This is a genomic window from Rhodobium gokarnense (assembly GCF_025961475.1).
GTDB lineage: Bacteria > Pseudomonadota > Alphaproteobacteria > Rhizobiales > Rhodobiaceae > Rhodobium > Rhodobium gokarnense.
The window spans coordinates 1-56678 of sequence record NZ_JAOQNS010000013.1 but is presented as its reverse complement, the minus strand read 5'-3'; the positions used below and the strand labels follow the sequence as shown (position 1 = coordinate 56678).

Below are 56678 nucleotides of genomic sequence, written 5' to 3'. Positions count from 1 at the left end.
CCCGATATTGAGTGGGACGAATTTTGCAGAATTGGAGGATATAGTGTTATTTCAATAACAATAAAGGCACAATATGGTATCGATATAGATAATTATACAATGAAACCAAGAGACTTCGATATTGAAGAAGGGGAGATTGGTATCGCGTTAATAAATCATGGCCGTGAAGCCATTTATACGTACAAAATTAATAGCGTAGAAATTTCCAGCATTTCGGGACCGGATTGCCTTTCGAAAAGAACTTCAAACGTACGGCTAATACGAAGAAAGAAAGATAAGCCTCGAAGTTGGGATGCTCCGCAATTAATCTTCTCGAATGAAGATTAAACAGCGGTTTTTCGGTCGCTAGAATTCTGTATGTCCATCTGTCAAAGGGGGTTTCTATGGTTGAATTGCCGTCTGGTTTTAATCTCTGTCGGCGAAGCTCTCCTCCGACGATATTTCGCCGGCGGGGGACAAGGCGCTGGAGCGCGTTCCCATGCGTCGCATCGGCGCGCTTGCCGAGCTTGACGGCCCGTTCCTCTTGCTTGCCGGCGACCAATCGAGCTTCATGACCGGAGCGGTCATTCCCGTCGACGGCGGTCACCTCGTCACCGGGCTCTGAGCGCGCCAAAAACCGATAAGAACGCCTGTCCGGGAGGACGCCCGAAATGGACTTTTCGCTCGACGCCGGGACCGAAGCGCTGCGCCGGCGCCTCAACGCCTTCATCACCGACACGGTTCTGCCGCTTGAGGCCGACCCGGAGAACTACAACGAATATGAGCACGTCAAGCTCGCCGTCCGCGACCGCATCCGCAAGGACGCGCGCGCGATGGGCATCTGGACGCCGCAGGTCTCCAAGGAGTGGGGCGGCATGGGCCTTCCCATGGTCGCCCAGGCCGCGCTTTACGAGGAGGCCAACCGCTCGCTTTTCGGCCCGGTGATGATCAACGCCGCCGCCCCCGACGACGGCAATCTGCGCCTCCTCGATACCGTCGCGCGCCCGGACCAGAAGGAGAAATGGCTGAAGCCGATCGTTGCCGGCGAGGTCAGCTCCTCCTTTGTCATGACCGAGCCCCATCCGGGCGGCGGCTCCGACCCCGGCATGATGCTGACCCGCGCCGAGTGCCACGGCGACACCTGGAAGGTGTTCGGGCGCAAATGGTTCATCTCCGGCGCCGACATTGCCGACCATTTCATCCTCATCGCCCGCACCGACCCGGACGAGACAAACACCCGCAAGCACCTGACCGCCTTCCTCTACCACCGCGACCAGCCCGGCTGGCGCGTCATCCGGCGCATCGAGAACATGGGCCCGGACGAGCATGGCGGCGTCTGCGAGCTGGAATTCGACGGCCTCGAAATCCCCGACGAGAACCGGCTGATGGAGATCGGCGACGGCCTCAAGGTGACCCAGATCCGCCTCGGCCCGGCGCGGCTCACCCACTGCATGCGCTGGCTCGGCCTCGCCAAGAGGTGCATGGCGATCGCCCAGGATTATGCCGGCTACCGGGAGAGCTTCGGCATCCGCCTCGCCGACCGGGAATCTGTGCAGTTGAAGCTCGGCGAGGTCGCCCACGACATCGCCATCGGCCGGCTCCTCGTCATGCACGCGGCCTGGAAGCTTGACCAGGGCGACCGCGCGCGAAAAGAGATCTCCATGGCCAAGATTTCCGTTGCCGACACGCTGCACAAGGCCGCGGACGTCGCCATCCAGATCAATGGCGGGCGCGGCTATTCGACGGACACGCCGCTGGAGTGGATCTACCGCTACGCCCGCTGCGCCCGCCTCGTCGACGGCGCCTCGGAGGTCCACCGCATGGTGCTGGCAAGGGCCTATGCGGCGGAAGGCGATGATTTCTGGGCGTGGGGGTGAGGATGTGCGGTGTGCCTCGCGCCCTCGTCTGCGACGGGATGCGGAGCGCTTTTGCTTTTCTTCGTCATCTCCGTCCGCCTGGCTGCCGACGCGCCCTACGCTCCCCGTCATCCCGGGCGGAGCGAAGCGGAGACCCGGGACCCATTGCCCATCGCGGCACGGTAGCCCGTGGAGACCCCTGTCGCGGCGACATCCGCGCCACGGCCTCGTTCCTCCAACATCCGGCATACCGGGTTGATAAGGGCATTAGGCCCCGGCTCGGAGGCCGGGGTGACGACCGAGGGTGTGGCGGGCGGGAGCGTCTTTCGCGGAATGCCCTGCCTCCCGCCAACGCCCGCTGGATTGCCGCGTCGGCCTGTCGGCCTCCTCGCAATGACTCTGAGTTTTTTATAAAAATCATATAGTTACCGTCATTGCGAGCGGAGCGAAGCAATCCAGAAACCACGCTTGTGACGTGTCTTGGCGTCGAAGTCGTTTCGGCTATTCTATCGGTGCTCTCCAACGCCGAAGGCCACGAGCAGAAGAAACGGCCCATGCCCTCCGCTGCTGTCCACCTCCGCCTCGCGACGCCCGAAGACGTCCCGGCCATCGAGGCCATCATCGAGGCCGCCTATGCGCCGTACGTTCCCCGCATGCGCAAGAAGCCCGGCCCGATGCTCGACGACTACGCCAAACGGATTGCCGAGGGCGTCGTGCAGGTCGCGACGCGGGACGGCGCTGTCGAGGGCATCCTCGTGCTGCTGCCGGGAGACGACCACCTGCTCCTCGACAACGTCGCCGTCGCCCCATCCGCGCAAGGGTCCGGCCTCGGGCGCTTTCTGATCGCGGCTGCCGAGAAGGCCGCGGCCGGGCGTGGCCACAAAACGCTCCGCCTCTACACCCACGAGACCATGACGGAGAACATCGCCATGTATCTGCGTCTCGGCTATGCCGAGACCCACCGGGTGACCGAAAAGGGGTTTGAGCGCGTCTATCTGGAAAAGCGCTTGAAATGACTGGTGCAAGGCCCGGATTTCGGTGACGATACAACCGACCGGTCCGCAACAGATCGCCCGCAATCGCGCCGGTCCCCGGAGAAACGACCATGGTCATTCGTTCGGCCCTTGCTGCTCTTGTTGTTTTCCTCGGTGTCGCCCTTCTTGCGCCCGGTCCCGCCGCTGCCGGCGAGATGACGGCGCGGGGCCGTGTCGTCGCCGTGGAGGATGCCGGCTATCCGATGTTCGCCCTGACGGTCGCTTTTGCGGGCAAGGAGGAAGAGGAGGTGCTGCTCCTCAACGCCGAGGAAGCGGCCATTGATCCCGTCGTGCTCGACGGCCTTGAGGGCCGGACGGCGGACATCACCTTCCTCAGCGAGGAACGCAACAGCCTCTACGACCTGCACTACCAGGGGAAATCTGTGTTCGACCCGGAAGCCGACGCCCCCGGGCCGGAATGGCAGAGCATCACCGGCACGCTCAAAGGCGCCGACGCGCCGACGGAGGGTGACCTGCCCGACGAAATCACGGTGACCGATGCCAACGGTAATAGCGAGACCTTCGACTATTTCATCCTGCCGGAAATGGTGGCCGTCAACGGCCGCGAGGTGACGGCCTATTTCGAGACCCAGACCGTCGACGAAATCACGGCGCTGAAGCCCGTCAACGAATAATCGGCGGTCTCACCGTTCCCGCCCGTCGCACAGGAACGGACACCGGGTTTCATTCTTGACGTGCTCCAGCACGAACCAGCTCTCATAGGAGCCGATGTTGTCGTCGCTGGCAAAGACCTCGACCGCGAAGTCGGAATAGGCGGCGACGTCGGCGAGCACGGCGACGACATAGAAGTCGATCGGGCCGGCGACCTGGTAGCACTGCACCACCTCGGGCCGCGCCAGCATCTTCTGCTTGAAGGCCTCCATCAGCCGCGCCTGGCGCTGGGCGAGCGTTGCCGCGACGACGACTTTGACCGCCGGGCCGATCAGCGTCGGGTCGATGATGGAAACGTCGCGGATGATGATGCCGTCCTCGCGCAGGCGCGCCACCCGCCGCGAGCAGGCCGCCGGCGACAGCCCGACCTTCTCGGCAAGCGCGATATTCGGAATGCGGTTGTCGTCCTGCAGGATGTCGAGGATCTGGCGGTCGATCCGGTCGAGCGGGGTCATGTGCTGTGCCCTGACGGCGTCGCTGACAATTATTGCATGCTAGCACAATAATTCGTGCTTCGCGTGCAAGGATCTGCATGAAAACGCAACCCGCGCCGACGGGCTTTGCGCTACCATGGGCGGGTCCCATCCCTCCGGAGGCCGCCATGTCCGCCAGCCTTGAGACCACCATCGACACCAAGCAAAGCAACGATTTCAGCCGCCACCTCATCAATTACGGCTTCAACTTCGTCCCCAACCTCATCGAATCCGCCCGCGGCTCGGTGCTGACGGATGTCGACGGCAACGAGATCCTCGATTTCACCTCCGGCCAGATGTGCGCCATCCTCGGTCACAATCACCCGGACATTGTCGAGGCCATCGAAAAGGCCTGCCGCGAGGTGCTGCACCTCTATAGCGGCATGGTCAGCGTGCCGGTCATGAAGCTCGCCGAGGACCTGGCGGCGATGCTGCCGCCGAGCCTGCAGCGCATGATGTTCCTCAACACCGGCGCGGAATCCAACGAGGCCGCGATCCGCATGGCCAAGCTCCACACCGGCCGCTACGAGGTGCTGGCGCTCTCCGGCTCCTGGCACGGCATGACGGCGGCTGCCGCCTCGCTCACCTATTCCGCCGGCCACCGCGGCTACGGCCCGGCCATGCCTGGAACCATGGCGCTGCCGACGCCCAACAGCTATCGCTGCCCGGTGAAGCACTGCTGCGGCAAGTGCGATACCACCTGCCTCGACGTCGGCTTCGCCATGGCCGACGCCCAGTCGGTCGGCTCCCAGGCCGCCGTCATCGCCGAGCCGGTGCTGTCGTCCGCCGGCGTCATCATCCCGCCGGAGGGCTATTTCAAGCGCCTGCGCGAGGAATGCGACAAGCGCGGCATGGTGCTGATCCTCGACGAGGCCCAGACCTCGCTCGGCCGCCTCGGCACCGACTTCGCATTCGCCCATTTCGGCGCCGAACCGGACTTCGTCACCCTGTCGAAGACGCTGGGCGGCGGCGTCCCCATGGCCGCGACCATCACCAGCGACGAGATCGCCGACGACTGCGCGTCGAAGGGCTTTCTCCACGTCACCTCCCACGTCTCCGACCCGTTGCCGGCCGAGGTCGGACGCGCCATTCTCAACGTCTTGAAGCGCGACAACATCAACGACCGCGTCAAGGAGATGGGCGCCTATCTGGAAAAGGGCCTCAAGGAAATGCAATCGCGCCACGAGGCGATTGGTGACGTGCGCGGCATGGGGCTCTTGTGGGGCGTCGAACTGGTCAAGGACCGCGAGACCCGCGAGCCGGACCCGGACTACGGCGCTGCGGTCACCCGCCGCTGCATGGAACTCGGCCTCAACATGAACATCGTCTCGGTCGGCGGCCTCGCCGCCGTCTGGCGCGTCGCCCCGCCGCTGACGGTGTCGGCGGCCGAGATCGACCGGGGGCTGGAAATTCTGGATCGGGCGATGACGGAGATGCGCTAGGCGGCGCTTTTTTGTCGCTCACGGCCGAGCGGTCGCTGCGCTCCCTGGCCTCCGCGGGGGCGGCGCAACGGCGCCGGCGGCCGTTCGGCCTTGCGAAGCCTGACGGCTTCGATTGGTGCCGTCACTCTCTGTCGTCATCCCGGGCGGAGCGAAGCGGAGACCCGGGACCCATTGCCCGCCTCAACGCGGTAGCCCGCCTCGGCTGGATCGCCGCGTCGGCCCTGCGGGCCTCCTCGCGATGACGTCGACAGATTCTTCGTCATTGCGAGCGCAGCGAAGCAATCCAGACAACGGCCTTTCCGCTCGGCAACGACATACCGTATGGAGAGGGGCAATAGGCCCCGGGTCTCCGCTTCGCTCCGCCCGGGGTGACGGTGGAGGGTTTGGCGGGCCGGGGTGACCCGGTCGCAAGCGCCATTGAAGGCGTCAGCGCCTCACACCGTAAGCTTCCCCCGCCGCACTTCGTAAAGCATCACCGCGGTCGAGACGGCGAGGTTGAGGGAATCGGCCTTGCCGGCCATCGGGATCTTGACCAGCCGGTCGCAGAGGCCGGCGAGATCCTCCGGCAGGCCCGACTGCTCGTTGCCCATGAAGAGGAGCACCGGCTCCTCATAGGGAACGGCGCGGTAGTCCTCGGTGGCGGACAGGTGCGTGCCGACGACCGTGCCCGGCCAACTTGGCCGCCAGGCCTTGAAGGCCTCGATGCTGGCGCGGGCGAGCGGCACGTGGAAGATCGAGCCCATGGTCGCGCGGACGGCTTCCGTGCCGAACGGATCGACCGTGTCGCCGACGAGGAGGACGCCGGAGGCGCCGACGGCGTCTGCCGTGCGAAGGATCGTGCCGAGATTGCCCGGGTCCTTGATGCCTTCCAGCGCGATCCAGACCGTTGCGCCGGCCGGGTCGATGGCGTCGAGCGGCACCGTCTTCTGTTCGAAGACGCCGATGACCATCTGCGGATTGTCCCGCCGCGTCATCTTTTCCAGCACGGCCTCGGAGACCTTGAGGACGAGCCCGCCATGGGCGACCACGCGGGCGGCGGTCCGCGACACCAGCTCGTGGTGAGAGACCTTCTCCGCATGGACGAAGGTCTTGATCGGCCAGCCGGCTTCGATGGCATCGGCGACAAGTTTCAAGCCTTCGGCGACGAAGAGCCCGGTCGCCTGCCGGTGCTTGCGCTGGGAGAGGGCGCGGATGTCCTTGACCAGCGGATTGGCAAGGCTGGTGACGGTCTTGACGAGACCCGGCCGTCCCGGCCCGCTTTGCGCGCTCATTGTCCGCTCCAGCGCGAGAACATGGAGGTTGAGAGCGCCCGGCCTCCGCCGGCACCGTCCAGCCCCTGCTCGATGAGCGCCAGCTCGCCCGACTCGATGGTGCCGCCGCGGTGGGACAGGGTCTCGGCGAGAAGCTCGTGGCTGGCAAGAAACGAGGCGCGGATCGAATAGGCCGTCAGCACCAGGAAGAGGGCGTCCGGCGCCAGGATCTCCCGGCAGAGCCGCACCATTTCCGGCAGGTTTTCAAAGAGCTGCCAGACCTCGCCCTTCGGCCCCCGGCCGTATTTCGGCGGATCGAGCAGGATGCCGTCATAAGTGTTGCCGCGCCGTCCCTCGCGGGCGACGAATTTCGTGGCGTCGTCGCAGATCCAGCGGATCGGCTTGTCGTCGAGCTTGGAGAGCGCCTGGTTCTCCCGCGCCCAGCCAATCGCTTTTTTCGAGGCGTCCACATGGGTGACCTGTGCGCCCGCCTCGGCGGCGACCAGCGAGGCAAGGCCGGTATAGCCGAAGAGGTTGAGCACCTTCACCGGCCGCCGGGCCCCGCGGATCTTCTCCGCCATCCAGCGCCAGTGGGCGTCCTGCTCGGGAAAGAGGCCCACATGGCGGAACGAGGTGAAGCGGCCGAGAAAGCCGACATCGCCATAGCGCATCGGCCAGGTCTCCGGCAGCTTTCGTGCGAACTTCCAGCGCCCCGGGCCTTCCTCGTCCGTGTCGCCGGTAAAGACCGCATCCGCCGCCTCCCAGACCGCGTCGTCGAGCTTTCGCGAGCCCATCGCCTGGGGCTCCGGGCGGACGATCGTGAGCCTGCCGTAGCGCTCCAGCTTTTCGCCGGCCCCCATGTCGAGAAGCGCATAGTCGGACCAGCCGTCGCTCGTCAGCATGACCGGCCAGACGCCTTTCGGCGCGGCGCCGGCGGCCGGTGACGTCGGCGCGTTCGGTCGGGCGGACCGGTCGGATTTCGGGGAGGGGGCGGTCAGCGCAAATCTCCGGGTTTCGTTTTGAAAGCGACGGCGCCAAGACTGTTACGCGTCGAAGGCGGCAAGCGTCAATCGGCGGGCGCCACGATCGGCTGCCCCATGCGTCCTCCCGTCCCCTTGACGGCGCCGGCGTTCATAAAAATGCCGTGAAATTATATGCACTTTCCCGTAACAATCCGGTTGCCGCAGCGTCCCCGAACGGGCAAGCTGCGCATCGGATGACGGTGGGCCGGCCCCAGCCTCAAACGCCGGGATGCGCGCATGACGCGAACCGGCCGCGCCGCGCAAAGAACGAAAATCGGCGCTGCCGGTCGCAGACGCCGCTGTGAATAAGATGGGAGCATCTGTCATGGATATGACGGGGGAGTACCGGATACCGGCCAGGCGCGAGGACGTCTGGCAGGCGATGAACGATCCGGAGGTTCTCAAGAAGGCGATCCCGGGCTGCCAGTCCCTGGAAAAGATCTCCGACACCGAAATGACCGCCAAGGTGGTCTCCAAGATCGGCCCGGTGAAGGCGACCTTCAACGGCCATGTGACGCTTTCCGACATCGACCCGCCGAAGGGCTACCACATCTCCGGCGAGGGCAAGGGCGGCGTTGCCGGCTTTGCCAAGGGCGGCGCCGACGTCCACCTTGCCGAGGACGGCGAGGAGACGGTGCTGACCTATGAGGCCAAGGCCCAGGTCGGCGGCAAGCTCGCCCAGCTTGGCTCGCGCATGATCGATTCCACGGCCAAGAAGACGGCCGACGAGTTCTTCGCCAACATCTCCGCCCATTTCACCGGCGGCCAAGAGGCGGAAGAAGGAGAGGGCGCGCTGGAGCATGCCGTCCATGAGATGGAAGACGTGGCGCGCGACGCCGAGGAGAAGCTGGAGGTCGCCGCCGGCCGCGGCTATCTCGGCGGCCCGATCGCCTGGGGCTTTGCCGCCGTTGGCGTGCTGATCCTGGTCATCCTCATTTTGAGCTGACCGAAAAGACGGATTTTGCGGCGCCGGACCGCGCATTTCGAGCCGGCGCCGCATCCCAATCAAAAGCAATCCAAAGGGAGGAATATCGATGTCATCAGTGACCATGACCGTGAACGGCAAGTCCGTTTCGGCCGATGTCGAGGACCGCACGCTGCTGGTCGACTTCATTCGCGGCAATGCCGGCCTCACCGGCACCCATGTCGGCTGCGACACGTCCCAGTGCGGCGCCTGCCTCGTGCTAATGGACGGCCGGGCGGTGAAGTCCTGCACCATGCTGGCGGCCCAGGCCGACGGCGCCGAGGTCGTCACCATTGAGGGCGTCGCCAGCGGCGACCAGTTGCATCCGGTCCAGGCCGCGTTCAAGGACAATCACGGCCTGCAATGCGGCTTCTGCACGCCGGGCATGATCATTTCCGCGGTCGACATGATCAACCGCTGCGGTCCGAACCTCGACGAGGCGACGATCCGCCACGAGCTCGACGGTAATATCTGCCGCTGCACCGGCTACCACAACATCGTCAAGGCCATCAAAGCGGCGGCCGACGAGATGTCCGGCACCGCCGCGGCCGCTGAATAAAAAAGACAAAAACCCAAGGGAGGAACCACCATGGGCGTGGAAGGAATCGGCGCACGCGTGCTCCGTAAGGAGGACAAGCGCTTCATCACCGGTCGCGGGCGTTACACCGACGACATGACCGTCCCCGGCATGTGCCATGCCGCCTTCGTGCGCAGCCCGCATGCGCACGCCAAGATCACCTCGATCGATGCCTCGGTCGCGGAAGGAATGCCCGGCGTCATCGGCGTCCTCAACGGCCAGCAGCTCCAGGGCGACGGCATCGGCAATCTGATCTGCGGCTGGATGATCCATTCCAAGGACGGCTCGCCGATGAATATGGGCGCCTGGCCGGCGCTCGCCTCGGAGACCGTGCGCTATGTGGGCCAGGCGATCGCCGTGGTCGTGGCGGAAACGCGGGCCCAGGCGCGCGATGCGGCCGACGCCATCGTCGTGGAATTCGAGGAGCTGGAAGCGGTCGCCGACGCCGTCTCGGCGCTGAAGGACGGCGCGCCGCAGCTTCACCCGGAAGCCCCCGGCAACCTCATCTATGACTGGGAGATCGGCGATTCTGCTGCCGTCGATGCGGCGATATCGAGCGCCGCCCACGTCACGAAGATGGAGATCGTCAACAACCGGCTGGTGCCGAACGCCATGGAGCCGCGCGCGGCGCTCGGCGTCTACGACCCGGCCGACGAGCACTACACGGTCTGGACGACGAGCCAGAACCCGCATGTCGCCCGCCTCGTCATGAGCGCGTTCTACAACGTCGCGCCGGAGCACAAGCTTCGCGTCATCGCGCCCGATGTCGGCGGCGGCTTCGGCTCCAAGATCTACATCTACCCGGAAGAGATCGTCTGCCTGTGGGCGTCGAAGCGCACCGGCGTGCCGGTCAAGTGGGTGGCGGATCGCACCGAGGCGTTCCTCACCGATGCCCATGGCCGCGACCATGTCAGCCATGTGGAAATGGCCTTCGACGCCGACAACAAAATGACCGCGCTGAAGGTCGACACGGTGGCCAATTTCGGCGCCTACATGTCGCTGTTTTCCTCCTCGGTGCCGACCTACCTCTACGCGACGCTGCTCTCCGGCCAGTATGTGATCCCGGCGATCCACTGCAACGTCAAGGCGGTCTACACCACGACCACCCCGGTCGATGCCTATCGCGGCGCCGGCCGGCCGGAAGCGACCTATGTGCTGGAGCGGATCGTGGAGACGGCGGCCCGTGAGCTCGGCGTCTCGCCGGCGGAACTCCGGCGCAAGAACTTCATCCGCGAGTTCCCCTACCAGACGCCGGTGATCATGGCCTATGACGCCGGCAACTACGAGGCCTCGCTGGAAGCGGCGATGCAGGCCGCCGACTGGAACGGGTTTGCCGCCCGCCGCGACGAGGCCGCCAGCCGCGGCAAGAAGCGCGGCATCGGCATGAGCTGCTACATCGAGGCCTGCGGCATTGCGCCGAGCCAGGCTGTCGGCTCCCTCGGCGCCGGCGTCGGCCTCTGGGAATCCGCCGAGGTCCGGGTCAATCCGGTCGGCACGGTGGAGATCCTGACCGGCTCGCACAGCCACGGCCAGGGCCACGAGACGACCTTCGCCCAGCTCGTCAACGAGCGCTTCGGCCTGCCGGTCGACAACGTCCAGATCGTCCATGGCGACACCGACAAGGTGCAGTTCGGCATGGGCACCTACGGCTCGCGCTCCGGCGCCGTCGGCATGTCGGCGATCGTCAAGGCCCTCGACAAGGTTGAGAGCAAGGCCAAGAAGATCGCTGCGCACCTGCTGGAGGCGTCGGAAGGCGACATCGTCATCGAGAATGGCGAGGTGAAGGTTGCCGGTACCGACAGGAAGCTCGGCTGGCACGAGGTCTGCCTCGCCGCCTACACGGCGCACAATCTGCCCGACGGCATGGAGCCGGGCCTGAAGGAGGGGGCGTTCTACGACCCGACCAACTTCACCTTCCCGGCCGGCTGCTACATCTGCGAGGTCGAGGTCGATCCGGACACCGGCAAGACCCAGATCATCCAGTTCGTCGCCGCCGACGACTTCGGCAAGATCATCAACCCGATGATCGTCGAAGGCCAGGTCCATGGCGGGCTGGCCCAGGGCATCGGCCAGGCGATGCTGGAAGGCTGCTCCTACGATAGGGAGTCCGGCCAGCTCATGACGGCGTCCTACATGGACTACACCATGCCGCGCGCCGACGACATGCCGTCCTTCAACGTCTCGACGACGGAGACGATCTGCCCGGGCAATCCGCTCGGCATGAAGGGCTGCGGCGAGGCCGGCGCCATCGGCTCGCCGCCGGCGGTGATCAACGCCATCACCGACGCCATCGGCACCAACGACCTGACGATGCCGGCAACGCCGGAAAAGGTCTGGCGCGCCATCCACACGGCCTAGTTGGGAGACTTGCCGGGCCGCTCCCTGATGGGTGCGGCCCGTGCGTGCGAAACGTCCGAACCCGGTCACGGGTTCGCAAGCCCGAATGGGCCCCGGCCGGTCAGGCCGCGCCCGTGCAGGCCTAGAGCCGCAGGTGCGGCAAGGCCCGTGAGTGATGAACCCTCGAACCCGATTACGGGTTCGCAAGCCCGAACGGGCGCCGGCCGGTCAGGCCGTCCCCGCGGAGGGCCAGCACCGAAGGTGCGGTGCGGCCCGTGAGCGAGAAGAGGAAATAAACATGTACGAAACCAACTACCATCGCGCGTCCAGCCTCAGCGACGCAGCAAGCCAGATCGCCGGCAACGAGGACGCCAAATTGCTGGCCGGCGGCCAGACCCTGATCCCGACCATGAAGCAGCGCCTGGCGGCGCCGTCGGACGTCATCGATATCCGCAATCTCGACGAGCTGAAGGGCATCGACGTCTCCGGCGGGACGGTCACCATCGGCGCCGCCGTCTGCCATGCGGACGTCGCCAATTCCGACGCCGTCAAGGGCGCGATTCCCGCGCTCGCCGCGCTCGCCGGCAAGATCGGCGACCCCCATGTCCGGCATATGGGAACGATCGGCGGCTCCATCGCCAACAACGATCCCGCGGCCGACTACCCGGCCGCCGTCCTCGGGCTCGACGCCACCGTCGTCACCAACAAGCGCGAGATCGCGGCCGCCGACTATTTCAAGGGCCTCTTCGAGACGGCTTTGGAAGAGGACGAGATCATCGTCAAGGTCGTCTTCCAGGTGCCGGAAAAGGCGGGCTACGCCAAGTTCCCGAACCCCGCGTCGCGCTATGCCATGTGCGGCGTGATGGCGGCGAAGATGACCGACGGCTCGGTTCGCGTTGCCGTCACCGGCGCCGGCAATGACGGCGTGTTCCGGCATGCCGGCATGGAACAGGCGCTGTCGTCCAACTGGTCGGCGGACGCCGTCGTCGGTGCCTCGGTCGATCCGAACGACATGCTCTCCGACCTGCACGGCTCGGCCGACTACCGGGCCAATCTGGTGGTCGTCATGGCCAAGCGGGCGGTCGAAGCCGCGGGCTGACCTCGGCCTTCACGAGGTCGATCAAAAACAAAGGCGGGTCCCTGCGGCCCGCCTTTTGTCATGCCCGATCCCGGAAAGGAGGGGTCCTCAGCAGCAGTTCAGTTCCAGATGATCGAGGAGCTCCAGCGCGTCGGCGTCCTCGCACTCCTCGAAGAAGCTGCGCAGGGTGTTGACGTGGGCGCCGACGAAGAACAGGTGGTCCTGGCCCATGCGGGCGTTCTGGGCGAGCTTGTCGGTGAAGTAGGTCTCCCACTTGGAGCCGGTGCCGCGCCCGGTCAGCTCCTTCAGCCGCGCGATCAGCCGGTCGGCGTCGCCGTCGCAGTCGAGGCCCTTGAAGGTGACGTAGCGATCGATCTCGGGCTTTTCGGACAACGGCTCACTCCTGGCGGGACGGAAAACGCGCCCGCTCAGGTATCGCGTTGCCGCCGCCGCCGCAAGACCGCGTCCCGGTCGGGTGGGGCTGGAGCACATCAGCCGGCAACCTGTTGGTGCGCGGCGCCAGCCCTACGGCCGAAGATACCCCGCGCGGCACCCGGGACCGCCCTCCGTACGACTACGACCCCGGCTCCGGCCGCCGCGAGCGGATGTTTGCGTATCCGGGCCGCGTCCGTTGGACCGATCTGTCCCGGCGGCGCGGCCGCGACGCCCGTCACCCGCTGTCGGCGCCGATCGGACACTCCGCAGGAACCTGCCAATTTTAGTAAAATACGCGCCAGGAACTCTACGGGAACACCCGTAAGTGTTTGAAGGGCTGCGTAAATACGCACTGGAGAGACATATTCAAAGAAAATGATAAGTCGATGGAACAATATGTCAACGATTGCCCAACCATAGCATTGGATACTCTGTAGACGAATTCGATCGGGGGGTCTTAACTGGGCGAAATAGGACAAAAGGTCGCACTTTCCGGTTTTATCGCATCACCATTGGGGGAATGGCACCATGCAGACAGCACCGACCGATACCGTTTGGCTCCTCTCTTGCGCGGCACTGCTCGTCGTCATGCGCGGCGGCTTCGTCTATCTCGAAAGTGGCCTCGTCCAGTCCAAGAACGCGATCAACGCTTCGGCCAAGAGCGTGACCGATATGATGATCGCGACGATTTGCTTTTCCCTCTTCGGCTACGGCCTCGTCTTCGGCGACAGCATCGCCGGTATCGTCGGCGGCAACCGCTTCTTCCTCAACGACCTTGCGGGCAGTGACAGCGCCGTCTTCATCTACTACCTGCTGCTCTGCACCATTGCGGCCATCGTGATTTCCGCCGCCACCGTGGAGCGCATGCGCTTTGCCGCCTATATGATCTTCGCGCTCAGCATCGTCTGCCTCGTCGTGCCGGTCGTTGCCCACTGGTGGTGGAACGACAATGGCTGGCTGCGCCGTCTCGGCGCCCACGACCTCGCCGGGGCCACCGTCGTCCATTCCGTCGGCGGCTGGGCCGCGCTGGCCGCGGTCCTCGTCCTCGGCCCGCGCCAGCATCGCTTCAGCGGCCGCGCCGGGTTCATCATCAGCAACAATTTCAACCAGGTGGCCATCGGCTTCCTGCTCATTCTCCTGGGTTGGATCGGTTGCGCATGCGGCGCGCTTGCGGGTCTGTCCGACACCACCTTCCGCGTCGTGCTGAACACGGTGATGGGCGCGGCCGCCGGCGGCACCATCGCCATCGCCATGATGCATCTCGGCCATGAGCGGTATTCCGTTATCCGGGTCATCTTTGCCGCCATGGCCGGTCTCGTCGCCACCTCCGCGGCCGTCGACCGGATGACCGGCATCGACGCCATGCTGGTCGGCGCCGTCGGCGGCCTCATTTCCGTCTTCGGTCGCCGGCTTCTGGAGCGGCTGAAGATCGACGACGGCAACAACGTCCTGCCGGTTCATCTCTTCGGCGGCATCTGGGGCACGCTGGTCGCCGCCTTCTTCCTCACCGAGGGCTCGCTCGGCGACCGCGTCGTCGCCCAGATGCTCGGCATCGTCGTCACGGCGGTCTGGGCCTTCGGCGTCAGCGTCGTCCTGATGATGGTGCTGGACAAGGGCCTCGGCGTTCGCGTCAGCCTTGCCGACGAGGCACGTGGCCTCGACGAGGTCGAGCATGGCCACATTTCCGAGACGAACCTCCTGCGCTGCCAGTTGGAGAACGAGATGGCCAAGCAGGAGTGTTTCGGTGCGGTCGATATCGATCCCAACACCGAGATCGGCCAGCTCATCACGCTCCACAACGAGGTCGTCGTCCGGTATCGCGAGGCCCATCGCCAATGGCGCAGCCAGCTCGCCCAGGAGGAAACCGCCAACGACATCCTGCGCACGCGCACGACCGATCTGGAGCAGGCCCTGGTCGCCAAGGAAGCGCGCATCGAGGAACTGATGAAGGAGACGTCCGTCGTCGGCGCCCGCCTGTCGAAGGCGATGATGCTGGTCGCCAACACCAACAATGACCGCGACCTGCTGCTCGGCCAGGTCGGCAAGGTGGCGTCCGCCCACCTCAGCCGCATCCTTCACATGAGCAAGGGTTTCAAGGGCGATGCTCCGCTGATCGAGGCCAGCCGGATGATCGAAGCCGTGGCGAGGGAGTGCGAAGGGTTCCTGCAGGTCTTCAAATCCCTGCAGACCGCCGTCGACGTCCAGCAACTGACGTCCTTTGCCGACGAGGCCATGATCGATGTCGACGCGCTGGTGCGAAAGACGGCCCATGACAAGCGGAAGATCCGCGCGGCCAAGAACGTCACGATCGAGGTCTCAACGGGCAACGTTCCGCACCTCTTCGTCAGCCGGAAATATTTCGCCGATGCGATCGCGACGCTGGTGACGGCCGGGGTGGTCTGCCAGAAACGCGGGACGATCTCCATCCGGACTGCGGCCGGTAATGACGGCCTGAGCATTCGCATCGAGATGGTCGGAAAAAGCATTCCGGTCAAGAAGCTGGCACTGGCGAAGGCCGGGCTCGGGCAGATCTTCCGCCAGGGCAGCAACGCTCCCGACCCGATGCTGTTCGAGGTCGCCGCCGCCAACCGCACGCTGGAGAATTGCGGCGGGTCGCTGAACATCACCTGCCACGAGGACGGCCGGGTCTGGTTGGAGGCGTGGCTGCCTGCGACCCGGCTGGCGCAGGAAGGGGATCGCGCCAGGGTGGCGTGATCCCGCAATGACCCGGAAACGTGCGATCCTATTCGCGGGGCCGACGCCAACGGTCAGACGTGCTGGCCGCCATTGATGTGGATTTCCGCGCCGGTGACGTAGGAACTCGGCTCGGTGCAGAGGAAAAAAATCGTGTCGGCGACCTCTTCCGGCTGGCCGAGGCGACGTAGCGGGATGCCCTCGATGAGGTCTTCGGTGCCGGGCGACAGGATCGAGGTGTCGATCTCGCCGGGCGCGATGGCGTTGACGCGGATGCCGTGCGGGCCGAAGTCGGCCGACATCTCCCGGGTCAGCGAGGCGAGCGCCGCCTTGGAGGTGGCATAGGCGGTGCCGGCGAAGGGATGGACCCGGCCGCCGGCAATGGACGTCACGTTGACGACCGAGCCGCGTGCCGCCTTCAACTCGTTGAAGAGGCCGCGGGCCAGCATGATCGGGGCGAAGAAATTGACCTGGAAGACGTGCCGCCAGACATGCATCGGCGTCGTCACGGAATCGAGCCGCTCGCCCTTGTCGCCCTTCGGGCTGATGCCGGCGTTGTTGACCAGCGCGTCGAGCCGGTCACCGCTCGCCTCCAGCCGGTCGCGCACTTCCGCTACCGCCATGCCGAGATTGTCGGGATCTGACAGGTCGACCTGGATATGGTCCTCCGGCCCCGACGGCCACGGGCATTTGTCGGAAAAGGCCTGGCGCGAGCAGGTGATGACGCGCCAGCCGGCGGCGGAAAACCGCTTCACGGTGGCGTGGCCGATGCCGCGGCTTGCGCCGGTCAGGACCAGGGTCTTGCGTTGGCTGTTGTCGGGCACGGGCATCTCTTTCGCTGGGCGGCTCGGGGGACGGAGGAAGTCTCCCATAGAAGTAGGAGTTTGACCGCCGGTTACCACTCCCTGTCAATGACCATCGTCAGAGCGAGACGACGTGGTTGCCGGCCGCTTCCGCATCCGCCGGGTCGTGGGTGACCAGCAGCACCGGCAGATCGCGCTCGCGCGCCTTGGCAAAGACGAGATCGCGGATCTGCGCGCGAAGGGTCGCGTCCAATTTGGAAAACGGTTCGTCGAGGAGGAGGGCGTGCGGCTCGGAAAGCAGCACCCGCATCAGCGCGACCCGCGCCCGCTGGCCGCCGGAAAGCGTTGCCGGATCGCGATCGCCATGACCCTCGAGGCCGATCTCGGAGAGCGCGTCTTCGACACGCTGCCGCCGCGCCGCGCGCCCGCGCCCGCTTTCGGGGAGCGCGAAGGCAAGATTGCCGGCAACGGAGAGGTGGGGGAACAAGAGGTCGTCCTGGAACAGGATGCCCACATGGCGCCGGTGCGCCGCAAGACGGGTGATGTCCGTTCCGTTGAGGAGCACCCGACCCGCAGCCGTAAAGGCTGGCTCCAGAAAGCCTCCGACATAGGCGAGCAGCGTCGACTTGCCGGAGCCGGACGGCCCCATGACGGTGGCGATGTGCCCGGGCGCCACGTCAAGCGACAGGTCGACGAGGGTGCGGTCCTTGAGGGCGATACGGACGTTTTCGAGGACGAGACCTGTGGCGCTCATGCGTCAAGCCCCCGGCGCCGGGAAAAGAGCAGAAGCGGCACCAGCGTCGCAACGGCAAAGCCGAGGAACGGCAGCACCATCTGCAACAGCGCATAGACGCCGATGACGCGCCGGTCGCCGCCCGCGGCAAGCGCGACGGCTTCCGTCGTCACGGTCGGCCAGCGCCCGGCGCCGATGAGGAGCGTCGGCAGGTATTGCCCGACGCTGACGGCAAAGCCGACGGCGGCGGCCGTCAGGACAGCGGGGGCTAGCATCGGCAGGCGAACGCGCCAGAAGATGCTTGTCGGCGAACTGCCGAGCCCCTTGGCGACAGTGGCGTAGCGCTCGTCGAAGGCGCGCCAGGGATCGGCCAGCGACAGGAACACATAGGGCATGACGAAGACGAGGTGGGAGAGGACGAGGGCAGCGCCGGTGGCGTCCAGCCCGGCGGCGATGAAGAGCACCTGCAGGCCGAACAGGAAGGCGATCTGCGGCACGATCAGCGGCAGGTAGAGGAGCATCAAGGCCCGGCTGCCGGCCGCCCGGCCGCGTCGCTTCTCGTTCTCCAGCGCGCCGAGGGAAAGGGCGAGCGCGATGACGGTCGCGGCGATGCCGATGACGACGGTGGTCTGAAGCGGGCCGAAAACGCCAGGCACCTGCCGCGCCCAGTTGGCGAGCGTAATTGCGCCCGGCACCGCATCGGGAAAACGCCAGTAGCCGGCAAAGGACCAGACGGCGAGGACGAGAATGCCGAGGGCGACGGCGGCGACGACCAGCGCCATGGCACCGGCGCTGAGGGCGCGGAGCGGTCCGTCATTCGCATGCCTGTGCCCGGAGACGAGCCGCGGACCGGCAAGGCGCACCGCCAGTCGTTCGCCGGCTATCCACACGAGCAGGGCACCGGCAGTCGTTGCCAATTGGACGAGCGCGCCGGCCGAGGCCTGGAAACGCATGGCAAGGTCCGGATCGTTCATCCAGGTCACGAGCCGGACGGCGAGCGGCGCCGGCGTCGTCGGCCCGAGGATGAGCGCAACGTCGACAACCGAGGAGGCAAAGGCGATGACGGCAAAGATCGGCAGCCGGATCTGGGGATAGAGTCGCGGCAGGACGGCGATGATCCAGCCGGCCGTGCGGCCGTAGCCGAAGCTCGCCGTCACCTCGGTCAGCCGCCGCGCATCGGTCTGCGGCAGGGCGGCGAGCGTCATCAGGAAGAGGAACGGAATTTCCTTGACGACGAGCCCGGCGATCATGGCGAGCCCGAGCGGATCGTTGACGATGAGAAGGTCGGGCGGGCGCGTGATGCCGGTCGCCCAGGGCGAGGCGAGCCGGACGAGCCAGCCCGACGGCGCGATCAGGAAGGCAAGGCCGAAGGCGGCCGCCGCGTGCGGCATGGCAAGGAGCGGCGACAGCATCTGGCGAAGGACGGCAAACACCCGCGTCGCCTGCCAGCCGGCAACGAACAGGATGACGGCGACAAAGGCAATCGCCGTGGACGCCAGCCCGACGCCGAGGCTGAGCCCGATCGAGGTCCAGATGCCCGGCGCGGCAAAGACCGCCCGGAACGGGTCGAGCGAGAATCCCGTGCCGCCGAGGGCCGGCAGGTAGCCGAAAGCCGGCAGCGCCGCTCCGGCAAGCCCGGCGGCAACCGGGCCGACGAGGACAAGGATTGCGAGAAAGGGGACGAGGCGCAGCATCAGGCTGATTGCTCGCCAGTGCAGGAGGCATTCGCGGATCCGGCTTCCGCCGTGCCCCATTCTCCCGCGTCATCACCGGGCTTGACCCGGTGATCCATGATGCGGCGCAACTCGCGCTCCGCTTTGCGGTGGAGCAGGACCTTGCGCGCGGCACCGTGAGAAACCGACCGCAACCGGAATCCTGGACCGAAAGGCCTCATGGATTGCCGGGTCAAGCCCGGCAATGACGCGGAGGAGGGGGCTGAGGTCGGCGAAAAAACTGCTGACGCCGTCGATGACTTCATGCCGACCTGCCCCGCGCCCGGCTCACTGCGCGCCGTAGCGCTCGGTCCACGCCTCTTCCAGCCGCACCATCCAGGAGGGATGCGGTTCGGGAAGGGCAGTGCCGAGGTCGGCCGGCGACAGGGTCGCGACGCCGAGGTCGATATCCTCGAAGAGGGTGCGGTCGCCGGCGTCCAAGCCCGCGACGTCGAGCACCGTGAAATCGCCCCAGACCTCCGGCTTCTGCTTTTCGGCCTGCGCCTCCGGCGACATCAGGAAATTGGCGACGACCAGCGCCCCGGCCTTGGCATTGGCGTTGAAGGGAATGGCGACGAAGTGGGTGTTGCCGATGGTGCCGTCCGTAAACACGAAGGAGCGCACGCTCTCCGGCAACTCGCCGCGGGCGATGGCGGAGCTTGCCTCCGACTGGGTGAAGGAAAAGGCGATGTCGGTCTCGCCGTCGGCAATGAGCTGGCGCAGCGCCGAGGCGTTCTGCGGAAACGCCCGGCCGGAGCGCCACATCACCGGATGAAGATCGTCGAGGAAGGCAAAGAGCGGCGCCGCGACCTTGTCGAAATCGGCGTCTTCGACCGGTTTCTGCAGCACGGCCGGGTCGTCGACGAGGCCGATGAGGGCCTGCTTCAAAAAGGTCGAGCCGGTGAAGTCGGGCGGTTGCGGGTAAGTGAAGCGGCCGGGGTTCTTCTTGGCCCATTCAAGCAGTTCTGCCGGCGAGCGCGGCGGCTCGGCCAGCCGGGCGCTGTCATAATAGAAGACGAGCTGGGCCATGCCCCAAGGCGCTTCGAGCCCGTCGGTCGGCACGGTGAAATCGGTAACGACGGTCGGCTTGCCCTCGACATCGACGTTCGAGAAATTCGGCAGCCGGTCGGCCCAGCCCGGCGTCATCAAAAGGTCTTGTCGCTTCATGGCGGCGAAATTCTCGCCGTTAATCCAGATCAGGTCGACCGAGCCGCCGTCGGTCTTGCCGGCGGTCTTTTCGGCCAGCACCCTTGAGACGACGGCCGCCGCATCGTCGATCTTCACATGGACAAGGGTAACGCCGTAGTCCTCCTTCACCCGGCGGCCGACCCAGGCGATGAAGTCGTTGATGCGCGCCTCGCCGGCCCAGGCGTTGAAATAGACGGTCTCGCCGCGCGCGTCCTCAAGCACGGCCTGCCAGTCGCCCGGATCGGGCGCCCCGGCCGCCCGCGCCATGCCGCCAATGCCGGCGCCGACGAGACCCGCAAGGGCGGCCGTGAAAAAAAACCGTCCGAACCTTTCCATGCCGTTCCTCCTGTTGACCGGGACGGTTTTAGCGGCTGGCCCGTCGCCGTCCAACCGTTCTTGCCGTCACGCGCCAACACGGATCGGTGAGGTGGTGCGCTTCGGCCGGGCGCCGCACGCCTTACGGAAATCCACACTGTTGTCCGCCGCCGGGCCGCGCTATGGTCGGTGTTGGATTTCTTGGATGCAACCCGCACGCGACAAAAGAAAATCGGTGGGGGGCAAGCGCTTTCCCAAAAAGTTGACAGACTTTTTGGATAAGAAATCGCGTTAAAAATTATCGATTAGGGAGGAAACAATCCATGGCAGATCAAGCACGCGACGTCGTCATTCTTTCCGGGGTGCGCACGGCGATCGGAACCTTCGGCGGCGCCCTGAAGGATACGCCCCCCTCGGCGCTCGGCGCCGCCTGCGCCCGGGAAGCGATGTCGCGCGCCGACATCTCGCCCGACGCCATCGGCCATGTGGTCATCGGCAACATCATCCACACCGAGCCGCGTGACATGTACATCTCCCGCGTCGTCGCCGTGGAAGCCGGTGTCCCGGTCGAGGTGCCGGCGCTGACCCTCAACCGCTTGTGCGGCTCCGGCCTGCAGGCGATCGTCTCGGCCGCCCAGTCGATCATGCTCGGCGATTGCGACGCGGCGCTTGCCGGCGGCGCGGAATCCATGAGCCGCGCGCCCCACGCCCAGCTCAATTCGCGCACCGGCACCAAGATGGGCGACGCCAAGATGACCGACATGATGATCGGCGCCCTCAACGATCCCTTTGGCCACGGCCATATGGGCATCACGGCGGAAAACGTCGCCGAGCGCTACGGCCTCGAACGCGCCGAACAGGACGCCTTCGCCATCGAGAGCCACAAGCGGGCGACGGCGGCGATCAAGGAAGGTCGCTTCAAGGACCAGATCCTGCCGATCGAGGTGAAGGTACGCCGCGACACGGTGATGTTCGACACTGACGAGCATGTCCGCATGGAGGTCTCCGATGCCGACATGGCCAAGCTGAAGCCGGCCTTCAAGAAGGACGGCACGGTGACCCCCGGCAATGCGTCCGGCATCAATGACGGTGCCGCCGCCGTGGTGCTGATGGAGGCGGAAAAGGCGGAGCGCGACGGCAAGAAGCCGCTCGCCCGCATCCTCGGCTACGCCCATGCCGGCGTCGACCCGGATTATATGGGCCTCGGGCCGATCCCGGCGGTCAGGAAGCTGATGGAACGCACGGGGCTGACCGTCGACGATTTCGACGTCATCGAATCCAACGAGGCCTTCGCCGCCCAGGCTTGTGCGGTCGCAAAGGATCTCGGCTTTCCGGCCGACAAGACCAATGTCAATGGCGGCGCCATCGCCCTCGGCCATCCGATCGGCGCCACCGGCGCGATCCTGACGGTCAAGACGCTCTACGAGCTTGAGCGCTCCGGCGGCAAGATCGGCCTCATCACCATGTGCATCGGCGGCGGCCAGGGCATCGCCATGGCCATCGAGAAACTCTAAAGGGCCGGCTCACAAGAACCGGTCGATGAAATCGTAGCGTGCCAGCGCCAGCCTGAGGCCGAAGAGCCTCAGGTTCGGGGTCTCGAAGCGCTTCAGCGGGGTGCGCATGATCTCCGGAATGGCGTCCTCGGCGCCGTCCCTGCCGGCGACGCAGTCGGCGATCGCCTGGCCGGCCCAGCCGGAAAAGGCGACGCCGTTGCCGTGATAGGCAAGGGCCGCGAACGCGCCCTCGACGCCGGGGATCGGCCCGGCGAACGGCACGAAGTTGCGGGCAAGGCAGATGAAGCCCTGCCAGCAATAGTCGGTCTCGACCGCCTTCCAGGCCGGAAACAGCTTTTCGAAGCGCCGCCGCAGCCCGGCCTCTAGCCCCGGCTTTGCCTCCGGCGAGGCATCGAGCGCGCCGCGCCCGCCGAACAGGAACCGCCCGTCCGGAAGCCGCCGGAAATAATGCAGGATGATGCGGGTGTCGAACGACATGCGGTCGGTGGTCCAGCCCTGCGCGGACCATTCCGATGCGGTGAGCGGGCGGGTGACGAGGATGTTGGACATCACCGGCAGGGTGCGTCCGGACATCCACTCCGGCAGCGTCTCGCTGGAATAGCCGTTGGTGGCGACCAGAACGTAGCGGGCGCTGACCGTGCCGTTGTCGCAACGAAGGATGTGCCGGCCGTCCTCCATCGTCCAGTCGCGCACAGCACTGAAGCTGTGGACCGCCGCGCCGGCATCGATCGCCGCCTCGGCCCGCGCCCGGGCATAGGCGAGCGGGTTGAGCGGAAAGCCATAGGGCTCCAGCGCGCCGCCGTAGAAACCCGGGCCGGCAAAGCCCATCTCGACGAGTTCCTCGCGCGAATAGACCGGCGTCTCGAGGCCGAGGAGGTCCTTGATGAGGTCCGCCTCGTGGCGCAGTTCGGCCACCCGGTTCGGCTTGTGGGCAAGCACCATCTCGCCCGACGGCGCAAAGCCGTCGACGCAGTCGCGCGCCTTGAGGAAGGCCCGTACCTGGTCGATGGCTTCGAGCTGGACCTGGTAGAACCGGGTCGCCGCCGCCTTTCCGAAGCGGCGAACGAGTTCCTCGGTGGAAAACGATGACCCGCCGAGGCAACAGAACCCGCCATTGCGGCCCGATGCGCCCCAGCCGGGGGTGCCGGCCTCCAGCACGCGCACGTCCATCCCATGGGTGCCGGCAAGCGCCTCGGCCGCGGCAAGCCCGGTATAGCCGGCGCCGATCACTGCCACGTCGCAGCGCGCGGCTCCGGTAAGCGGCGGTGTCTCGCGGCTGAGCGGGCCGGTGATCGCCTCCCAGTAGGACGGCACCGGCTGAGCACCGTCATGGGCGGCCGGGTGATAAAGATATCTGGCGGGCATGAAATACTCCGAAGTTCGGACTGCGGGCACAGTGTGGCGGGTCCCTTATTGCGGCAAGCGGCACGGGCGGGAAACCGGCACTACGCGTACATCGGCCGCAGGCCACATCAAGGGGCTCGGGGCTCGCGTCAAACCCGCTCCGCTTGCGGGGCCGCGCCCGCCTCCCTATGTGAAACCCGTTTTAACGCGCAATGAGAAAGCCATGCTCTCAGACGCAATCGATGCCTTTCGCGACGTCTTCACGCCGCCGTTCCGCGGCGTCCTCTGGAAGTCCCTCGGCCTGACGCTCGCCCTGCTTGTCGCGCTGTTCATCGGCGCGGAGGCCGCGCTCGGCTTCTTCGTCGACCTGTCGATTCCCTACGTGGAGACGATCATCAGCATCGTCGCCGGCCTCGGCCTCGTCGTCGGCCTCAGCTTCCTGATCGCGCCGGTCGCCTCGATCTTTGCCGGCCTGTTCCTCGACGAGGTCGCCGAGGTGGTGGAAGAGACGCGGTTCCCGGGCGATCCGCCGGGCCGCGCCATGCCGGTCATGGAAGGGCTCTGGATGGCCGTGAAGTTCACCGGCGTCGTCATCGCCGTGAACCTGTTCGTGCTCCTCCTGTTGCTGATCCCGGGGGTCAACATCGTCGCCTTCTTCATCGCCAACGGCTACCTGCTAGGGCGGGAATATTTCGAATTCGCCGCCCGGCGCTTCCGCTCCGAGACGGAGACGAAACGGCTGCGCAAGGACAACACCGGCATGATCTTCGTCGCCGGCCTGATCATCGCCGCGCTGATGGCGGTGCCGATCCTCAACCTCGTCACGCCGCTCTTTGCCGCCGCCTTCATGGTGCGACTGCACAAGCGCCTGCCGGCGGCCCCGGCGGCAGCCTCCAGCGACCGCGTGCGCATGATGCCGTAACCCGGCATCTTTCGGAGGTTTTCAAAAAAAAAGAGGCCGGGCGGCAGAACCGCCCGGCCTTTTTCGTAAGCGACTTGGGACGCCGGAGATGGTCCGGCCTCAGGCGGGAGGTCCTATTGCTGGCCGCCGCCGTTATCGTCCTGGAAGTCGCCGTCATCCTGGAACTGGTCGTCCTGGAAATCCCCGCCCTGATCGTCGGCGAAGCCTTCGTCCGATTCGGCCGAACCGGCCTCGTCGTCGGCCGAGCCCTGGGCGATCAGGTTGGAGATGTTGCGCACGGTGACGCGCCGGTTTTCGTGCGAGGGACCCTCGGTCTCGATCTTCAGGTACTGCTCGCCGTAGCCGGCCACTTCCAGATTGCTCTCGTCGATGCCGTATTCCTCCACGAGGGCGACCTTGACCGCAAGCGCGCGGTCTTCCGACAGGACGAGGTTGGATTCCTCGTCGCCGACGGCGTCGGTATGGCCTTCGATCAGGAACAGCGCACCCGGATCGTTCTGCACCACCCGCTGGATACCGCCCGCGATGTTGTCGAGCTTGCTCAGCTCGGAGGGCGTGATTTCCGATTCGCCGCTGGCGAAGTTGATGGTGTCGACGTCGACGGCGCGCACATAGTGGCGGACCTGGGGATCCTCGACGATCTCGTCGAGGGTGTAGCGCCGCGGCGGCTCCACGACCGGCGGGGCCGACAGGGCGTCATAGATCACCGCGGCCGACACGGCGGAAGCGCCGATGACGAAGGCTGCGGCGGCAATGTCCGCACCGCGCGGCGGCAGGTAGTAGACGCTGCGACCGCGACGGAAGCGGTTGCGGTAGCGCCGGTCGACCACATAGACCCGGCGGCTGCGGTAGTAGCGCGGCCGGCCGCGGTGGCCTTCGAAGCGACGCCGGCGCAGTTCCACGCCGCGGCGACGGCCCGGACGCCGGTCCACCCGGCGGCGGGCACGGCGGTCGCGATTGTCGGCGCGCCGTTGCTGGGCCCGGCGCTCCTGGCGACGGTCCTGGGCACGCCGCTCCTGACGACGCTCCTGGGCGCGGCGCTCCTGACGGCGGTCCTGGGCGCGGCGCTCCTGGCGCCGTTCCTGGGCGCGGCGTTCCTGACGACGCTCCTGGGCCTGGCGTTCCTGACGCCTCTGCTGCGCCTTGCGATCCTGACGCCGCTGCTGGGCCTGGCGCTCCTGACGACGGTCTTTGGCCTTGCGCTGCTGGCGGCGCTGCTGCGCCTGCCGCTCCTGGCGGCGCTTCTTGGCCTGCTGTTGCTGGCGGCGCTGCTTCGCCTGCTGCTGCTGGCGTCGCCGCTGTTGCGCCTGCTGCTGCTGACGCCGCTTCTGGTTTTGCTGCTGCTGGCGCCGCTGCTGGTTTTGCTGCTGCTGGCGCCGCTTCTGGGCCTGCTGCTGCTGGCGGCGCTGCTTCTGGGCCTGCTGCCGCTGCCGGTTCTGGCGCGCCTTCTGGTCCCGGCGCTGCTGGTTGCGGCGCGCCTTGTTCTGGTTCTGGCGCTGCTGATTGGCGCGCTGCTGGCGCCGCTGCTGACGGTTGCTGCGCTTCTGATTGTGCTGTTGTGCAAGGATGATCGGCGCTTCCGCGACCGCATTGAGGCCCGAGGCCTTCTGGGTGACCGCCGCGGACGCCGGACCGCAGGCAAGCGCCAGCGCTGCCACGATCAGGCCCCCCAGACTGGCAATTATCTTTGTCATTTCTGCGTTTCCGTTCTTCTAGGAACATGTCGAGGCGCTACACATCACAGATGAGATGTGAATGACGCCTGAACGATTTATTCAATGCGTTCAATCGGGCGTTTTTGGGACCCGGCGCCGGCATCCGGCCGGGCGGCCCGGCCGACGACCCGGATGAGACGGGCCGCGGCGGTTCGCTCAGCAGGGCACGGCCGGCATCCTTCAGGCGTCGCGCTGGGAACGTCGGCAAAGCTGCCCGCCGGCACCGGTTGCCGATCCTCTTTGCCGCCGAAGCGTTTCAGAATCGCTTTCGCCGGCACCCCTTAATTTCGATTATTCGAAACAATGGGTGCCGTCCTGGCCGCACGCAACGGTGCCGGTCCCGCGTCTGCCGCACCCTCCCTTCGTCTGCTTTGACTGCGCTGCACAAGGGCGCTAGAAACTAACTGGAACCGGAGTCGCCGTTTTTCTGCAGGCGATTACATTAGAATATTCTGTTATTCGCCCCAACGGAATGAGGACCATGTCCGACACCGAACTGAAGGCCGCCCGGCCGCTCTCTCCCCACCTTCAGATTTACCGGCCGCTGCTGACCATGATGATGTCGATCCTGCATCGCATCACCGGCGCGGCGCTCTATTTCGGCACCGTGTTGCTCGCCTGGTGGCTGATCGCGGCGGCCGCCGGCCCCGACTATTTCGCCTTCGTCGACGGCCTTGCCGGATCGTTCCTCGGGCGCCTCGTCCTGTTCGGCTACACCTGGGCCTTGATGCTCCACCTCCTGGGCGGCATCCGCCATTTCATCTGGGACTTCGGCCGCGGCCTGGAGCATCCGGGGCGCGAAATCCTCGCCCAGGCCTCGCTCTACGGCTCGTTCGTTCTCACGCTCGCGATCTGGGTGATCGCGTATATCGTGCGCTAGGGGAGACGGATCATGACAATGCGAACCCCGCTCGGACGCGCCCGCGGCTCCGGATCGGCCAGGGAAGGAACCGGGCATTTCTGGATCGTGCGCCTGACCTCGCTGGCGCTGGTGCCGCTGACGGTCGCCTTCCTCGTCATCCTCATCGTCACCTCCGGCACCGGCTACGAGAACGTCCACGCGACGCTCGCCTCGCCCTTCGCCGCGATCCTGATGCTGTTCTTCGTGCTGACCGGCCTCTACCACATGGTGCTCGGCATGCAGGTGATCATCGAGGACTACGTCCATTCCGAGGGCCTGAAGGTGCTGGCGCTGATGAGCAACGTGTTCTTTGCCGTGCTCGTCGGCATCGCCTGCGTCTTCGCCATCCTGAAAATCAGTTTCGGAGCCTGACCCCATGGCCGACAGCAAGGGCAACGGCGCTTCGGCGCCCGGCGTCAACGGACGCGCCTACACCTTCGAGGACCACACCTTCGACGTCGTCGTCGTCGGTGCCGGCGGCGCGGGCCTGCGCGCCACCGTCGGCTGTGCCGAGGCCGGCCTCAAGACCGCCTGCATCAGCAAGGTGTTCCCGACCCGCTCGCACACCGTCGCCGCCCAGGGCGGCATCGCCGCCTCGCTGCAGAACATGGGCCCGGACGACTGGCGCTGGCACATGTACGACACCGTCAAGGGGTCGGACTGGCTCGGCGACCAGGACGCCATCGAATATATGTGTCGCGAGGCGCCGGCCGCGGTTTATGAGCTCGACCACTACGGCGTGCCGTTCTCGCGCACCGAATCGGGCCGCATCTACCAGCGTCCGTTCGGCGGCCACATGCAGAACTTCGGCAAGGGCCCCCCGGTGCAGCGCACCTGCGCCGCCGCCGACCGCACCGGCCACGCCATCCTGCACACGCTCTACGGCCAGTCGCTGAAGAACGCCGCCGAGTTCTTTATCGAGTTCTTCGCCATCGACCTGATCATGGAGGACGGCGCCTGCCGCGGCCTCGTCGCCATCAATCTCGACGACGGCACCCTGCACCGCTTCCGCGCCCACAAGGTGATCCTGGCGACCGGTGGCTACGGCCGCGCCTATTTCTCCTGCACCAGCGCCCACACCTGCACCGGCGACGGCAACGCCATGGTGCTGCGCGCCGGCCTGCCGCTGCAGGACATGGAGTTCGTCCAGTTCCACCCGACCGGCATCTACGGCGCCGGCTGCCTGATCACCGAGGGCGTGCGCGGCGAGGGCGGCTATCTGGTCAATTCCGAAGGCGAGCGCTTCATGGAGCGCTATGCGCCGAGCGCCAAGGACCTCGCCTCGCGCGACGTCGTCTCGCGCTCCATGACCATCGAGATCCGCGAGGGAAGGGGCGTCGGCAAGGAATCCGACCACATCTACCTGCACCTCGACCATCTCGACCAGGAGATCATCCACAAGCGCCTGCCGGGCATCGCCGAATCGGCCAAGATCTTCGCCGGCGTCGACGTCACCCGCGAGCCGATCCCGGTGCTGCCGACGGTCCACTACAATATGGGCGGCATCCCGACTAACCATTACGGCGAGGTGGTCTGCCCTATCGATGGCGACGTCGACCATGTGGTGCCCGGCCTGATGGCCGTCGGCGAGGCGGCCTGCGCCTCCGTCCACGGCGCCAACCGGCTCGGCTCCAACTCGCTGATCGACCTTGTCGTCTTCGGCCGTGCCGCGGGCCTTCGCTGCGCCGAGACCATCGAGCCCGGCCAGAAGCACCGCGACCTGCCGGCCGATGCCGGCGACCTGGCGCTCGCCCGCCTCGACGCCGCCCGCTATGCCGATGGAAGCACGCCGACGGCCGAATTGCGCATGAACATGCAAAAGACCATGCAGTCCAACTGCTCGGTGTTCCGCACCGGCGAGATCCTGGAAGAGGGCTGCGGCCTCATCGCCGACGTCTGGTCCGCCGCCGCCGACATCAAGGTCACCGACCGCTCGCTGATCTGGAACTCCGACCTCATCGAGACCCTGGAGTTCGGCAACCTCATCGAGCAGGCCGTGGTGACCATGGAGTCCGCCGCCAACCGCAAGGAATCCCGCGGCGCCCACGCCCGCGAGGATTTTAAGGAGCGCGACGACGAGAACTGGATGAAGCACACGCTGGTCTTTGCCGACACCGATACGAAGAAGGTGACGATCGACTACCGGCCGGTGCACTCCTTCACCATGTCGAACGACATCGCCTATATCGAACCCCAGGCGCGCGTCTATTGATGCGCGTCTCCTGAGCGAAGCGAAGGACCGAAGAACGGCATGAGCGGAACGGCCCTGGCCATGGCGGAGACGAGCGGACCGGCATCTGCCGGCGCCCTGCCCGTCGTCATGCCCGGCCATGCCGATGCGCCGTTCGGATCGTTGCGTCCGGGCCTTTTCGCCCGCGCTCTCTGGGCCTTGGCCATGCGCCGCGGCCTTCGCAAGGGCCTCAAGAAGCCGCTTCGCAAGCTCGCCGCACGGGCTTTCCCCGGCCCCTTCGACGTCACGGCCGGCGGCCTTTGCTGGCGGCTGTGGCCGGCGGAGAACTATTGCGACCGGGTGATCCTAGCCCGCCGGCGCCTGCCGGAGGTGGAGGAGCGCGAGGCACTGTTCGAGGGGCTTCGTGCCGGTGATACCTTCGTCGACATCGGCGCCAATATCGGCACCTACGCCCTCGATGCCGCCCGCCGGCTCAAGCCGGGCGGCCGGGTGCTCGCCGTCGAGCCGGGCCCGCGCACCCATGCCAAGCTTGCGGCCAATGTCGCCGCCAATCGCGCTCGGATCGGCGACGTCATCCTGCGTCAGGTCGCTGTCGCGCAAGAGGCCGGCACCGTGACGCTCTACGCCAATGCCGGCTCCAATGCCGGGCAGTCCTCGCTGCTGGCCGAGGGCGCCGGCAGGAGTGGTGTTGCCGTCACGGTCGAGGCCGTGCCGCTCGCCGACCTCCTCGCCGGCGAGGGGATCGCGGCGATTGCCGCCATGAAGATCGATGTGGAAGGTTTTGAGGATCGCATCGTCGATGCCGTCCTCGCGCTGCCGCAAGAGACCTGGCCGCGCCGGCTGCAGGTGGAGATCGAGCACCGTGCGCTGTGGCGCCGCGATGCCGTCGCCCGCCTGAGAGAAGCCGGCTTTGCCACCGTTCTGGAAACCACGGAGAACGTTGTCCTGCAACGCCGCGCCTGAGCGCCGGTTTGCGCCGACAAGAACAGGGATACCCGACTATGGTTCAGTTCAACCTGCCGAAGAATTCGCGGATCACCGAAGGCAAGGTCTGGCCGAAACCGGCAGGCGCGACGTCGCTGCGCGAATACAAGATCTATCGCTGGAATCCCGATGACGGCCGCAACCCGCGCCTCGACACCTACTATGTCGACACCGACGACTGCGGCCCGATGGTCCTCGATGCGCTCTTGTGGATCAAGAACAAGGTCGATCCGACGCTGACGCTGCGCCGCTCCTGCCGCGAGGGCATCTGCGGCTCCTGCGCCATGAACATCGACGGCACCAACACGCTTGCGTGCACCAAGGGCATGGACGAGATCAAGGGCACGGTGAAGGTCTATCCGCTGCCGCACATGCCGGTGGTCAAGGACCTCATTCCGGACCTCAACCTGTTCTACGCCCAGCACCGCTCCATCGAGCCCTGGCTGAAGACGGCGACCCCGACGCCGCAGAAGGAATGGAAGCAGTCGATCGAGGACCGCGACAAGCTCGACGGCCTCTACGAGTGCATCCTCTGCGCCTGCTGCTCGACCTCCTGCCCGAGCTACTGGTGGAACGGCGACCGCTATCTCGGCCCGGCCATCCTGCTGCAGGCCTATCGCTGGCTCATCGACAGCCGCGACGAGGCCACCGGCGAGCGCCTCGATGCGCTGGAGGACCCGTTCAAGCTCTATCGCTGCCACACCATCCTCAACTGCTCCAAGGCCTGCCCCAAGGGCCTGAACCCGGCCAAGGCGATCGCCGAGATCAAGAAGATGATGGTCGAGCGGCGGATTTAGGTACCCGGATTCCCTGTCGGCCGTCATTGCGGGCGAGCAAAGCGAGCGCGGCAATCCAGGGGCCACGCGCTCCGAGCAAGTCGCTCTGGATCGCCGCGTCGGCCTACGGCCTCCTCGCGATGACGCCCCGTAGCTACCGCCAGGACTGGTCGTTATTCGGCAGCCTGTCGTTCGGATCATATACCGTGACCCGGTGCGGGCCATCCTCGGCCCAATCCCACAGCACCAGGTTGACGTGTTCGGGCTTGGCCCCGTTGGCAAAGCTGGGCGTCAGGATGCCGGCCGCGCCATCTGCGACCAGAGCTTCGGCGATTTTCCACGACGGCGGCATCTCTCCACGCAGCATGACCGATCCCCACGCGCAGGCCATGTCCGCCTCGGCGATCCCGCGTCGCTCTCGCTCTTCGCCATCGCAAAGATCAACGATGTCGCCGCAGTCGACGTCGTGGGAGACCACCATGGACGGCTCTATGCGGTTCTCGAAACCGTGCGAGACCTCGTTGAGCGCGCCGTCGAGGGTGGCACCAAGATAGAGCGCCGGCATTCCTGGAGGATTCCAGCGACCTCCGTGAAGCCGTGCGCCTTCGCCGGAAAGCGGGGACCAGGAATGGCGCGGATCGTGGACGCGGTAGAAAACGCCCTGGACCCGCGTCATCAGGTGATCCGATTAGCTATTGAAAGGTGCCGGTGGCAACGGCATCGAGGTAGTCGCGGACGGCGTCGGCCTCGCCCGACTTGACCAGAGCTTCGGCAGTGCGATCGCCGAACGCGGGGATCGCGAAGGAGCGGTACCAGTCCTGGGCCTTTTTCGGACCGCCGGCCCAGGCCTCGATCCGTTTCAGAATCTGAGTCTCCTCAGCGCGGTGCCGTGGCCTCACGAGGCGACTGCTAGGTCGGCTGTTCTTTGCTGTGGCGTGGGACATGGCCCGAATTCCTCAACTCTGTCTGGAAATATAGGCGAAACATGAAGACTTCGCCAGCAGAGCAGCCCCACCAAAAAGAAATGGCACCGCCGCGGCGGTGCCATTCCGTATCTCGTCGCGATGTCTGCCAGGCCTAGCCGGCGAACCACCAGCGTTCGATGCAGCGGAAGCCGTCGAGGCTCCAGTTGGCGCCGAGCGTGTCGTGCTCGACCTTGTCGCTGGTCGCCATCACGTAGTTGGCGAACATCGGGATGACGGTGCCGCCGTCGTCGCGGCAGAGTTCCTGCATCTCGTAATACATCTGCCGGCGCTTGTCCTCGTCGAGCTCGGCGCGGGCCTCGATCAGGAGCGCGTTGAAGCGGTCGTTGTCCCAGTGGGTGTCGTTCCACGGCACGCCCTTGGCGTAGGCGGTGGAGAACATCCAGTCCTCGGTCGGACGGCCGCCCCAATAGACCGCGCAGAACGGCTTCTTCAGCCAGACGTTCGACCAGTAGCCGTCGTTAGGCTCGCGCACGACGTTGATGTCGATGCCCGCCTTGGCGGCATGCTCGCGGTAGAGGACGGCGGCATCGACCGCGCCCGGGAAGGCAGCGTCGGCGGCCGAAAGGTCGACCTTCAGCTCCGAAAGGCCGGCCTGCTTCAGATGGTACTTGGCCTTTTCCGGATCGTAGGTGCGCTGTTCGAGATCGTCGGCGTGGAACCGGTTGGACTGGCCGATCGGATGGTCGTTGCCGACGACGCCGTGGCCGCGCAGGATGGTCTTGACCAGCGCCTCGCGGTCGATGGCGTTCTTCAGCGCCAGCCGCACGTCGTTGTTGTCGAACGGGGCGATGTCGCAGCGCATCGCGAAGGTGTAGTGCTGGGTGCCGCTGACCTCCTCGATCTTGACGTTGCGGTTGCGCTTCAGGAGATGGGCGGTCTTCAGGTCGACCCGGTCCATGGCGTCGATCTCGCCGGTGGTCAGCGCGTTGGTGCGCGCCGCCGGGTCGATGATGACGAGCACCTGGGCGGCGTCGAAATGCGCCCGGTCCGGCTTCCAGTAGTTCTCGAAGCGCTTCAGGTCGGTGCGCACGCCAGGATCGTAGCTTGCCACCGTGTAGCCGCCGGTGCCGATGCCGGCCGTCGGGTCGATCTTGCCCTCGCTCGCCGGCAGGATCGCCAGGTGGTAGTCGCTGACGATGAACGGGAAGTCGGCGTTGCCTTCCTTCAGGGTGAAAGCAACCTTGTCGTCACCGTCGGCCTTGATCTCCGTGATCTGTTCCACGATCGGCTTGGCGCCGGACTTGGAGTCCTCGCCCATATGGTGCTGGAACGAGGCGATAACGTCGGCCGCGTCCATCGTCTTGCCGTTGTGGAAGGTAACGCCGGAGCGCAGCTTGAAGGTCCAGGTCTTGGCGTCCTCGGTGACCTCCCAGGACTCCGCCAGTTCCGGCACCAGCGAGCCGTCATTGGCAACCTCGGTCAGGCAGTTGTAGATCGTGCTGCCGACGACCTGCATGTAGAGGTTTTCGAAGGTGGCGGGATCGAGCGAGTCCGTGGTCGAGCCGTGGCCGATACCGAGGCGGAAGGTGCCGCCCTTCTGTGGCTCGGCGGCCTGCACCGACTGGCCCCAGAACAGCGAAGCGGCGCTGGCGGTGATGCCGAGCGCGGCGGCATGCTGCATGAAGCGGCGGCGCGTCAGGCCTTCATATTGCAGGAGTTTCGTCAGGTCGTTGTTTGACATCGTTCCTCTCTTCTCCGTTGTTGATTTGGCATTCTCCGGCGCTGCCCGGCGGGGCAGGCGTCCGCGACATGCGGTTGTCGGAATGCCACCCGGATCGCGGCGATAAACGGCCGCGGCCAGCGGGTGTGGTGTCGGATTGCGGCGCCAGCATAGGCCGGCATGGGGCGGGGGTCCACCCGAAGCCCGGAAAAGGTCAGGCGAAGCGAGGCTTTTCGGCTATCAATATGTCCGACGCACACATATTACGGGTCAAAACCGATATCGTTATCGGGACGAAGCTCTTGTGCGTGCGGGTTGCGGCCTGCGTGCGATTGGGTTGTGCCCGGGGCAGGCAGGGCCGCGACGCATAGAGAGGGACAGGTCGGTGCGAGAACATCCGTCCCCGCGCTGTGCGCAGACGTCGGCGGTGGATCGGCCCGCCATGGTCACGCAAAAATGCCTGTCGAACGACATTGGGCCGGATTGGGGCAATCGCTGCGGCACCGTCCCGAACGGCTGGTGCCGCACGGGACGACAGATCAGGGCAGGCCTGGCGATCACAGCATGCTGGGCAGCACGCGGTCGGGCGGGCGGTGGCCGTCCATAAACGTCTTGATGTTGATGATGACCTTCTCGCCCATGTCGATGCGGCCCTCGATGGTGGCCGAGCCCATATGCGGCAGCAGCAGCACCCGGGGCGACTTGGCGAGCCGCGGATTGACGGCGGGCTCGTGCTCGAAGACGTCGAGGCCGGCGCCGGCCAGCTCCCCGGCATCGAGCATCCGGGAGAGCGCGTTCTCGTCGATCACCTCGCCGCGCGCGGTATTGACGATGTAGCTCTCCGGCTTCATCAGCTTCAGCCGGCGGGCCGACAGGAGATGGAAGGTGCCGGGCGTGTGCGGGCAGTGGATCGAGACCACGTCCATGCGCGCCAGCATCTGGTCGAGGCTCTCCCAATAGGTCGCCTCAAGTTCCTCTTCGACCGGCGCCGGCACCCGGCGGCGGTTGTGGTAGTGGATCGACATGCCGAAGGCCTTGGCCCGGCGCGCGACGGCGGTGCCGATGCGGCCCATGCCGACGATGCCGAGGCGCTTGCCCCAGATCCGGTGGCCGAGCATCCAGGTCGGCGACCAGCCGCTCCAGGTGTCCTCTTCGACGATCTTGATGCCTTCCGCCAGCCGGCGCGGAACGGCAAGGATCAGCGCCATGGTCATGTCCGCGGTGTCCTCGGTGAGGACGCCCGGCGTGTTGGTCACGGTGATGCCGCGGGTGTTGGCGGTGTCGACGTCGATATTGTCGACGCCGTTGGCGAAGGTGGCGACCAGCTTGAGCTGATCGCCGGCCTGGGACAGGAGCGCGGAGTCGATCCGGTCGGTCAGGGTCGGCACAAGGACATCGGCGGACTTCACAGCATCGACAAGCTGTGCCTGGGTCATCGGCTGATCGGTCTCGTTGAGGCGCGTGTCGAACAGTTCGCGCATCCGGGTCTCGATCACGTCCGGAAGCTTTCGGGTCACAACTACCAGGGGCTTTTTCTTCGCCATCCGCCTCGCCTTGCATTTCCGGCCGGACCCGTTGAGGGGTCCTTAACTGACAACATGCAACACTCCACGGCCTCTTGGGGGCGTGGAGCGGCGCGTCTTTTTTACCGGTGTCTTCTGTAGCAGATCGATGTGAAATGACAAACCGGTGAGACTGCCGCAGTTCACATTCTGACCATATCGGCATGACAGGAAAATGCCGAGTTCCGCGCCGCAAATCCGGACCGCCAGGCGGACGGCCGCCGGCGCGGAAAATGACTGTCATGCCGCCACACTGTCGATTGCAAGGTTTGGATATCGTGCTGCGTTTTTTTCGTCATTCCTCGGCTGCCAAGGATCGTGCGGATCGCCGCGCACGCCGCAAGGACAAGGCGCAGCGCCGCCTGCGCCGGATTGCGGTGACGCCGCTGGTGATCGCCCTTGCCGTCGGCATCGGCGCGGTCTCGGTGCCGTCGATGTCCGGAGCCCAGACCGTCACGAAGGGACCGAGCGGCCTGCCGCTGCCGCGTTTCGTCAGCCTCAAGTCCGACCGCATCAATGTGCGCCGGGGCCCCGGCCGCGACCACGCGGTGAGCTGGGTCTTCGTGCGCGCCGGACTGCCGGTCGAGGTGGTGCAGGAATTCGAGAACTGGCGCCGCATCCGCGACTCCGAAGGCGAGGAGGGCTGGGTCTTCCACAGCCTCCTGTCGGGCCGCCGTTCGGCGCTCGTCGCGCCGTGGGAGAAGGTGGAGTCGCTTACCGTCCACCGCGAGCCGGACAGCGCGGCCCCGGCCGCCGCCTTCGTCCAGCCGGGCGTCCTTGCCAACGTCTATGAGTGCGATGGGACATGGTGCCGCATCGGCGCCGAAAACTGGTCCGGATGGATCGATCAGACCCAGCTCTGGGGTGTTTACCCCGACGAAAAGATCAAATAGCCGGCTTCACAGCCGAACGGGAATCGGCCCGGCCACGCACGCGCGTGGACCGGGCCGTCATGTCTCTACGTCTCTGACCGGCTCTGGTGTCAGCCCTTGGGGCGCAGCCGCACCACCACGTCGACGCGGGCGATCTCCATCCCTTCCGGCGGCTCCGGCAGGTCGGTGATCGACAGGTCCATCTCCGGGATGTCGAACACCTCGTCGGTGCCTTCCACGAAATAGTGATGGTGCTCGTGGGTGGTGGTGTCGAAATAGGTCTTGTTGGCGTCAATCGCCAGTTCCCGAAGCAGGCCAGCATCGGTGAACTGATTGAGAGTATTGTAGATTGTCGCCAGCGAGACCGGAATGCCGGCCTTCATCGCGTCGTCGCGCAGGCACTCCGCGGTGATGTGGCGGCCGCCGCCTGCAAACAGCAGTTCGGCCAATGCGCGGCGCTGCTGCGTCGGCCTCAGACCGGCGGAGCGCAGGAGGCCGACCACGTCGACGCCGTCGCGGCGCCTCGGCGCGGCGGAGTAGGTCTTGCGAGCCTTGATATTCGAAATCGCGTCCAACGTTCAGATCCCATCCAGTCGCTACGTCGGCTGTCCCCGGACCGGCGTCATATGTCAACAGAAAGCGATATACACATATAAAATAAAAATTCTCATTCCAATAAGCAAGCTTGCAGTTCACATATCACCTTTGCCGCGCTATCCGAACCCTTTCACCGGGCCGGAGACGTGTGTTAGGTAGGGCCCGATTTGTCGGATGAACCTGTCACACGCGCCAAAAAGGCGCGCGATTTTTGAGGTACGGTAGCTGGAATGGAACAACGCCGTTCGCAATACGACTATGAAGACCTTCTGGCCTGCGGTCGCGGAGAGCTTTTCGGGCCGGGCAATGCTCAGCTCCCGTTGCCGCCGATGCTGATGTTCGATCGCATTTCCGAGATCAGCGAGGAGGGCGGCGAGTACGGCAAGGGCCAGATTCGCGCCGAACTCGAGATCAAGCCGGACCTGTGGTTCTTCCCCTGCCACTTCAAGGGCGATCCGGTGATGCCGGGTTGCCTCGGGCTCGATGCCCTGTGGCAGATGCTCGGCTTCTTCCTCGGCTGGCTCGGCGAGCCGGGCCGCGGCCGCGCGCTCTCCGTCGGCGAGGTGAAATTCTCCGGCATGGTCACGCCGAAAGTGAAGCACGTGCAGTACGGCGTCGACCTGAAGCGCGTCATGCGGTCGAAACTGGTGCTCGGCATCGCCGACGGCTGGCTTAAGGCCGACGGCAACACCATCTACAAGGCGGCGGGCCTGCGTGTCGGTCTGTTTACCGCCGAGGCCGAGGCGTTCTAGGATCGCTGTGAGAGACCGGTAGCGTCGCCCGGGTTCGTTTCCGTTCCCGGGCCGTTGCCGTGAGGATTTCGTGGCCGCGTCCCCGACCCGGACCGAAAATGGTGATCCCTGCCGCACCTTCGGCAGGGGGGACATCATTTCCCTTGGGCCGGCGCGCGACGTGGCGTAAACCGTGCGGAAAAATAGATTTGTGATCGGGAGACCGAGATGAGACGGGTAGTCGTCACGGGAATGGGGATCGTGTCGTCGATCGGCAACAACTGCCAGGAGGTTCTGGAGAGCCTCAGGGAGGCCCGCTCGGGCATCGTTGCCGCCGAGAAGTATACGGAGCTCGGCTTTCGCAGCCAGGTCCACGGCAGCTTGAAGATCGATCTGGACCAGGCCGTCGACCGGCGCGCCCGCCGCTTCATGGGCGACGGCGCGGCCTACACCTTCGTCGCCATGAAGCAGGCGATCGCCGATGCCGGCCTTGAGGACAGCGACGTCAGCAATCCGCGCACCGGCCTCATCGTCGGCTCGGGCGGACCTTCGACGGTCGCCATCGTCAATGCCGCCGACGTCACCCGCCAGAAGGGCCCGCGTCGCATCGGCCCGTTCGCCGTCCCCAAGGCGATGTCGTCGACCTGCTCGGCGAACCTGTCCACCTATTTCAAGACCAAGGGCGTCAACTACTCGATCTCCTCGGCCTGCTCGACCAGCGCCAACTGCATCGGCAACGCGGCGGAGATGATCCAGTGGGGCAAGCAGGACGTGATGTTCGCCGGCGGCGGCGAGGAACTCGACTGGACCCTGTCGGTGCTGTTCGACGCCATGGGCGCCATGTCGGGCGCCTACAACGACACGCCGGAAAAGGCCAGCCGCCCCTTCGACAAGGACCGCGACGGCTTCGTCATCACCGGCGGCGGCGGAATCCTGGTGCTTGAGGAACTGGAACACGCCAAGGCCCGCGGCGCCAAGATCTATGCCGAGATCGTCGGCTATGGCGCGACCGCCGACGGCGCCGACATGGTCGCCCCCTCCGGCGAGGGCGGCGCGCGCTGCATGAAGCTGGCGCTGGAGAATGTCGGCGAGAAGGTCGACTACATCAACGCCCATGCGACCTCCACGCCGGTCGGCGACGGGCCGGAGATCGACGCCATCCGCGAGGTGTTCGGCAAGGACATGCCGCCGATCAGCGCCACCAAGGCGCTCACCGGCCATGCCCAGGGCGCGGCCGGCGTCCACGAGACCATCTACACCCTGTTGATGATGCAGAACGGCTTCATCACCGAAAGCGCCAACATCTTCGAAATCGATCCGAAATTGGCCGACGCCAACATCGTCCGCCAGCGTATCGACAATGTCGATATCAACCTTGCGATCACCAACAGCTTCGGCTTCGGCGGCACCAACGCCACGCTGGCGCTGCAGCGCTACAACGGCTGACCGCAGGACCCCCCTTTTTCACGAACGTTTGGGCAGGACGGATGAGCAATTTGATGGAGGGTAAGCGGGGCCTTGTCATGGGTGTCGCCAACCGCAACTCGATCGCGTGGGGAATTGCCCGAACGCTGAGCGAGCACGGCGCGGAGTTGGCGTTCACCTACCAGGGCGACGCCTTCGGCAAACGGGTGCGCCCGCTCGCCGAATCGATCGGTTCCACGACGCTGCTGCCCTGCGACGTGGAAGATATTGCGTCCGTCGATGCGGTCTTTGACACCCTCGCCGAGAAATGGGGATCGATCGACTTCATCGTCCATGCCATCGCCTATTCCGACAAGAACGAATTGAAGGGCCGCTATTCGGAGACCAGCCGCGAGAATTTTTCCCGCACCATGCTGATCTCGTGCTTTTCCTTCACCGAGATCGCCAAGCGGGCCGCCGCGATGATGCCGAATGGCGGCTCGATGATCACGCTGACCTATGGCGGCTCGACCCGCATCATGCCGAACTACAACGTCATGGGCATCGCCAAGGCGGCACTGGAATCGTCCGTGCGCTATCTCGCCATGGATTTCGGCCTCGAGGACATCCGCGTCAACGCGATCTCGGCCGGCCCGGTGCGCACGCTTGCCGGCTCCGGCGTCAGCGACGCCCGGCTGATGTACAACTACCAGAAGAAGAACTCGCCGCTCGGCCGCACCGTCACCCTTGAGGAGATCGGCGGCACGGCGCTCTATCTCCTGAGCGACCTTTCGACCGGCGTCACCGGCGAGGTCCACTTCGTCGATTCCGGCTACTCCATCGTCTCCATGCCGCGGCTGGGCGAGTTGAAGGCCGAGGAGAGGCGCGAAGAGCTCGAGGAAGCGGAAAAGGTCGAAGAAGAGACCGACGCCGGCGCCGCAGCGCACTAAAGGCGGCGGCCGCCGGGTTCGGCAGGTGTTCGCCGCCGTCCGATGCGCTAAAACCTGACAAAGTAGCGTTACGAACGCGGAGCGTTCGCAAGCCCGAGCGAGCGCCGGCCGGCAAGGCCGCCCCGTCGGAGGCGCGAGCGTCAGCGAGCTGCCGTGAGACAAAACATGATCGACCGTTTGCCGAAGGCGGAACTGCATATCCACATCGAGGGATCGCTTGAGCCGGAGCTGATGTTCCGGCTTGCTGGGCGCAACGGGCTCAAGCTGCCCTACGCCTCCGTGGAGGAGCTCAAGGCCGCCTATCGGTTTTCCAACCTCCAGGAGTTTCTCGACCTCTACTACCAGGGCATGAACGTGCTGCGGGAGGAGGAGGATTTCTTCGACCTCACCTGCGCCTATCTGGAACGGGTCGCCGCCGACAACGTCGTCCATGTGGAGGTCTTCTTCGACCCCCAGGCCCATACCGGCCGCGGCGTTCCGTTCGGCGTTGCCGTGGGGGGTATTCTGAAGGGCCTTGAGGACGGCGAGATCCGGCACGGCATCACCTGGAAGCTGATCCCCAATTTCCTGCGCCATCTGCCGGAAGAGGACGGCTTCAGGGCGCTGGAAGCGGCCGAACCCTGGTACGACCGGTTCGCGGGCTTCGGACTCGACTCCTCCGAGCGAGGCCATCCGCCGCGCGACTTCGCCCGGCTGTTCGCCCGCTGCCGGGAACTGGGGTTCAGGCTCTGCTGCCACGCGGGCGAGGAGGGCCCGCCCGACTATGTGCGCCAGGCGCTGATCGAGATCGGCGTCGACCGCATCGACCACGGCAACCGGGCGATGGAGGATATGGACCTCGTTCGCGAGATCGCCGAGCGCGGCGTCGCGCTCACCTCCTGTCCGCTGTCGAACCTGTCCTTGAAGGTGATCGACAGCGTCGGGCAGAGCCCGGTCAAGCGCATGCTCGACGCCGGCCTCTGCGTCACCGTCAATTCCGACGACCCGTCCTATTTCGGTGGCTATGTCGGCGACAATCTGAAGGCCGTCGCCGACGCCTTCGACCTGTCGAAGGCCGACGTCGTTGCGCTCGTCAAGAACTCGTTCGCCGGCTCCTTCCTCGACGACGGCGAAAAGGCGCGGCGGCTGGCCGAGGTGGATATGGCGGCTGCGTGAGCCGGCAATACTCGTTGTCGGAATGCACTGCGCCGCATGGTCTCTCGGGTGACACCCCCGGGCTTTTCACTCTCCCGTCACCCCGGGCGGAGCGAAGCGGAGACCTGGGGCCTATTGCCCGTTTCGGCACGGTATGTCGGGTGAGGCTGGAACGCCATCGTCTGGATTGCTTCGCTGCGCTCGCAATGACGATCAAATCATCAACGTCATCGCGAGGAGGCCGTATGGCCGACGTGGCGATCCAGCCACGCCGGGCTACCGTGTTGATAGGGGCAATAGGCCCCGGCTCGGGGGCCGGGGTGACGACGGAGTGGGGCGCCAGATATGAGATCAAAAGGCTTGCGCCGGTGTGCGCCGAGGAACGGCACGCCCCCTCGCTCTGGACAGCCCTGCCAAGTCATGGCACTCCAACGCGAAATTCGAACGGCGGACACCGATGTCTCTGATCATAAAAATCTGCGGCCTGAAGACCGACGACGCTCTTGAAGCGGCGCTGGACGCCGGCGCGGACATGATCGGCCTTGTCTTCTTTCCCAAAAGCCCGCGCCACGTCCAGCTTGAGACAGCCAAACGCCTTGCCGAAACGGCCCGCGGCCGCGCCGAGATCGTTGCGCTGACCGTCAATCCGGACGACGCCCTCCTCGAGACCGTCATGGAAACGGTCGCGCCCGACTGGCTGCAGCTCCACGGCAAGGAGAGCCCGGCGCGGGTCGCCGAGGTGAGGGCGCGCCATGGCCGCTCTGTAATGAAGGCCCTCGGCATCTCCACCGCCGACGACGTTGCCCGCGCCGGCGCCTATGCCGGCATCGCCGACCGGCTCTTGTTCGACGCCAAGCCGCCGAAGGATGCCACCCGGCCCGGGGGCCTGGGGGAAACCTTCGACTGGTCGCTGCTCGATGCCCTTGACCCCGCGGTTGACTTCATGCTGTCCGGTGGGCTTGATGCGGCGAATGTTGCAGAGGCGGTCCGCCGCACGCGGGCGATCGGCGTCGACGTCTCGTCCGGCGTGGAGCGCGCGCCGGGAGAAAAGGACGCGGATATGATCCGCGCCTTCGTCGCCACGACCCGCACTGCCGCCGATGAGAAATTTGCGCTGGATAAAGGCGCAGCGAAAAGGAGCTTGTCGTGACCGTTCAGCCGAACACCTATCGATCCGGGCCCGACGAGCGCGGCTTTTTCGGCATTTTCGGCGGCCGCTATGTCGCCGAGACGCTGATGCCGCTGATCCTCAGCCTGGAAGAGGCCTGGGAGGCTGCCAAGGCCGATCCGGAATTCGAGGCCGAGCTGAAGACGCTTTCCAAGGACTATGCCGGCCGGCCGAGCCCGCTCTATTTCGCCGAGCGGCTGACCGAGCATCTCGGCGGCGCCAAAATCTACTTCAAGCGCGACGAGCTCAACCACACCGGCTCGCACAAGATCAACAATACGCTCGGCCAGATCCTGCTCGCCCGGCGCATGGGCAAGACCCGCATCATCGCGGAGACCGGCGCCGGCCAGCACGGTGTCGCCACCGCAACCGTCTGCGCCCGCTTCGGCCTTCCGTGCGTCGTCTATATGGGCGCCACCGACGTCGAGCGGCAAAAGCCCAACGTCTTCCGCATGAAGCTCCTCGGCGCGGAGATCGTCCCAGTGACCGCCGGCGCCGGCACCCTCAAGGACGCCATGAACGAGGCGCTCCGCGACTGGGTTACGAACGTCGAATCCACCTATTACCTGATCGGCACGGCCGCCGGCCCGCACCCCTATCCGGAGATGGTCCGCGACTTCCAGTCGGTGATCGGCGAGGAGGCAAAGGCCCAGTTGAACGAGGCCGAGGGGCGGCTCCCCGATGCGGTCGTCGCCTGCGTCGGCGGCGGCTCCAACGCCATCGGCCTCTTCCATCCCTTCCTCGACGACACGAGCGTTGCCATCTACGGCGTCGAAGCCGGCGGCAAGGGCCTTGAGGGCGACGAGCACTGCGCCTCGCTGAACGCCGGCCGCCCCGGCGTCCTCCACGGCAACCGCACCTATCTGCTGCAGGACGACGACGGCCAGATCCTGGAAGGCCATTCGATCTCGGCCGGCCTCGACTATCCCGGCATCGGCCCGGAACACTCGCACCTGAAGGACATCGGCCGCGTCACCTATGTGCCGGCGACCGACGACGAGGCGCTGGAGGCGTTCCAGCTCTGCACGAAGCTGGAAGGCATCATCCCGGCGCTGGAGCCGGCCCATGCGCTCGCCCACGTCATGAAGCTGGCGCCGACCATGGACAAGGACCAGATCATCGTCATGAACATGTGCGGCCGCGGCGACAAGGACGTCTTCGCCGTCGCCGGCCATCTCGGCATGGACATATGATAAGCTCCCGGCAACATCCTGGATCGGCTGCCTGAGGTGTGAGGCCCATGGGCGAAATGGCGCATGTTCAGATGACCGCCGCGGAGTTCCTCGCCTGGCACGAGGGTCGCGACGACAAGTGGGAACTTGTCGGCGGCTTTCCTGTGCAGATGATGACCGGGGCGACGCGCATCCATGATCAGGTCGTCGTCAATACGATTGTTGCGCTGCGCAACACCCTTCGCGGATCGCCGTGCCGGCCGACGACCGACGACATCGCGGTCCTCACGGGAAATGGCGCCAACGTCCGCCGACCCGACGTGACGGTCGATTGCGGCGACTTCGTCGGCACCGATCTTCAGGCCAACGATCCGCGCATGGTCGTCGAGGTGCTGTCGAAATCGACCCGGGCCTTCGATCAGGTGCAGAAACTCGAAGAGTACAAGGCGCTCGACACGCTCGCCTATGTGCTGTTCCTCGACACCGATGCGCCACGCGCCAAGCTCTATTTCCGCGATGCGTCCCGTCTCTGGGACAGCCGCGATTTCATCGGCCTCGACAGCGTCGTGGAACTGCCCGAACTCGGCGCCGGCCTGGCGCTCGTCGACCTTTACGACGGCCTCACCTTCGAGGCCGACCAACCCGCATGATCCCGGCGACGGTACCCGCCGCTACTGGAAAGACAAGACCCCGATGATCTCCACCCGCATCGACAGAAAATTCGCCGCGCTGAAAGCGGAAGGCCGTCCGGCCCTCGTCACCTTCATCACCGCCGGCGATCCGGGCTTCGAGGCCGGCCTTGAGATCGTCAAGGCGCTGCCCGGCGCCGGCGCCGACGTCATCGAACTCGGCATGCCGTTCTCCGATCCGATGGCCGACGGACCGGCCGTCCAGGCGGGCGGACTCCGCGCGCTGAAGGCCGGCCAGACCATGGTCAAGACGCTGGAGATGGTCCGCCGCTTCCGCGAAGGCGACGATGAAACCCCCATCGTCCTCATGGGCTACTACAACCCGATCTATTCCTACGGCAACGAGAAATTCCTGAAGGACGCCAAGGACGCCGGCGTCGACGGCCTCATCATCGTCGACCTGCCGCCGGAGGCCGATGACGAGCTCTGCCTGCCGGCGATGGAGGCGGGCATCAATTTCATCCGCCTCGCCACCCCGACGACGGACGAGGCCCGACTACCGGCCGTCCTCGAAAATACCTCCGGCTTCGTCTACTACGTCTCCATCACCGGCATCACCGGATCGGCCGCGCCCGATGCCGATGCGGTCGGCCGCGCGGTCGGCCGCATCAAGGCGAGGACCGACCTTCCGGTGGCGGTCGGCTTCGGCGTGCGCACCGCCGAACAGGCCCGCGCCATCGGCGCAGCGGCGGACGGCGTCGTCGTCGGCTCGGCCATCGTCGATACCATCCGGCAGACCCTCGATGCGGCGAATGGCGCGACCGCCGAGACCGTGCCCGCCGTCACCCGCCTTGTCAGCGCCCTTGCCGAGGGCGTACGGTCGGCGCGGCTTCAGGACGCCTGACCGGCGATCTCCTCGCGCGGGACGCGGTCGGAATTCGGCCGGATTTGCAGGCTACCCAGATGCCGGCGCCGGCCTTCAAGGCGCTGGATAAGAAAAACGGATCGAAGACACGTGAACTGGATCAACAACGTCGTTCGCCCGAAGATTCAGGGCCTCCTCAACAAGCGCGAGGTGCCTGAAAGACTTTGGATCAAGTGCCCGGACACCGGCGAGATGGTGTTCCACCGGGATCTGGAGGCCAACAACTGGGTGGTGCCGAGTTCCGGCCACCACATGCGCATGCCCTGCCGCAAGCGCCTCGACATGATCCTCGGAGCCGGTGCCTGGGTGCAGATCGAGACCCCGGAGGTTCCGGTCGATCCGCTGAAGTTCCGCGACGAGCGGCGCTACACCGACCGCCTGCGCGACGCCAAGGCCAAGACCGAGCTTGAGGATGCGGTGCTCGTTGCGCGCGGCGCCATCGACGAGATCGGCGTCATCTGCGCGGTCCAGGAATTCGACTTCATGGGCGGCTCGCTCGGCATGGCCGCCGCCGAGGCGATCATCACCGGCGCCGACCTCGCCCGCGCCGAGAAGAAGCCCTTCATCCTCTTTGCCGCCTCCGGCGGCGCGCGCATGCAGGAGGGCATCCTCTCCCTCATGCAGATGCCGCGCACCACGGTCGCCGTCTCTGCCCTGAAGGAGGCTGGCCTTCCCTATATCGTCGTCCTCACCAACCCGACGACCGGCGGCGTCACCGCCTCCTACGCCATGCTCGGCGACATCCAGTTGGCCGAGCCCGGCGCCCTCATCGGCTTTGCCGGCCCGCGCGTCATCGAACAGACGATCCGCGAGAAGCTGCCCGTCGGCTTCCAGCGCGCCGAATATCTGTTCGAGCACGGCATGGTCGACATGGTTGTCGAACGCTCGGCCCTGCGCGAGACGCTCTTGAAGATCTGCCGCATCCTGCTCGGCTATCCGGCAAAGGCCGAGATCGCCGAAGCCGTGCCGGCAACCCCGGACGAGCCCGCCGAGGCGCCGAAGGAGACGGACGACGCGGCTGAGGCGGCGAAGGCGGACGCGGCGCCGGAAACACCGAAAAAAGCGCCTGAGCCGGAACCGGCCGAGGCGGCCGACGCGAAGGCCGCCGAATAGGCCCGCAGGCAGTAACCGGCCGTGGCGCATAGGGCCATGGCCGTACCGGCCCCGCCGCCCTATTTCCCCGACCGCGCGAGGCGGCGTCTTCCCGGGCCGTGTCGCCCGGAACCCCGGCATTGAAGCCAGAGCGATCATGAACCTGCCGACGATCCCCGAGACGGCCGATGCGATCCTGGAGCGCCTCGTCGCGCTCCATCCGAAAAGCATCGACCTGTCGCTGGACCGCATGTGGCAGGTGCTGGCAGCCCTCGGCCATCCGGAGAGGCGCCTGCCGCCGGTCATCCATATTGCCGGCACCAACGGCAAGGGCTCGACCTCGGCGACCCTGAAAGCGATCCTGGAATCCGCCGGCAACGCCGTCCACGTCTATACCTCGCCCCATCTGGTGCGCTTCAACGAGCGCGTCCGGCTCGGCGCCAGGGGCGGCGGCCGCTTCGTCTCCGATGCCGCGCTTGCCGAGGCGCTGGCGAAGGCCGAGGACCTCAACGGCGGCTCGCCGATCACTATCTTCGAGATCACCACCGCCGCTGCCCTGGACCTCTTCGCCGCCCACCCGGCCGACTATCTCTTGCTCGAGGTCGGCCTCGGCGGCCGGTTGGATGCCACCAATGTGGTCGACAAGCCGCTCGCCACCGTGATCACGCCGATCGCCTTCGACCACGAGGCCTATCTCGGCTCCGACATCCGCGACATCGCGCGCGAAAAGGCGGGTATCCTGAAGAAGGGCGTGCCTGCCATCGTTGCCCCGCAGGCCGACGCGGTCACCGAGGTGATCGAGGCCCGCGCCGACGAGATCGGCGCGCCGCTGGTGCTCGGCGGCCGCGACTGGATGGCCCATGAGGAGCACGGCCGCCTCGTCTACCAGGACGAGGGCGGCCTCCTCGACCTGCCGGCGCCAAGGCTCATCGGCGACCACCAGTTCGTCAACACCGGCCTTGCGATCGCAACGCTCCGGGCGCTCGACCGCATGCCGGGGGCGGGCGAGGTCGAGGCGGGGCTGGCGAGGGTCGACTGGCCGGCGCGCATGCAGCGGCTGTCCTTCGGCCATCTGGTGGAGGAAGCGCCGGAGGACGCCGAGCTCTGGGTCGATGGCGGCCACAATCCCGCTGCGGGCCAGGCCGTCGCCACGGTCATGGCCGACCTCCAGGACCGCGCCCCGCGGCCGCTGGTGCTGATCGCCGGCATGCTGTCGACCAAGGATCCGGTCGGCTTCTTTTCCCATTTCGCCGGCCTCGCCCGCGACGTCCTCACCGTGCCGATCGCCGGCGTGGAGGCAGCGGTCAATCCCGGCGAACTCGCCGATGCCGCCCGCGACGTCGGCCTGCCGGCGCGCCCCTTCGGCTCCATCGGCGCCGCCCTCCGGCACCTCGCCGCCGAACCCTTCGACGCCCCCCCGCGCATCCTCATCTGCGGCTCGCTCTACCTCGCCGGCGAAGCCCTGGACCTCAACGGAACCCCGCCGGAGTAGGTCTGCGCTGGTCATACTGAACGTCTTGCGCGTGCTCGGCCGCTTCCCTACTCCGCGTCACCACCGGACTTGATCCGGTGGTCCATGATGACGAGCGGCATACACCAACCTAAGCAATTGAAATCAAAAGCCTCCTGGATTGCCGGGTCAAGCCCGGCAATGACGCCGAGGGGTGGAACGCGGAGGGTGACTGCGAGCGCATCGCCACCGGATTTCCGGCAATAAGGCGGAGTGACAGGAGACGCGGATCCACCGCAACAGGGCCGCAATTGCAGCCGGCACACCACCACCCAGGTGGCAGCGATCGCCGGAGGAGCCTACTCCTCCGTCTCCAGCATCCCCCGATCCTCGATGGCGACGCCGTCGGCAACTTTGTCGCTCGGATGGACGATGACGGTGTCGCCCGGTTCGAGCCCGGCCTTGACCTCGGCAAGGGAAAGGTTCCGCTCCCCGATCTCGACCTTCTGCAGTGTCGCCGTCCCGTCCACCGCCTTGAAGACGGCCCAGTCCTCGCCGCGCCGGAAGAGGGCGGCAAGCGGCACGGTGACGGCGTCCTCGTCGCGCCAGACGACAATGCGGGCGACGACCCGGAACGCGTGGCCGAGCGAGGCCCAGTCTTCCTCCGGGCTCGTCAGGTCGAGGATGGTCTTGACCCGCTGCTCCTCGATGCCGAGCGCGGAGATTTTGGTGAAGGCTGCCGGATCGACCCGCTTGACCACGGCCTTGAGCGGCTTCGGCCCGCCCCAGTTCACGATCTGCGCCTCTGCGCCCGGCGTCACCCGGACGGCATCGCGCGACAACAGATCGACGACGATCTCAAGGTCGTGCGGGTCGCCGATTTCAAGGAGCCCCGTACCGGCGGTAACCACCGTCTCGCTTTCAGTGATCAGCTTCAGGACCCGGCCGCTGACCGGCGCCGGCACGTTGACGCAGCAGCCCGCGCCCAGCTCTTCCTCCGCACCCGGCTGGATGAGCTGCGCCCGCGCGCTTTCCAGCTCGCGCCGACGGACCTCCAGCGACGCCTTGGCGCTGGCGACCTTCGCCTCGGCCGTCGTCACGTCGACCTCGGCCTTTTCCAGCGTCCGGACGGAGATCGTCTTGCGCTCAGCGAGGCGCGCGGCCCGGCTGAGGTCGCTCCGGGCGAAATCGAGCTGGGTTGTTGCCTCCTTCACCTCGGCCGCGGCGAGCTGCACGGCGGCGCGGGCGGCCTCCACGGCGGCCTCCGCGACCCGCCGGCTGCGCGCATCGAGGAACGTCGGATCGGTCGGCATGATCTCCGCGACGACGGTCGTTCCCGCCGTGACGGCATCGCCGACCTCGCGCGGCGCCCGCGTCACCTTGCCGGAGATCGGCGCGGAGACGGTGTAGACCTCGCGGATGCGGGTGACGCCCTCATCCTCCACGGTCACTTCCAGCGGCTGGCGGACGATTTCCGCGGTGTCGACGGAGACCGGACGCGGCCACATCGCCCAGGCGATGGTGCCGGCAACAGCTGGGATGACGACGAGGTAGACGAGCCGGCGCACAAGCGTGCCCATGGCTTCACTCCCGGGTTTTCAGAACTTCGATGAGGTCGAGATGGTCGATCCGCCGCCTGACGATGAGGGCGGAAATGGCCGCCGCGGACAGGACGACGATGCTCGACCAGGCAAAGACGTCCGGCGTCAGCACGAACGGCACCTGATAGAGCTCGCTCTCGAAACCGGCGACGATGGCATAGGCGAAGCCGTAGCCGATGACGCAGCCGAGCGGCTGGGCAAGGAAGGTGATGATCGCCAGTTCCAATAGGAGGATGCGCGAGACCTCGGCCCGCGTGAAGCCAAGGACGCGCAGGCTCGCCAGCTCCCGCCCGCGCTCCGACAGCGAGATGCGGGCGGAGTTGTAGACGACGCCGAAGGCGATGATGGAGGCGAGCGTCACATAGACGAAGGTCATGATGAAGATGCTCTCCGCCAGCGTGGCGCGGAACTGCTTCAACGAGGCCTTTTGCAGGACGATGAAATTGGCCGCCGGGATGTCGGTGATCTCGGCATAGAGCGCGTCCTGCTTCGCCGTATCGAGGCTGAAATGGACGCCGGAGATCAGCGCCCCCTCGCGCTTCAGCCGGTTGAGCGCGGAAAGCTCCATATAGGCGGAAAGGCCGATGAAGCTTTCCACCGTTGCCGACACCGGCACCCGCACCGTGCGCCGGTCGCCTTCCAGCAGGTCCAGTTCGACGACGTCGCCGGTCCGCGCCCCGATCGTGCGCGCCAGCATGTCGGAAAGCACGATCCCGCTCTTCGGCATCTGCAGCGGCGTCAGGTCCATGGCGATCACCCGGCTGAGCGTGGCATCCGCCGGCTTGCCCAGCACGGACACCCGCCGTTCCCTGTGGCCGAAGCGGATGCGCACAGGAACGGAGCGGAACGGCTCCACGGCAAGCACCCCCGGCAGCCGCGCCACCTCATAGGCCGCGGCGATCCGCTTGGTCTCCGAAAAGCTGATCGAGGCGTCCTGGCGGTCGGCCCGGAAGAACGTCACGTCGACCATGAAGTCGATGGAGGGGTAGGACCAGATCGAGGCGATGACGATGGAAACGCCAAGCGCGATGCCGAGGATCGACGAGCCGGTACGCACCGGCACGTGGACGAGGTGGCGGATCACCATGGTGAGGCTCTGGGGCAGCCCGATCAGCCGGGCGATGCGCCAGAACGGCGAGCGCGAATAGACGGCCGGGGCGGGCGGAGCCATGGCGACGGCCGGCGACAGCTTCGCGATGCCGGAGACGGTCTTCAGCGCGCCGGCGCCGGCGGTCACCACGGTGACGAGGACCGCGATGACGTAGATGGAAGGGTCCTTGCGGAAGATCAGGAACGGGAAATGGAAGAAGTCGCCATACATCCGCGCAAGGCCGATGCCGAGCCAGGTGCCGGCGATCGCCCCGATCAGCGTGCCGGCAACGGCGATGGCAAGCACGAATTTCAGATAGTGCATGCCGATGGCGCCGTTGCCGTAGCCGATCGCCTTCAGGAGGCCGATCTGCTCGCGCTCCAGCGCCACCAGCCGCGACATCGTCATGTTGACGAGGAAGGCGGCGACGATGAGGAAGATCGGCGGCAGGATGCGCGCCATGGCCGCGAGCTGCTCCAGCTCCGCCTCGATGAAGGCGTGCGAGATCTGGTCCTTGCGGCCGTAGGCGCCGGCCCCGCCATAGCGGGCGAGGAGGTCGTCGAGGGCACCGATGACCGCGTCCTCGTTGGCATCGCGCAGGAGCGAGACGGTGACGTTGGAGAATGCGCCGTCGAGGTCGTAGGCGGCGGCCAGCGTCTTTTCCGACATCCAGACGATGCCGAAGCGGCGCGGATCGGGCATCAGGTCGCCGGGACCGATGGTGTAGATGAACTCCGGCGACAGGGCGATGCCGACGATGCGGACCTCGCGCTTGGCGCCTTTGAGAAGCGCCTTGAAGCGCGAGCCGATGGTAAAGCCATGCGCCTCGGCAAACGCCTCGTTGACGACGACCTCGTTCTCGTCGCCGACGATCGGGCGCCGCCCCTCGCGCATGTAGAGCCGGTTGAGCACCGGCCGGCCGATGTCGGGCAGCGAGACGAGCTGGGCGGAGGCCGGCGCGCTCATGTCCGGGATGTCGAGGAGCGCGACCTCGACGATCCGTGTCTCCACCGCGCTGACGCCGGGGATCGCGGCAATGGCATCGCCGAGCCGCTTCGGCGCCCGCGTTGCCTCGGCAAAGACGTCGGCGAAGCGGTTGCGCTCGTAATAGGCGGCGCGCGTCTCGTCGAGGGACTGGTGGGCGCCGACGGCAAGGATCAGCGTCGCGACGCCCGCCGCCATCACCATGGCGATCGCCAGCGCCTGCGGCCACAGGCGGACGAGGTCGCGCAGCAATTTGCGGTCAAGGCTCCGCACCATGGTGCGTCTTCCTTCCTCCCGGCCTTTTCGGCCGATGTCGCCGACGGCCTACCAGGTCACGTCGGCCGGACGCTTGCGCGTCTCGATCGTTTCTTCCGCGACGATGCGGCCGTCGCCGAACCGCACCACCCGGTGGGCGATCTCGCGGATCGCCACGTTGTGAGTAATGACCAGCGTCGTCGTGCCGAGCTCCCCGTTGACCTTGACGAGGGCGTCGAGCACCTGAATGCCGGTCTTGGAATCGAGCGCGCCGGTCGGCTCGTCGCACAGGAGCACATCCGGGTTCTTAGCGATTGCCCGGGCGATCGCCACCCGCTGCTGTTCGCCGCCGGAAAGCTGGGCCGGAAAGTGGTCGAGCCGCTCGGCAAGGCCGACGAGGGCAAGGGCGTCCTCCGGCTGCATCGGCGCGCGCGAAATTTCGGTAACGAGCGCGACGTTCTCCAGCGCCGTCAGGCTCGGCACCAGATTGTAGAACTGGAAGACGAAACCGACATGTTCGCGCCGGTAGCGGGTCAGTTCCCGGTCGCCGAGGGCGGTCAGTTCCGTGTCGCGGAAGAAGGCCGTGCCGGAAGTTGCCGTATCGAGCCCGCCGACGATGTTGAGAAAGGTCGACTTGCCGGAGCCGGAGGGGCCGAGCAGGACGACGAACTCCCCGGCGGCGGCCGAAAAGTCGACGCCGCGCAACGCCTGAACCTTTACCGCGCCGGTCTTGTAGACCTTGACGAGGCCCTCGGTGCGAAAGACGGGCCCGGCGGCCGGGTCGGCCCCGGTCGGATGCCTGTTCTGCTTCGTAAGTGTCATCACGGCGGCCATCCTACGCGCCCGGGCCCCGCTTGGCACCCGCTGCGATTGTCGCCGCCGAGATGAGGGAGGCCGCGCCAAAGCACAACCTCGGCCGGCCGCGGCGAAAGCCCGCGCCCGGAAAACGGCGTTCCGGGCCGGGGGTGTGGAACGATCCGGCAGGGACATCGAGGCTGCAACTTCTGCGGACGATTCTTAGAACAAGGCCAAGGAGAAGCGTCGGATGGACGCAGGATTACCGTGCCATTACAAAAACTTAATGTAGGGCCAAATTGACAACCTTGGGGACGGGGCGCACGCTTCGGCCGTTGCGCAAAGCGCGACGACAGATCATTCACAGGAAGGGAAACGTCATGAGACGGAGAACCCAGCTTCTGACCGCCGGCCTTGTTGCCGCTGCGCTCGGAGCAAGCGCCGTAGGCGCCTACGCTTTCGGCGGCCCCTACGGTCCGCGCGGCGGTCCGGGGGCCGGCGGACGCGGCATGTTGGGCGGCCCGATGATGGCCATGACCTGCCGTGGCGCCGCCAGCCCGCGCATGGAGGCCATGCTCGATCGCGCCGAACAGGCGATCGATCCGACCGAGGAGCAGAAGCCGCTGATCGCGGACCTGCGCTCGGCGGTCGGCAAGGCCCGCGCCGGGGTGCAGGAGGCCTGCAAGAGCTGGCCCGGCCCGAGCGCGACCCCGCCGGAGCGGCTCGCCCAGGTCGAAAAGCGCCTGGAGGCCCGGCTCGCCGCCATCAAGGAAATCCGCCCGGCGCTCGAAAAGCTCTATGCCAGCCTTAGTGACGACCAGAAGCAGGCGCTCTACGACATGCGCCGCGGCTGGCGCGGCGGCCGCAACGGCATGCGCGGCAAACGCGGGATGCGCGGCATGCGCGGCTGGGGTGGTCCGGGCTATGGTCCCGGCCCCGGTTACGGCCCTGGCCCCGGCTATGGGCGCGGTCCCGGCTGGGGTGGCCCCGGCTGGGGCGGACCCGGCCGCTGGGATGACCGCTGGGACGGTCCGGGCTACGGCCCCGGTCCGGGCTATGGTCGTCCGGGCTATGGTCCCGGCCCCGGCTGGGGCGGACCGGCATGGGGCGGCCCCGGCTGGGGTGGCCCGCCGCAGATGGGCCAGAACCCCTGGGACACCGACGACAGCGCCGACGACCCGGGTGACGACGACAGCAACATGATGGACGAGGCGCCCGAGGATAACCCGTCGGACGACGGCGCTACCGACAGCGGCGAACCCGACAGCACCAAGCTGTAGACCCCGAAAGGATCAGGGATGCCGGCCGGCGCCAATGCCCGGCCGGCCCCGCCAGGGACGGGAGCCGCGGGCCGCCATCGCCACCTGTCTGCAGCCCGCACTCCCGAAAGAGGGGGCCGTTCCCCGACAGGCTCCCTTGTCGAAGACGCGTCCCGCGCCCGTCGCGGGGCGCGTTTTTCATGCCGGCCCAGCCTTGGGATCGGTCCTTTGGTTCTTTTCGCGATTGCAAATCAGTCGCAATTGCAATATCCAGAGGCCCATCGGGGTGGCACCGAAACGCCCTTTATGGCAGACGGGAAAGGTCTGCCGGACGAAGCGATCGCCGAGGGGATGTCGGTCGCAGCGCGGCACGAGGCGGTAAGGACCGCGGCCCGCCGCACACTGTCCGGGCACGACATCAGGGAGAACGACGTATGTTGAAACGAATTTGCCGGAACGGCGCGCTTGGCGGCGTCCTTGCCGCGACCCTCGCCCTCGGCGCTGCTGCGCCGGCCGCCGCGGACGGCTCCGTCAACGTCTATTCCTACCGCCAGCCCTATCTGATCAAACCCCTGCTCGATGCCTTCACCGAGGAGACCGGCATCCAGGTCAACGTCATCTTCGCCAAGAAGGGGCTTGAGGAGCGGATCCGCATCGAGGGCCGCAATTCGCCGGCCGACCTGCTGCTGTCCACCGACATCGGCCGGCTCGATGCCACCAAGCAGATGGGCATCACCCAGAGCGTCGAAAGCGACGTCCTGCACAACAACATCCCGGCCAAATACCGCGATCCCGAGGGCCACTGGTTCGGCCTGACGACCCGCGCCCGCGTCGTCTATGCCTCGCGCGAGCGGGTGCCGCAGGATGCCATCACCTATGAGGAACTGGCCGATCCGAAATGGAAGGGCCGCATCTGCACCCGCTCCGGCCAGCACGACTACACCATCGGCCTCGTTGCCTCGCTGATCGCCCACAATGGCGAGGAGGCGACCCGGGAATGGCTGCAGAAGGTGAAGAACAACCTGGCGGTCAAGCCGGCCGGCAACGACCGCGCCCAGGTCAAGAACATCTTCGGCGGGCTCTGCGACATCTCGCTCGGCAACACCTATTACATGGGCCAGATGATGACCAACGAGAAGGAGCCGGAACAGAAGGACTGGGCCGCCTCGGTGCACATCCTGTTCCCCAACACCGAAGGCCGCGGCACCCACGTCAACATGTCCGGCATGGTGATGGCGAAGTTCTCCCCGAACCGGGAGAACGCCGTCAAGCTGATGGAATTCCTCGCCTCCGACGAGGCCCAGCACATCTATGCCGGCGTCAACTACGAATACCCGGTCAATCCGGACGTGGAGCCGTCCGACCTGGTGAAGTCCTGGGGTGACTTCAAGGCCGACGACCTGCCGCTGATCGAGGTCGCCAAATACCGCAAGCGCGCCTCCGAACTGGTCGACGAGGTCGCCTTCGACGACGGCCCGGGCTCCTGAACCCGACATCCGATTCAAGCAAATGACGGAAAGGTCGGCGCCGCAAAAGCGCCGGCCTTTTTGTTTTCCGGGTCAGCGCCACCAGATAAGCGGGTCGACGCCGAAAAGGGCGAGGTGACCGCCGGCGAGGAGCAGGTAGAGGCTGGCGGCAAGGGAAGCGGCAAGGCCGAGGGCCTGCGCCCGGTCGGCTGTCCAGCGCGCCTTGCCTGAAACCAGTGCGGCTAGGGGCAGGTTGGACGTGCCGCGGGCGAGCCTTTCCCATTCCTCAAGGCCGAGGCGGCGCCTGGCCCGCCGGTCGGCGATGAGGGTCCCCGTTCCGGCAAAGACGGTGAGGGTGCCGAAGAGGATGAGTCCGACCGCGTCGCCATTGGCGATGGTGTGGGCGAACCCCCAGAAGAAGAGACCCCAGAGCACCGGATGGCGGGTGAGGGCAATAATCCCCGGTCGTTCGGGATCGAACGGCGCGGCGGTGAGCGTCACGGAGAACGGATTGGCGGAGACCGCACCGGCAACCGTCAGGAAAAGACCGATGGGGACAAGCACGACGGCAAGCCCCGCCTGCCACGGCTCGGGCGCCCACAGCGGCACATAGGGGGCTTTCCATGCCGCAACGATCAGCCAGGCAAGCAGCAGCGTTGAGAGCACCGAATAGGCGGCGAGATAGGGTCTTCGCCCCAGCATCGCCACCAGCCGCCGGCGCACGGCCGGCTGCGCCGGCACCGCATGGAAGAGGAAAAAGCAAAAAAGCGCGGCGAGGAACGTGATCATCAGTGCTGCCGTACCGCCCGCCTCAGGCCGTCCAGTCCAGCACCACCTTGCCGCTTGTCCCCGAGCGCATCGCCTGGAACCCCTCCTCGAACCGGTCGATGGGGAAGCGGTGGGTGATCACCGGGCGGATGTCGAGACCGCTCTGCAGCATCGCCAGCATCTTGTGCCAGGTCTCGAACATCTCGCGGCCGTAGATGCCCTTGACGGTGAGCTGCTTGAGGACGAAGCGCGACCAGTCGACGGGATAGGGCTCGGCGGAAAGGCCGAGCATGGCGATCCGCCCGCCAACGATGAGGTGCTCCAGCATGTCGTCGAAGGCGGCGGGCGCGCCGCTCATCTCCAGCCCGACGTCGAAGCCCTCGCGCATATTGAGACGTCCCATCACGTCCCGCACGGTCTCGCGCGCCACATTCACGGGCCGCACATCCGCGACGGTCGCCGCCAGATCGAGCCGGTCCTGGTTGATGTCGGTGATGACGACGTGCCGGGCGCCCACATGGCGGGCGACGGCCGCGGCCATGATGCCGATCGGCCCGGCACCGGTAATCAGCACGTCCTCGCCGACGAGGTCGAAGGTCAGCGCCGTGTGGACCGCATTGCCGAGCGGGTCGAGGATGGCGCCGAGCTCGTCGTCGACGTCGTCGGGCAGCGCGACCACGTTGAAGGCCGGGACCTTCAGATATTCCGCAAAGGCGCCGGGGATATTGACGCCGATGCCCTTCGTCTCCGGATCGAGGTGGAAGCGCCCGGCCCGCGCCGCCCGGCTGGTCTTGCCGACCACGTGGCCCTCGCCCGAGACCCGCTGGCCGACGGCGACATTGGTCACGTCCTCGCCGACCTCGACCACCTCGCCGGCATATTCGTGGCCGACGATCATCGGCACCGGGATCGTGCCCGCCGCCCAGTCGTCCCAGTTGAAGATATGGATGTCCGTGCCGCAGATACCGGTCTTGCGGATGCGGATGAGGACGTCGTCGGGGCCGATCTCGGGCCTCGGTTCGTCGGAGAGCCAGAGGCCCGGTTCCGGCTTCGATTTGACAAGCGCTTTCATGGGAACTCCGATGTTCTGGGGCCGTTGCCGATCATTCGGCACTTGCCGCTGTCATTGCTGTGCAAGTTCACGAATTCGGTGATGGGTTTTCGGTTTTCTTTTGATCGGCGAAGGCCTTTGGGGGGATGTTTCCGATCGCCTGGTG

General features: G+C 66.3%; 51 protein-coding genes and 1 pseudogene (1 of these 52 running past the window's edge). 32 read left to right on the top strand and 20 right to left on the bottom strand.

Annotation, left to right across the window (positions count from 1 at the left end; all coding sequences use genetic code 11):
* The 5 genes from M2319_RS19505 to M2319_RS19485 all read left to right on the top strand — a co-directional run.
* Window positions 1–327, top strand: the 3' portion of a protein-coding gene (locus tag M2319_RS19505; RefSeq protein ID WP_264603140.1) for a hypothetical protein. It extends 201 nt beyond the left edge of the window; only the last 327 of its 528 coding nucleotides appear in the window; its start codon lies off the left edge, out of view; the stop codon is at window positions 325–327.
* An 85-nt stretch (window positions 328–412) separates the two neighbouring features.
* A complete protein-coding gene (locus M2319_RS19500; RefSeq protein WP_319801806.1) occupies window positions 413–604 on the top strand; it encodes an SDR family oxidoreductase in 192 nt (63 codons plus the stop codon).
* 46 nt (window positions 605–650) lie between these two features.
* Window positions 651–1856, top strand: coding sequence for an acyl-CoA dehydrogenase family protein (locus M2319_RS19495; protein WP_264603139.1), 1206 nt, complete (start codon window positions 651–653; stop codon window positions 1854–1856).
* Between the two features lie 533 nt (window positions 1857–2389).
* The gene (locus M2319_RS19490) at window positions 2390–2851 is read left to right on the top strand and encodes a GNAT family N-acetyltransferase (protein WP_264603138.1); all 462 of its coding nucleotides are present in this window, start codon (window positions 2390–2392) and stop codon (window positions 2849–2851) included.
* 89 nt (window positions 2852–2940) lie between these two features.
* Window positions 2941–3504 (top strand): hypothetical protein, encoded by a 564-nt coding sequence (locus M2319_RS19485; RefSeq protein WP_264603137.1) that lies wholly within the window; start codon window positions 2941–2943, stop codon window positions 3502–3504.
* Between the two features lie 9 nt (window positions 3505–3513).
* Here the strand turns inward: M2319_RS19485 and M2319_RS19480 are convergent, their stop codons facing one another.
* Complete coding sequence (locus M2319_RS19480) at window positions 3514–3996, bottom strand: Lrp/AsnC family transcriptional regulator (protein WP_264603136.1); 483 nt, start codon at window positions 3994–3996, stop codon at window positions 3514–3516.
* 146 nt (window positions 3997–4142) lie between these two features.
* Between M2319_RS19480 and M2319_RS19475 the strand changes: the two genes are divergently transcribed.
* The gene (locus tag M2319_RS19475) at window positions 4143–5456 is read left to right on the top strand and encodes an aspartate aminotransferase family protein (protein WP_264603135.1); all 1314 of its coding nucleotides are present in this window, start codon (window positions 4143–4145) and stop codon (window positions 5454–5456) included.
* Window positions 5457–5890: 434 nt separating this feature from the next.
* Here the strand turns inward: M2319_RS19475 and M2319_RS19470 are convergent, their stop codons facing one another.
* Both M2319_RS19470 and M2319_RS19465 read right to left on the bottom strand, forming a co-directional pair.
* The gene (locus M2319_RS19470; protein ID WP_264603134.1) at window positions 5891–6727 is read right to left on the bottom strand and encodes a TrmH family RNA methyltransferase; all 837 of its coding nucleotides are present in this window, start codon (window positions 6725–6727) and stop codon (window positions 5891–5893) included.
* A complete protein-coding gene (locus M2319_RS19465; protein WP_264603248.1) occupies window positions 6724–7704 on the bottom strand; it encodes a class I SAM-dependent methyltransferase in 981 nt (326 codons plus the stop codon). The genes M2319_RS19470 and M2319_RS19465 overlap by 4 nt, the downstream gene beginning before the upstream one ends.
* A gap of 349 nt (window positions 7705–8053) precedes the next feature.
* On the opposite strand from M2319_RS19465, the gene M2319_RS19460 reads away from it, so the two are divergent.
* The 4 genes from M2319_RS19460 to M2319_RS19445 all read left to right on the top strand — a co-directional run bounded on the left by M2319_RS19460 (window position 8054) and on the right by M2319_RS19445 (window position 12705).
* Window positions 8054–8674, top strand: a complete 621-nt coding sequence (locus tag M2319_RS19460; protein ID WP_264603133.1) for an SRPBCC family protein — start codon at window positions 8054–8056, stop codon at window positions 8672–8674.
* 88 nt (window positions 8675–8762) lie between these two features.
* Window positions 8763–9251: a (2Fe-2S)-binding protein gene (locus tag M2319_RS19455; RefSeq protein ID WP_264603132.1), complete on the top strand. Its 489-nt coding sequence runs from the start codon at window positions 8763–8765 to the stop codon at window positions 9249–9251.
* 30 nt (window positions 9252–9281) lie between these two features.
* The gene (locus tag M2319_RS19450) at window positions 9282–11627 is read left to right on the top strand and encodes a xanthine dehydrogenase family protein molybdopterin-binding subunit (protein WP_264603131.1); all 2346 of its coding nucleotides are present in this window, start codon (window positions 9282–9284) and stop codon (window positions 11625–11627) included.
* A gap of 277 nt (window positions 11628–11904) precedes the next feature.
* Window positions 11905–12705 (top strand): FAD binding domain-containing protein, encoded by an 801-nt coding sequence (locus M2319_RS19445; protein WP_264603130.1) that lies wholly within the window; start codon window positions 11905–11907, stop codon window positions 12703–12705.
* An 87-nt stretch (window positions 12706–12792) separates the two neighbouring features.
* Here M2319_RS19445 and cowN read toward each other — a convergent pair whose 3' ends face one another.
* A complete protein-coding gene (cowN, locus tag M2319_RS19440; protein WP_264603129.1) occupies window positions 12793–13077 on the bottom strand; it encodes a N(2)-fixation sustaining protein CowN in 285 nt (94 codons plus the stop codon).
* A gap of 570 nt (window positions 13078–13647) precedes the next feature.
* On the opposite strand from cowN, the gene M2319_RS19435 reads away from it, so the two are divergent.
* A complete protein-coding gene (locus tag M2319_RS19435; RefSeq protein WP_264603128.1) occupies window positions 13648–15834 on the top strand; it encodes an ammonium transporter in 2187 nt (728 codons plus the stop codon).
* Window positions 15835–15887: 53 nt separating this feature from the next.
* On the opposite strand, the gene M2319_RS19430 is transcribed toward M2319_RS19435, so the two are convergent.
* The 4 genes from M2319_RS19430 to M2319_RS19415 all read right to left on the bottom strand — a co-directional run bounded on the left by M2319_RS19430 (window position 15888) and on the right by M2319_RS19415 (window position 20516).
* Window positions 15888–16643 carry an SDR family NAD(P)-dependent oxidoreductase gene (locus M2319_RS19430; protein WP_406682225.1) on the bottom strand — a complete coding sequence of 252 codons (756 nt, stop codon included), beginning with the start codon at window positions 16641–16643 and terminating at the stop codon, window positions 15888–15890.
* A 91-nt stretch (window positions 16644–16734) separates the two neighbouring features.
* Entirely contained in the window at window positions 16735–17370 is a 636-nt protein-coding gene (locus M2319_RS19425) for an ATP-binding cassette domain-containing protein (RefSeq protein WP_264603126.1), read from the bottom strand.
* Entirely contained in the window at window positions 17367–19043 is a 1677-nt protein-coding gene (locus tag M2319_RS19420; RefSeq protein ID WP_264603125.1) for an ABC transporter permease, read from the bottom strand. Before M2319_RS19420 ends, M2319_RS19425 begins: the two co-directional genes overlap by 4 nt.
* A 306-nt stretch (window positions 19044–19349) precedes the next feature.
* Entirely contained in the window at window positions 19350–20516 is a 1167-nt protein-coding gene (locus tag M2319_RS19415; protein WP_264603247.1) for an ABC transporter substrate-binding protein, read from the bottom strand.
* Window positions 20517–20887: 371 nt separating this feature from the next.
* Here M2319_RS19415 and M2319_RS19410 point away from each other — a divergent pair, with 371 nt between their 5' ends.
* Entirely contained in the window at window positions 20888–22078 is a 1191-nt protein-coding gene (locus M2319_RS19410) for an acetyl-CoA C-acyltransferase family protein (RefSeq protein WP_264603124.1), read from the top strand.
* A gap of 9 nt (window positions 22079–22087) precedes the next feature.
* Here the strand turns inward: M2319_RS19410 and M2319_RS19405 are convergent, their stop codons facing one another.
* A complete protein-coding gene (locus tag M2319_RS19405) occupies window positions 22088–23443 on the bottom strand; it encodes an NAD(P)/FAD-dependent oxidoreductase (RefSeq protein WP_264603123.1) in 1356 nt (451 codons plus the stop codon).
* A gap of 202 nt (window positions 23444–23645) precedes the next feature.
* On the opposite strand from M2319_RS19405, the gene M2319_RS19400 reads away from it, so the two are divergent.
* Window positions 23646–24344 carry a sulfate transporter family protein gene (locus tag M2319_RS19400; protein WP_264603122.1) on the top strand — a complete coding sequence of 233 codons (699 nt, stop codon included), beginning with the start codon at window positions 23646–23648 and terminating at the stop codon, window positions 24342–24344.
* A 113-nt stretch (window positions 24345–24457) separates the two neighbouring features.
* Here the strand turns inward: M2319_RS19400 and M2319_RS19395 are convergent, their stop codons facing one another.
* Complete coding sequence (locus M2319_RS19395) at window positions 24458–25246, bottom strand: OmpA family protein (protein ID WP_264603121.1); 789 nt, start codon at window positions 25244–25246, stop codon at window positions 24458–24460.
* Between M2319_RS19395 and M2319_RS19390 the strand changes: the two genes are divergently transcribed.
* From M2319_RS19390 to M2319_RS19365, 6 genes are all read left to right on the top strand, one after another.
* Window positions 25214–26092, top strand: a complete 879-nt coding sequence (locus tag M2319_RS19390) for a hypothetical protein (RefSeq protein WP_264603120.1) — start codon at window positions 25214–25216, stop codon at window positions 26090–26092. The two genes, M2319_RS19395 and M2319_RS19390, sit on opposite strands and share 33 nt — an antisense overlap.
* Before the next feature lie 448 nt (window positions 26093–26540).
* Window positions 26541–26939: a succinate dehydrogenase, cytochrome b556 subunit gene (sdhC, locus tag M2319_RS19385; RefSeq protein WP_264603119.1), complete on the top strand. Its 399-nt coding sequence runs from the start codon at window positions 26541–26543 to the stop codon at window positions 26937–26939.
* A 12-nt stretch (window positions 26940–26951) separates the two neighbouring features.
* Window positions 26952–27332 (top strand): succinate dehydrogenase, hydrophobic membrane anchor protein, encoded by a 381-nt coding sequence (gene sdhD, locus M2319_RS19380; RefSeq protein WP_264603118.1) that lies wholly within the window; start codon window positions 26952–26954, stop codon window positions 27330–27332.
* Between the two features lie 4 nt (window positions 27333–27336).
* Window positions 27337–29172, top strand: coding sequence for a succinate dehydrogenase flavoprotein subunit (gene sdhA / locus M2319_RS19375; RefSeq protein WP_264603117.1), 1836 nt, complete (start codon window positions 27337–27339; stop codon window positions 29170–29172).
* A gap of 39 nt (window positions 29173–29211) precedes the next feature.
* Window positions 29212–30114: an FkbM family methyltransferase gene (locus M2319_RS19370; protein WP_264603116.1), complete on the top strand. Its 903-nt coding sequence runs from the start codon at window positions 29212–29214 to the stop codon at window positions 30112–30114.
* Window positions 30115–30152: 38 nt separating this feature from the next.
* Window positions 30153–30932, top strand: coding sequence for a succinate dehydrogenase iron-sulfur subunit (locus M2319_RS19365; RefSeq protein WP_264603115.1), 780 nt, complete (start codon window positions 30153–30155; stop codon window positions 30930–30932).
* 133 nt (window positions 30933–31065) lie between these two features.
* Here M2319_RS19365 and M2319_RS19360 read toward each other — a convergent pair whose 3' ends face one another.
* The 4 genes and pseudogenes from M2319_RS19360 to M2319_RS19345 form a co-directional block, all read right to left on the bottom strand.
* Window positions 31066–31587, bottom strand: a complete 522-nt coding sequence (locus tag M2319_RS19360) for an RES family NAD+ phosphorylase (protein ID WP_264603114.1) — start codon at window positions 31585–31587, stop codon at window positions 31066–31068.
* A gap of 16 nt (window positions 31588–31603) precedes the next feature.
* Window positions 31604–31762, bottom strand: a pseudogene (locus M2319_RS23215) (MbcA/ParS/Xre antitoxin family protein); the annotation flags it as partial.
* Between the two features lie 226 nt (window positions 31763–31988).
* Window positions 31989–33578 (bottom strand): ABC transporter substrate-binding protein, encoded by a 1590-nt coding sequence (locus tag M2319_RS19350; RefSeq protein WP_264603112.1) that lies wholly within the window; start codon window positions 33576–33578, stop codon window positions 31989–31991.
* A gap of 536 nt (window positions 33579–34114) precedes the next feature.
* On the bottom strand, window positions 34115–35101 hold the full coding sequence (locus tag M2319_RS19345; RefSeq protein ID WP_264603111.1) for a 2-hydroxyacid dehydrogenase: 987 nt from the start codon (window positions 35099–35101) through the stop codon (window positions 34115–34117).
* 251 nt (window positions 35102–35352) lie between these two features.
* Here M2319_RS19345 and M2319_RS19340 point away from each other — a divergent pair, with 251 nt between their 5' ends.
* Window positions 35353–36012, top strand: coding sequence for an SH3 domain-containing protein (locus M2319_RS19340; RefSeq protein ID WP_319801802.1), 660 nt, complete (start codon window positions 35353–35355; stop codon window positions 36010–36012).
* Window positions 36013–36101: 89 nt separating this feature from the next.
* On the opposite strand, the gene irrA is transcribed toward M2319_RS19340, so the two are convergent.
* Complete coding sequence (irrA, locus tag M2319_RS19335) at window positions 36102–36566, bottom strand: iron response transcriptional regulator IrrA (RefSeq protein WP_406682224.1); 465 nt, start codon at window positions 36564–36566, stop codon at window positions 36102–36104.
* Between the two features lie 252 nt (window positions 36567–36818).
* Here irrA and fabA point away from each other — a divergent pair, with 252 nt between their 5' ends.
* From fabA to M2319_RS19285, 10 genes are all read left to right on the top strand, one after another.
* On the top strand, window positions 36819–37340 hold the full coding sequence (gene fabA / locus M2319_RS19330; protein WP_264603110.1) for a 3-hydroxyacyl-[acyl-carrier-protein] dehydratase FabA: 522 nt from the start codon (window positions 36819–36821) through the stop codon (window positions 37338–37340).
* A gap of 207 nt (window positions 37341–37547) precedes the next feature.
* Complete coding sequence (gene fabB, locus M2319_RS19325) at window positions 37548–38765, top strand: beta-ketoacyl-ACP synthase I (RefSeq protein WP_264603109.1); 1218 nt, start codon at window positions 37548–37550, stop codon at window positions 38763–38765.
* A 41-nt stretch (window positions 38766–38806) separates the two neighbouring features.
* Window positions 38807–39673, top strand: a complete 867-nt coding sequence (gene fabI / locus M2319_RS19320; protein ID WP_264603108.1) for an enoyl-ACP reductase FabI — start codon at window positions 38807–38809, stop codon at window positions 39671–39673.
* A gap of 165 nt (window positions 39674–39838) precedes the next feature.
* The gene (locus M2319_RS19315; protein WP_264603107.1) at window positions 39839–40828 is read left to right on the top strand and encodes an adenosine deaminase; all 990 of its coding nucleotides are present in this window, start codon (window positions 39839–39841) and stop codon (window positions 40826–40828) included.
* Between the two features lie 436 nt (window positions 40829–41264).
* A complete protein-coding gene (locus M2319_RS19310) occupies window positions 41265–41957 on the top strand; it encodes a phosphoribosylanthranilate isomerase (RefSeq protein ID WP_264603106.1) in 693 nt (230 codons plus the stop codon).
* Complete coding sequence (gene trpB / locus M2319_RS19305; protein WP_264603105.1) at window positions 41954–43168, top strand: tryptophan synthase subunit beta; 1215 nt, start codon at window positions 41954–41956, stop codon at window positions 43166–43168. Before M2319_RS19310 ends, trpB begins: the two co-directional genes overlap by 4 nt.
* A gap of 47 nt (window positions 43169–43215) precedes the next feature.
* Complete coding sequence (locus tag M2319_RS19300) at window positions 43216–43797, top strand: Uma2 family endonuclease (protein ID WP_264603104.1); 582 nt, start codon at window positions 43216–43218, stop codon at window positions 43795–43797.
* A gap of 46 nt (window positions 43798–43843) precedes the next feature.
* Window positions 43844–44680: a tryptophan synthase subunit alpha gene (trpA, locus tag M2319_RS19295; RefSeq protein WP_264603244.1), complete on the top strand. Its 837-nt coding sequence runs from the start codon at window positions 43844–43846 to the stop codon at window positions 44678–44680.
* Between the two features lie 111 nt (window positions 44681–44791).
* Window positions 44792–45814 (top strand): acetyl-CoA carboxylase, carboxyltransferase subunit beta, encoded by a 1023-nt coding sequence (gene accD, locus M2319_RS19290; protein ID WP_264603103.1) that lies wholly within the window; start codon window positions 44792–44794, stop codon window positions 45812–45814.
* 136 nt (window positions 45815–45950) lie between these two features.
* Entirely contained in the window at window positions 45951–47285 is a 1335-nt protein-coding gene (locus M2319_RS19285) for a bifunctional folylpolyglutamate synthase/dihydrofolate synthase (RefSeq protein WP_264603102.1), read from the top strand.
* A 317-nt stretch (window positions 47286–47602) separates the two neighbouring features.
* Here the strand turns inward: M2319_RS19285 and M2319_RS19280 are convergent, their stop codons facing one another.
* From M2319_RS19280 to M2319_RS19270, 3 genes are read right to left on the bottom strand one after another with little or no spacing between them, the layout of a single operon-like run.
* Window positions 47603–48823, bottom strand: coding sequence for an efflux RND transporter periplasmic adaptor subunit (locus M2319_RS19280; protein WP_264603101.1), 1221 nt, complete (start codon window positions 48821–48823; stop codon window positions 47603–47605).
* Window positions 48824–48827: 4 nt separating this feature from the next.
* Complete coding sequence (locus tag M2319_RS19275; RefSeq protein WP_264603100.1) at window positions 48828–51194, bottom strand: ABC transporter permease; 2367 nt, start codon at window positions 51192–51194, stop codon at window positions 48828–48830.
* 48 nt (window positions 51195–51242) lie between these two features.
* The gene (locus tag M2319_RS19270; protein WP_264603099.1) at window positions 51243–51995 is read right to left on the bottom strand and encodes an ABC transporter ATP-binding protein; all 753 of its coding nucleotides are present in this window, start codon (window positions 51993–51995) and stop codon (window positions 51243–51245) included.
* A gap of 353 nt (window positions 51996–52348) precedes the next feature.
* Between M2319_RS19270 and M2319_RS19265 the strand changes: the two genes are divergently transcribed.
* Complete coding sequence (locus tag M2319_RS19265) at window positions 52349–53248, top strand: Spy/CpxP family protein refolding chaperone (protein ID WP_264603098.1); 900 nt, start codon at window positions 52349–52351, stop codon at window positions 53246–53248.
* A gap of 413 nt (window positions 53249–53661) precedes the next feature.
* Window positions 53662–54714: a Fe(3+) ABC transporter substrate-binding protein gene (locus M2319_RS19260; protein ID WP_264603097.1), complete on the top strand. Its 1053-nt coding sequence runs from the start codon at window positions 53662–53664 to the stop codon at window positions 54712–54714.
* Window positions 54715–54786: 72 nt separating this feature from the next.
* On the opposite strand, the gene M2319_RS19255 is transcribed toward M2319_RS19260, so the two are convergent.
* Window positions 54787–55482 (bottom strand): NnrU family protein, encoded by a 696-nt coding sequence (locus tag M2319_RS19255; RefSeq protein ID WP_264603096.1) that lies wholly within the window; start codon window positions 55480–55482, stop codon window positions 54787–54789.
* A 22-nt stretch (window positions 55483–55504) separates the two neighbouring features.
* Window positions 55505–56533 carry an L-threonine 3-dehydrogenase gene (gene tdh, locus M2319_RS19250; RefSeq protein WP_406682223.1) on the bottom strand — a complete coding sequence of 343 codons (1029 nt, stop codon included), beginning with the start codon at window positions 56531–56533 and terminating at the stop codon, window positions 55505–55507.
* Window positions 56534–56678: the final 145 nt, after the last annotated feature.

What these genes read in the sequence shown, in the direction of transcription:
- M2319_RS19495 (WP_264603139.1), top strand. Translation starts at nt 651, where the DNA reads ATGGACTTTTCGCTCGACGCCGGGACCGAAGCGCTGCGCCGGCGCCTC.
- M2319_RS19490 (WP_264603138.1), top strand. Translation starts at nt 2,390, where the DNA reads ATGCCCTCCGCTGCTGTCCACCTCCGCCTCGCGACGCCCGAAGACGTC.
- M2319_RS19485 (WP_264603137.1), top strand. Translation starts at nt 2,941, where the DNA reads ATGGTCATTCGTTCGGCCCTTGCTGCTCTTGTTGTTTTCCTCGGTGTC.
- M2319_RS19480 (WP_264603136.1), bottom strand. Translation starts at nt 3,996, where the DNA reads ATGACCCCGCTCGACCGGATCGACCGCCAGATCCTCGACATCCTGCAG.
- M2319_RS19475 (WP_264603135.1), top strand. Translation starts at nt 4,143, where the DNA reads ATGTCCGCCAGCCTTGAGACCACCATCGACACCAAGCAAAGCAACGAT.
- M2319_RS19470 (WP_264603134.1), bottom strand. Translation starts at nt 6,727, where the DNA reads ATGAGCGCGCAAAGCGGGCCGGGACGGCCGGGTCTCGTCAAGACCGTC.
- M2319_RS19460 (WP_264603133.1), top strand. Translation starts at nt 8,054, where the DNA reads ATGGATATGACGGGGGAGTACCGGATACCGGCCAGGCGCGAGGACGTC.
- M2319_RS19455 (WP_264603132.1), top strand. Translation starts at nt 8,763, where the DNA reads ATGTCATCAGTGACCATGACCGTGAACGGCAAGTCCGTTTCGGCCGAT.
- M2319_RS19450 (WP_264603131.1), top strand. Translation starts at nt 9,282, where the DNA reads ATGGGCGTGGAAGGAATCGGCGCACGCGTGCTCCGTAAGGAGGACAAG.
- M2319_RS19445 (WP_264603130.1), top strand. Translation starts at nt 11,905, where the DNA reads ATGTACGAAACCAACTACCATCGCGCGTCCAGCCTCAGCGACGCAGCA.
- M2319_RS19435 (WP_264603128.1), top strand. Translation starts at nt 13,648, where the DNA reads ATGCAGACAGCACCGACCGATACCGTTTGGCTCCTCTCTTGCGCGGCA.
- M2319_RS19430 (WP_406682225.1), bottom strand. Translation starts at nt 16,643, where the DNA reads ATGCCCGTGCCCGACAACAGCCAACGCAAGACCCTGGTCCTGACCGGC.
- M2319_RS19425 (WP_264603126.1), bottom strand. Translation starts at nt 17,370, where the DNA reads ATGAGCGCCACAGGTCTCGTCCTCGAAAACGTCCGTATCGCCCTCAAG.
- M2319_RS19420 (WP_264603125.1), bottom strand. Translation starts at nt 19,043, where the DNA reads ATGCTGCGCCTCGTCCCCTTTCTCGCAATCCTTGTCCTCGTCGGCCCG.
- M2319_RS19415 (WP_264603247.1), bottom strand. Translation starts at nt 20,516, where the DNA reads ATGGCGCGGGCGGCCGGGGCGCCCGATCCGGGCGACTGGCAGGCCGTG.
- M2319_RS19410 (WP_264603124.1), top strand. Translation starts at nt 20,888, where the DNA reads ATGGCAGATCAAGCACGCGACGTCGTCATTCTTTCCGGGGTGCGCACG.
- M2319_RS19405 (WP_264603123.1), bottom strand. Translation starts at nt 23,443, where the DNA reads ATGCCCGCCAGATATCTTTATCACCCGGCCGCCCATGACGGTGCTCAG.
- M2319_RS19400 (WP_264603122.1), top strand. Translation starts at nt 23,646, where the DNA reads ATGCTCTCAGACGCAATCGATGCCTTTCGCGACGTCTTCACGCCGCCG.
- sdhC (WP_264603119.1), top strand. Translation starts at nt 26,541, where the DNA reads ATGTCCGACACCGAACTGAAGGCCGCCCGGCCGCTCTCTCCCCACCTT.
- sdhD (WP_264603118.1), top strand. Translation starts at nt 26,952, where the DNA reads ATGACAATGCGAACCCCGCTCGGACGCGCCCGCGGCTCCGGATCGGCC.
- sdhA (WP_264603117.1), top strand. Translation starts at nt 27,337, where the DNA reads ATGGCCGACAGCAAGGGCAACGGCGCTTCGGCGCCCGGCGTCAACGGA.
- M2319_RS19370 (WP_264603116.1), top strand. Translation starts at nt 29,212, where the DNA reads ATGAGCGGAACGGCCCTGGCCATGGCGGAGACGAGCGGACCGGCATCT.
- M2319_RS19365 (WP_264603115.1), top strand. Translation starts at nt 30,153, where the DNA reads ATGGTTCAGTTCAACCTGCCGAAGAATTCGCGGATCACCGAAGGCAAG.
- M2319_RS19360 (WP_264603114.1), bottom strand. Translation starts at nt 31,587, where the DNA reads ATGACGCGGGTCCAGGGCGTTTTCTACCGCGTCCACGATCCGCGCCAT.
- M2319_RS19350 (WP_264603112.1), bottom strand. Translation starts at nt 33,578, where the DNA reads ATGTCAAACAACGACCTGACGAAACTCCTGCAATATGAAGGCCTGACG.
- M2319_RS19345 (WP_264603111.1), bottom strand. Translation starts at nt 35,101, where the DNA reads ATGGCGAAGAAAAAGCCCCTGGTAGTTGTGACCCGAAAGCTTCCGGAC.
- M2319_RS19340 (WP_319801802.1), top strand. Translation starts at nt 35,353, where the DNA reads ATGACTGTCATGCCGCCACACTGTCGATTGCAAGGTTTGGATATCGTG.
- fabA (WP_264603110.1), top strand. Translation starts at nt 36,819, where the DNA reads ATGGAACAACGCCGTTCGCAATACGACTATGAAGACCTTCTGGCCTGC.
- fabB (WP_264603109.1), top strand. Translation starts at nt 37,548, where the DNA reads ATGAGACGGGTAGTCGTCACGGGAATGGGGATCGTGTCGTCGATCGGC.
- fabI (WP_264603108.1), top strand. Translation starts at nt 38,807, where the DNA reads ATGAGCAATTTGATGGAGGGTAAGCGGGGCCTTGTCATGGGTGTCGCC.
- M2319_RS19315 (WP_264603107.1), top strand. Translation starts at nt 39,839, where the DNA reads ATGATCGACCGTTTGCCGAAGGCGGAACTGCATATCCACATCGAGGGA.
- M2319_RS19310 (WP_264603106.1), top strand. Translation starts at nt 41,265, where the DNA reads ATGTCTCTGATCATAAAAATCTGCGGCCTGAAGACCGACGACGCTCTT.
- M2319_RS19300 (WP_264603104.1), top strand. Translation starts at nt 43,216, where the DNA reads ATGGGCGAAATGGCGCATGTTCAGATGACCGCCGCGGAGTTCCTCGCC.
- M2319_RS19285 (WP_264603102.1), top strand. Translation starts at nt 45,951, where the DNA reads ATGAACCTGCCGACGATCCCCGAGACGGCCGATGCGATCCTGGAGCGC.
- M2319_RS19280 (WP_264603101.1), bottom strand. Translation starts at nt 48,823, where the DNA reads ATGGGCACGCTTGTGCGCCGGCTCGTCTACCTCGTCGTCATCCCAGCT.
- M2319_RS19275 (WP_264603100.1), bottom strand. Translation starts at nt 51,194, where the DNA reads ATGGTGCGGAGCCTTGACCGCAAATTGCTGCGCGACCTCGTCCGCCTG.
- M2319_RS19270 (WP_264603099.1), bottom strand. Translation starts at nt 51,995, where the DNA reads ATGACACTTACGAAGCAGAACAGGCATCCGACCGGGGCCGACCCGGCC.
- M2319_RS19265 (WP_264603098.1), top strand. Translation starts at nt 52,349, where the DNA reads ATGAGACGGAGAACCCAGCTTCTGACCGCCGGCCTTGTTGCCGCTGCG.
- M2319_RS19260 (WP_264603097.1), top strand. Translation starts at nt 53,662, where the DNA reads ATGTTGAAACGAATTTGCCGGAACGGCGCGCTTGGCGGCGTCCTTGCC.
- M2319_RS19255 (WP_264603096.1), bottom strand. Translation starts at nt 55,482, where the DNA reads ATGATCACGTTCCTCGCCGCGCTTTTTTGCTTTTTCCTCTTCCATGCG.
- tdh (WP_406682223.1), bottom strand. Translation starts at nt 56,533, where the DNA reads ATGAAAGCGCTTGTCAAATCGAAGCCGGAACCGGGCCTCTGGCTCTCC.